The 57,671-nt window shown below is 49.8% G+C and carries 48 protein-coding genes and 1 other RNA gene (1 of these 49 running past the window's edge); 33 read left to right on the top strand and 16 right to left on the bottom strand.

Going from position 1 to position 57,671, the window contains the following annotated elements; all coding sequences use genetic code 11:
• The 10 genes from ACO0LD_RS21875 to ACO0LD_RS21830 all read left to right on the top strand — a co-directional run.
• Positions 1-1,153, top strand: the end of a protein-coding gene (locus ACO0LD_RS21875; RefSeq protein ID WP_423010291.1) for an Rne/Rng family ribonuclease. It extends 1,829 nt beyond the left edge of the window; the window shows 1,153 of its 2,982 coding nt (coding positions 1,830-2,982); its start codon lies off the left edge, out of view; it ends in the stop codon at positions 1,151-1,153.
• 168 nt (positions 1,154-1,321) lie between these two features.
• Entirely contained in the window at positions 1,322-2,629 is a 1,308-nt protein-coding gene (gene chrA, locus ACO0LD_RS21870; RefSeq protein ID WP_423010290.1) for a chromate efflux transporter, read from the top strand.
• Between the two features lie 84 nt (positions 2,630-2,713).
• Positions 2,714-3,832: a GTP 3',8-cyclase MoaA gene (moaA, locus tag ACO0LD_RS21865; RefSeq protein WP_423010289.1), complete on the top strand. Its 1,119-nt coding sequence runs from the start codon at positions 2,714-2,716 to the stop codon at positions 3,830-3,832.
• Positions 3,833-3,950: 118 nt separating this feature from the next.
• Complete coding sequence (gene mobA, locus ACO0LD_RS21860) at positions 3,951-4,499, top strand: molybdenum cofactor guanylyltransferase MobA (protein WP_423010360.1); 549 nt, start codon at positions 3,951-3,953, stop codon at positions 4,497-4,499.
• Between the two features lies 1 nt (position 4,500).
• Positions 4,501-5,802 (top strand): gephyrin-like molybdotransferase Glp, encoded by a 1,302-nt coding sequence (gene glp, locus ACO0LD_RS21855; RefSeq protein WP_423010288.1) that lies wholly within the window; start codon positions 4,501-4,503, stop codon positions 5,800-5,802.
• 108 nt (positions 5,803-5,910) lie between these two features.
• Positions 5,911-6,753, top strand: coding sequence for a peptidylprolyl isomerase (locus ACO0LD_RS21850; RefSeq protein ID WP_423010287.1), 843 nt, complete (start codon positions 5,911-5,913; stop codon positions 6,751-6,753).
• Between the two features lie 87 nt (positions 6,754-6,840).
• Positions 6,841-7,203, top strand: coding sequence for a ComEA family DNA-binding protein (locus ACO0LD_RS21845; protein WP_423010286.1), 363 nt, complete (start codon positions 6,841-6,843; stop codon positions 7,201-7,203).
• Positions 7,204-7,342: 139 nt separating this feature from the next.
• Complete coding sequence (locus ACO0LD_RS21840; RefSeq protein ID WP_423010285.1) at positions 7,343-8,551, top strand: hypothetical protein; 1,209 nt, start codon at positions 7,343-7,345, stop codon at positions 8,549-8,551.
• A gap of 6 nt (positions 8,552-8,557) precedes the next feature.
• Positions 8,558-8,989, top strand: a complete 432-nt coding sequence (locus tag ACO0LD_RS21835) for a hypothetical protein (protein WP_423010284.1) — start codon at positions 8,558-8,560, stop codon at positions 8,987-8,989.
• An 11-nt stretch (positions 8,990-9,000) separates the two neighbouring features.
• On the top strand, positions 9,001-10,653 hold the full coding sequence (locus ACO0LD_RS21830; protein ID WP_423010283.1) for a diguanylate cyclase domain-containing protein: 1,653 nt from the start codon (positions 9,001-9,003) through the stop codon (positions 10,651-10,653).
• Here the strand turns inward: ACO0LD_RS21830 and ACO0LD_RS21825 are convergent.
• The gene (locus ACO0LD_RS21825) at positions 10,629-11,690 is read right to left on the bottom strand and encodes a questin oxidase family protein (protein ID WP_423010282.1); all 1,062 of its coding nucleotides are present in this window, start codon (positions 11,688-11,690) and stop codon (positions 10,629-10,631) included. The genes ACO0LD_RS21830 and ACO0LD_RS21825 overlap by 25 nt on opposite strands.
• 93 nt (positions 11,691-11,783) lie before the next feature.
• Here ACO0LD_RS21825 and soxR point away from each other — a divergent pair, with 93 nt between their 5' ends.
• On the top strand, positions 11,784-12,254 hold the full coding sequence (gene soxR / locus ACO0LD_RS21820; RefSeq protein WP_423010281.1) for a redox-sensitive transcriptional activator SoxR: 471 nt from the start codon (positions 11,784-11,786) through the stop codon (positions 12,252-12,254).
• Positions 12,255-12,270: 16 nt separating this feature from the next.
• Here the strand turns inward: soxR and ACO0LD_RS21815 are convergent, their stop codons facing one another.
• The 6 genes from ACO0LD_RS21815 to ACO0LD_RS21790 form a co-directional block, all read right to left on the bottom strand.
• Complete coding sequence (locus ACO0LD_RS21815) at positions 12,271-13,740, bottom strand: DNA recombination protein RmuC (RefSeq protein WP_423010280.1); 1,470 nt, start codon at positions 13,738-13,740, stop codon at positions 12,271-12,273.
• 50 nt (positions 13,741-13,790) lie between these two features.
• Positions 13,791-14,204 (bottom strand): group II truncated hemoglobin, encoded by a 414-nt coding sequence (locus tag ACO0LD_RS21810; protein ID WP_423010279.1) that lies wholly within the window; start codon positions 14,202-14,204, stop codon positions 13,791-13,793.
• A 24-nt stretch (positions 14,205-14,228) separates the two neighbouring features.
• Entirely contained in the window at positions 14,229-14,861 is a 633-nt protein-coding gene (yfcF, locus tag ACO0LD_RS21805; protein ID WP_423010278.1) for a glutathione transferase, read from the bottom strand.
• Between the two features lie 35 nt (positions 14,862-14,896).
• Positions 14,897-17,395: an ABC transporter permease gene (locus tag ACO0LD_RS21800; RefSeq protein ID WP_423010277.1), complete on the bottom strand. Its 2,499-nt coding sequence runs from the start codon at positions 17,393-17,395 to the stop codon at positions 14,897-14,899.
• A gap of 115 nt (positions 17,396-17,510) precedes the next feature.
• A complete protein-coding gene (locus tag ACO0LD_RS21795) occupies positions 17,511-18,764 on the bottom strand; it encodes a cystathionine gamma-synthase family protein (protein ID WP_423010276.1) in 1,254 nt (417 codons plus the stop codon).
• Positions 18,765-18,863: 99 nt separating this feature from the next.
• A complete protein-coding gene (locus ACO0LD_RS21790) occupies positions 18,864-19,757 on the bottom strand; it encodes an alpha/beta fold hydrolase (RefSeq protein ID WP_423010275.1) in 894 nt (297 codons plus the stop codon).
• A 145-nt stretch (positions 19,758-19,902) separates the two neighbouring features.
• Between ACO0LD_RS21790 and ACO0LD_RS21785 the strand changes: the two genes are divergently transcribed.
• Entirely contained in the window at positions 19,903-21,627 is a 1,725-nt protein-coding gene (locus ACO0LD_RS21785; protein ID WP_423010274.1) for an acyl-CoA synthetase, read from the top strand.
• A gap of 21 nt (positions 21,628-21,648) precedes the next feature.
• On the opposite strand, the gene ACO0LD_RS21780 is transcribed toward ACO0LD_RS21785, so the two are convergent.
• Positions 21,649-22,266: a flagella assembly protein FlgT middle domain-containing protein gene (locus ACO0LD_RS21780; protein WP_423010273.1), complete on the bottom strand. Its 618-nt coding sequence runs from the start codon at positions 22,264-22,266 to the stop codon at positions 21,649-21,651.
• A 136-nt stretch (positions 22,267-22,402) separates the two neighbouring features.
• Between ACO0LD_RS21780 and ACO0LD_RS21775 the strand changes: the two genes are divergently transcribed.
• Both ACO0LD_RS21775 and ACO0LD_RS21770 read left to right on the top strand, forming a co-directional pair.
• Entirely contained in the window at positions 22,403-22,936 is a 534-nt protein-coding gene (locus tag ACO0LD_RS21775) for a GNAT family N-acetyltransferase (RefSeq protein ID WP_423010272.1), read from the top strand.
• 106 nt (positions 22,937-23,042) lie between these two features.
• The gene (locus tag ACO0LD_RS21770) at positions 23,043-23,663 is read left to right on the top strand and encodes a GIN domain-containing protein (RefSeq protein WP_423010271.1); all 621 of its coding nucleotides are present in this window, start codon (positions 23,043-23,045) and stop codon (positions 23,661-23,663) included.
• Positions 23,664-23,681: 18 nt separating this feature from the next.
• On the opposite strand, the gene ACO0LD_RS21765 is transcribed toward ACO0LD_RS21770, so the two are convergent.
• Complete coding sequence (locus ACO0LD_RS21765) at positions 23,682-24,488, bottom strand: ferritin-like domain-containing protein (protein ID WP_423010270.1); 807 nt, start codon at positions 24,486-24,488, stop codon at positions 23,682-23,684.
• An 82-nt stretch (positions 24,489-24,570) separates the two neighbouring features.
• Here ACO0LD_RS21765 and ACO0LD_RS21760 point away from each other — a divergent pair, with 82 nt between their 5' ends.
• From ACO0LD_RS21760 to ACO0LD_RS21730, 7 genes are all read left to right on the top strand, one after another.
• Positions 24,571-25,095, top strand: a complete 525-nt coding sequence (locus ACO0LD_RS21760) for a gamma carbonic anhydrase family protein (protein ID WP_422951031.1) — start codon at positions 24,571-24,573, stop codon at positions 25,093-25,095.
• A gap of 13 nt (positions 25,096-25,108) precedes the next feature.
• A complete protein-coding gene (gene hslO, locus ACO0LD_RS21755) occupies positions 25,109-26,035 on the top strand; it encodes an Hsp33 family molecular chaperone HslO (RefSeq protein WP_423010269.1) in 927 nt (308 codons plus the stop codon).
• A gap of 151 nt (positions 26,036-26,186) precedes the next feature.
• Positions 26,187-26,621 carry a DoxX family protein gene (locus ACO0LD_RS21750; protein ID WP_423010268.1) on the top strand — a complete coding sequence of 145 codons (435 nt, stop codon included), beginning with the start codon at positions 26,187-26,189 and terminating at the stop codon, positions 26,619-26,621.
• Between the two features lie 86 nt (positions 26,622-26,707).
• Positions 26,708-27,775, top strand: coding sequence for a MerR family transcriptional regulator (locus ACO0LD_RS21745; RefSeq protein ID WP_423010267.1), 1,068 nt, complete (start codon positions 26,708-26,710; stop codon positions 27,773-27,775).
• A complete protein-coding gene (locus ACO0LD_RS21740; protein WP_423010266.1) occupies positions 27,772-29,085 on the top strand; it encodes an MFS transporter in 1,314 nt (437 codons plus the stop codon). The genes ACO0LD_RS21745 and ACO0LD_RS21740 overlap by 4 nt, the downstream gene beginning before the upstream one ends.
• A gap of 410 nt (positions 29,086-29,495) precedes the next feature.
• Positions 29,496-29,978, top strand: a complete 483-nt coding sequence (locus tag ACO0LD_RS21735; protein WP_423010265.1) for a cache domain-containing protein — start codon at positions 29,496-29,498, stop codon at positions 29,976-29,978.
• An 83-nt stretch (positions 29,979-30,061) separates the two neighbouring features.
• Positions 30,062-32,335 carry an ATP-binding protein gene (locus ACO0LD_RS21730; protein ID WP_423010264.1) on the top strand — a complete coding sequence of 758 codons (2,274 nt, stop codon included), beginning with the start codon at positions 30,062-30,064 and terminating at the stop codon, positions 32,333-32,335.
• Positions 32,336-32,405: 70 nt separating this feature from the next.
• On the opposite strand, the gene ffs is transcribed toward ACO0LD_RS21730, so the two are convergent.
• Positions 32,406-32,504: signal recognition particle sRNA small type (gene ffs, locus ACO0LD_RS21725), an RNA gene on the bottom strand.
• Between the two features lie 230 nt (positions 32,505-32,734).
• Between ffs and ACO0LD_RS21720 the strand changes: the two genes are divergently transcribed.
• The 5 genes from ACO0LD_RS21720 to ACO0LD_RS21700 all read left to right on the top strand — a co-directional run bounded on the left by ACO0LD_RS21720 (position 32,735) and on the right by ACO0LD_RS21700 (position 42,338).
• Positions 32,735-33,643 carry an ABC transporter ATP-binding protein gene (locus ACO0LD_RS21720; protein WP_423010263.1) on the top strand — a complete coding sequence of 303 codons (909 nt, stop codon included), beginning with the start codon at positions 32,735-32,737 and terminating at the stop codon, positions 33,641-33,643.
• Between the two features lie 9 nt (positions 33,644-33,652).
• Positions 33,653-37,222 (top strand): ABC transporter permease/M1 family aminopeptidase, encoded by a 3,570-nt coding sequence (locus ACO0LD_RS21715; RefSeq protein ID WP_423010262.1) that lies wholly within the window; start codon positions 33,653-33,655, stop codon positions 37,220-37,222.
• Positions 37,223-37,555: 333 nt separating this feature from the next.
• Entirely contained in the window at positions 37,556-39,418 is a 1,863-nt protein-coding gene (gene pepF / locus ACO0LD_RS21710; RefSeq protein WP_423010261.1) for an oligoendopeptidase F, read from the top strand.
• Positions 39,419-39,526: 108 nt separating this feature from the next.
• Positions 39,527-41,581 carry a S46 family peptidase gene (locus ACO0LD_RS21705; protein ID WP_423010260.1) on the top strand — a complete coding sequence of 685 codons (2,055 nt, stop codon included), beginning with the start codon at positions 39,527-39,529 and terminating at the stop codon, positions 41,579-41,581.
• A 157-nt stretch (positions 41,582-41,738) separates the two neighbouring features.
• Positions 41,739-42,338 carry a hemerythrin domain-containing protein gene (locus ACO0LD_RS21700; protein ID WP_423010259.1) on the top strand — a complete coding sequence of 200 codons (600 nt, stop codon included), beginning with the start codon at positions 41,739-41,741 and terminating at the stop codon, positions 42,336-42,338.
• Positions 42,339-42,359: 21 nt separating this feature from the next.
• Here the strand turns inward: ACO0LD_RS21700 and ACO0LD_RS21695 are convergent, their stop codons facing one another.
• Positions 42,360-43,256: a DMT family transporter gene (locus tag ACO0LD_RS21695; protein ID WP_423010258.1), complete on the bottom strand. Its 897-nt coding sequence runs from the start codon at positions 43,254-43,256 to the stop codon at positions 42,360-42,362.
• Positions 43,257-43,407: 151 nt separating this feature from the next.
• Positions 43,408-47,529 (bottom strand): ATP-dependent RNA helicase HrpA, encoded by a 4,122-nt coding sequence (gene hrpA, locus ACO0LD_RS21690; protein ID WP_423010359.1) that lies wholly within the window; start codon positions 47,527-47,529, stop codon positions 43,408-43,410.
• A 271-nt stretch (positions 47,530-47,800) separates the two neighbouring features.
• On the opposite strand from hrpA, the gene ACO0LD_RS21685 reads away from it, so the two are divergent.
• The 3 genes from ACO0LD_RS21685 to ACO0LD_RS21675 all read left to right on the top strand — a co-directional run bounded on the left by ACO0LD_RS21685 (position 47,801) and on the right by ACO0LD_RS21675 (position 50,735).
• The gene (locus ACO0LD_RS21685; protein ID WP_423010257.1) at positions 47,801-48,955 is read left to right on the top strand and encodes a tetratricopeptide repeat protein; all 1,155 of its coding nucleotides are present in this window, start codon (positions 47,801-47,803) and stop codon (positions 48,953-48,955) included.
• Between the two features lie 131 nt (positions 48,956-49,086).
• The gene (argA, locus tag ACO0LD_RS21680; RefSeq protein WP_423010256.1) at positions 49,087-50,397 is read left to right on the top strand and encodes an amino-acid N-acetyltransferase; all 1,311 of its coding nucleotides are present in this window, start codon (positions 49,087-49,089) and stop codon (positions 50,395-50,397) included.
• Between the two features lie 65 nt (positions 50,398-50,462).
• Positions 50,463-50,735 (top strand): oxidative damage protection protein, encoded by a 273-nt coding sequence (locus ACO0LD_RS21675; RefSeq protein ID WP_110253792.1) that lies wholly within the window; start codon positions 50,463-50,465, stop codon positions 50,733-50,735.
• A gap of 84 nt (positions 50,736-50,819) precedes the next feature.
• Here ACO0LD_RS21675 and ACO0LD_RS21670 read toward each other — a convergent pair whose 3' ends face one another.
• From ACO0LD_RS21670 to ACO0LD_RS21660, 3 genes are all read right to left on the bottom strand, one after another.
• Positions 50,820-51,566, bottom strand: coding sequence for a carbonic anhydrase family protein (locus ACO0LD_RS21670; RefSeq protein ID WP_423010255.1), 747 nt, complete (start codon positions 51,564-51,566; stop codon positions 50,820-50,822).
• A 101-nt stretch (positions 51,567-51,667) separates the two neighbouring features.
• Complete coding sequence (rpiA, locus tag ACO0LD_RS21665; protein WP_423010254.1) at positions 51,668-52,339, bottom strand: ribose-5-phosphate isomerase RpiA; 672 nt, start codon at positions 52,337-52,339, stop codon at positions 51,668-51,670.
• Positions 52,340-52,430: 91 nt separating this feature from the next.
• A complete protein-coding gene (locus ACO0LD_RS21660) occupies positions 52,431-53,438 on the bottom strand; it encodes a serine/threonine protein kinase (RefSeq protein ID WP_423010358.1) in 1,008 nt (335 codons plus the stop codon).
• 111 nt (positions 53,439-53,549) lie between these two features.
• Between ACO0LD_RS21660 and ACO0LD_RS21655 the strand changes: the two genes are divergently transcribed.
• On the top strand, positions 53,550-54,251 hold the full coding sequence (locus ACO0LD_RS21655) for a UPF0149 family protein (protein ID WP_423010253.1): 702 nt from the start codon (positions 53,550-53,552) through the stop codon (positions 54,249-54,251).
• 118 nt (positions 54,252-54,369) lie between these two features.
• Positions 54,370-54,624, top strand: coding sequence for an acyl-CoA-binding protein (locus tag ACO0LD_RS21650; protein ID WP_423010252.1), 255 nt, complete (start codon positions 54,370-54,372; stop codon positions 54,622-54,624).
• Positions 54,625-54,633: 9 nt separating this feature from the next.
• On the opposite strand, the gene ACO0LD_RS21645 is transcribed toward ACO0LD_RS21650, so the two are convergent.
• Positions 54,634-55,605 carry a 2-hydroxyacid dehydrogenase gene (locus ACO0LD_RS21645; RefSeq protein WP_423010251.1) on the bottom strand — a complete coding sequence of 324 codons (972 nt, stop codon included), beginning with the start codon at positions 55,603-55,605 and terminating at the stop codon, positions 54,634-54,636.
• A gap of 413 nt (positions 55,606-56,018) precedes the next feature.
• Between ACO0LD_RS21645 and fdxA the strand changes: the two genes are divergently transcribed.
• Both fdxA and ACO0LD_RS21635 read left to right on the top strand, forming a co-directional pair.
• Positions 56,019-56,342: a ferredoxin FdxA gene (gene fdxA, locus ACO0LD_RS21640; RefSeq protein WP_186951675.1), complete on the top strand. Its 324-nt coding sequence runs from the start codon at positions 56,019-56,021 to the stop codon at positions 56,340-56,342.
• A gap of 74 nt (positions 56,343-56,416) precedes the next feature.
• Entirely contained in the window at positions 56,417-57,487 is a 1,071-nt protein-coding gene (locus ACO0LD_RS21635; protein WP_423010250.1) for an NAD(P)/FAD-dependent oxidoreductase, read from the top strand.
• Positions 57,488-57,671: the final 184 nt, after the last annotated feature.

Genomic DNA, 57,671 nt, shown 5'->3' with positions numbered 1-57,671 from the left:
CAACCGCGATCGTGACGAGCGCGAAGACCGCCCAGCGAAGGCAGAAAAGGCAGAAAAGCCAGAGCAAGAAGCAGCCAAACCTGCGGCAGCGGAAAATCCACGCCCACCAAAAGCACCCAAGCCGCCACGTGAAGAACGTGAATCTCAGGAAACCCGCCGCGAACGTCAGCAACGTCAACGCGACGAACGCAAGGATAACCAGGCGCAGGAAAGCAAGGAAGAGCCTATCCACAAGCATGTAGACCCAGTGCCTGTCGATGTCATGCCTGCTGCACCACAACTGGAAGCACTGGAATCTGGCGCTGAAAACGACAACAGCGAGCAAGGTGAAGAACGCCGCCGTCGTCGCCGTCGTGGTGGCCGTAACCGCAACCGCCGCGACCGTGACGGTAACGAGCTGGTCAATGAGCAAGGTGAATTGCCAATTGATGGCAGCGAAGCAGTTGATGCCGATGCAGCCAGCAACGAGGCAGTAATAAATGCACTTGTAGCCACACCTGCAGTTACGCCACAGGAAGTGACTAATAATGCAGTAAGCCTTACTGCAGAAGTCAGTCAGCCTGTCGCTTTTGCAGAGACAGCAGTAGCTGTAGCGCCTGAGCTCGCACCAGAGGTAGCCACACCTGTTGCAAATGCAGCTGATGCCGTTGTTGCACCTGTCGTTTCAGCACCTGCGCCAATAGTCCCTGCTCCGCAGGAAGTCATCAGTGCACCAGTCACTATTGAAGTACCTGTGGTGGCTGAAACAGCAGCAGTGGCCGTAGAGGTGAGCACACCTGTAGAAGTTACAACTGCACCAGCACCTGAAGTTGTCATTGCGGCTCCTGCAGAAGTGGCATCTCAAGTTGCGCCTGTTGAAGTAGCCGCAGCTCCGGTAGCCCCTGCTCATGTAACCCCAACTCCTGCAGCTCCAGTTCAGGTAGTCAATGCTCCAGCAGCAAAACCGCTGGATGCAACCATGCCTTTGGAAACCCTGCATAGCATGCTGAAAGAAGCCGGACTGGAATTAGCCAGCACCGACCCTAGCAAGTTGCAAGCAGCCAAAGCGGAAGCAGAAAAACTGACAGCACCGGTACGCGTACCACGTGAACGCAAACCAGCACCAGTCGCTGCCGATGAACCATTGGTGATGGTGGAAACACGTCGTTCATGATGTTGATGAATAGCCTGCAGGCAATCTTTAGTACGGACTGATTTGGACTAAACTACAGGCTTAAAAAAAACCGGCTTTCTTTATGATTGCCGGTTTTTTTTGTGTGTCATTAAATAAGCAATAATATGCTGGCACAATGTTTGCAGACAAAATACTGAAAGCTGAACCTTGCCTACGCATGAGATTACCCTGAAGCTAGCTTTTCTTTACTGGCTCAAGCTGGGATTCATCAGCTTTGGTGGGCCTGCCGGGCAAATTGCGCTGATGCATACGGAACTGGTGGAAAAGCGCCGCTGGATATCCGAAGCGCGCTTTTTACATGCCCTGAATTACTGCATGCTCTTGCCAGGACCTGAAGCGACCCAGCTCGCCATTTACATAGGCTGGCTCATGCACAAAACCAGGGGCGGCATCATGGCGGGCATGCTGTTTGTTTTGCCCGGGCTACTGATCTTGATCTTGCTGTCCTGGATATACATGGCTTTTGGCGACAATACTGTCGTCCAGGCAATCATGAGTGGCATCAAACCTGCGGTAGTCGCCATCGTGCTGGCTGCTGCCTGGCGCATCGCTCAACGCACCTTGAAGACCGGCGTACTGATTGCAGTCGCACTCGCGGCCTTTGTTGCCATAGCCTGGCTACACCTCCCCTTCCCTCTGGTCATCATTGCTGCAGCATGCACAGGCCTGATTTTTCGCAAATTCTGTAACACAGCACAATCTGCCCACCAGCAAACTACGCATCAACAACTGCCTGCGATTATTGATGACGACACGCCAACGCCAGAGCATGCGCGCTTTTCCTGGTTAAAACTGCTCATCACGCTGGGCTTGGGCATCTTGTTTGCCGCTGCGGTGTGGTTGTTGCTTGCACTCAGCTTTGGCCTGCCTCACCCTTTAACTGATATGGCCAGCTTTTTCACCAAGGCGGCCATGCTCAGTTTTGGTGGTGCTTATGCAGTGCTACCGTATATGGTGCAGGCAGCAGTTGAACAATACCATTGGCTGAGTACAGCACAAATGATGGATGGTTTGGCGCTGGGTGAAACCACTCCCGGACCATTAATCATGATCGTTGCTTTTGTCGGTTTCATTGGCGGCTGGAGCCATGCTTTTTTAGGCGGCGATCACTTATTGCTGGCAGCAAGTCTGGGGGCCTGTGTTGCCTGCTTCTTCACTTTCCTGCCTTCATTTATTTTCATTCTGGCAGGCGGACCATTGGTTGAATCCAGCAGGAATAATTTGCATTTGAATGCACCGTTGAATGCTATTTCAGCAGCAGTAGTTGGCGTTATTGTCAGCTTGGCCTGGATGTTTGCCAGCCATGTCTTTTTTAAAGATCCGGCAACTTTGGATATTCAAGCCATAGCACTCACTGCCCTGGCCGGTATCGCCGTATTCAAATTCAAACTTTCTACTGTCAAGCTGCTGGCAGCCTGCGCCCTTGCTGGCTATATCCTCTCGCTATTAACTTAAATTCAATAAAAACCTTAACAGTCACATGAGATTTCAAGTCGTGCTATTGTTCATTATTAAGCTTAAAAATTACCTGCCCTAGCCATGACGGAAAAATTCATTCCGCTATCAGAATTAAAACGATTTAGTCCTGCATTGTCTGTTCCTGAAGTATTAAAAACACCCGATGGTCAATTGCAGGATGCTTTGTCACGCCCCCTGCATGATCTGCGTATCTCAGTAACTGATCGTTGCAACTTCCGCTGTGTGTATTGCATGCCCAAAGAGGTCTTTGATAAAGACTATCAATACCTGCCGCACAAGTCGCTGCTGAGCTTTGAAGAAATTACTCGTATCGCCAGCATATTCGTGGCACATGGCGTAAGAAAAATACGCCTGACCGGTGGCGAACCGCTACTGCGCAAGCATCTGGAACGTCTGGTAGAAATGCTGGCCAAGCTCAGGACTATTGATGGCAAGCCGCTGGATCTGACACTGACGACGAACGGCTCGCTGCTGGCGCGCAAGGCGCAAAGTTTGAAGGATGCCGGCTTGACCCGTGTCACAGTTTCACTGGATGCTTTGGACGATGCGATTTTCAAACGCATGAACGATGTGGATTTTTCTGTCAATGAAGTGCTGGAAGGTATCGCTGCCGCCGAAGCCGCCGGGCTTGGGCCAGTGAAAGTGAACATGGTCGTCAAAGCAGGTTTGAATGATCATGAAATCATTCCCATGACCCGTTACTTCAAAGGCAAGCCACATATACTCAGATTCATAGAATATATGGATGTCGGTGCCTCGAATGGCTGGAAACTGGATGAAGTCATCCCTTCTTTGCAAGTCGTGCAGCGCATACAGGACGCTGGTATGCCGCTGCTTGCCATGGATGCCAACTACACTGGCGAAACTGCGGCCCGCTGGCGTCATGCTGATGGCAGTGGCGAACTGGGTTTCATATCCAGCGTCACCCAGACCTTTTGCCATGACTGCAGCAGGGCCAGGCTATCAACTGAAGGCAAGCTCTACACCTGCCTGTTTGCCAGCCGAGGCCATGATTTGCGTGCCTTGTTACGTGACACGCAAGAACACTCAGACCTGGCCATCGCCAATGTAATATCCCACATCTGGCAACAGCGTACAGACCGCTATTCTGAAATGCGCAGCCAAAATACGCCTGGTCAGGAGAGAAAGAAAATAGAAATGTCTTACATAGGCGGCTGATAACAGTATCATAAGTACTTTAGATTTCAGCAAGCCGATTTTCGTGTCAATTCCCAACACCCCCTTAAACAAAAATCTCATCACCGGCCTGGTATTGGCTGGTGGCCGTGGTACACGCATGGGTGAGGTAGATAAGGGCTTGCAATGCCTGCACGGCAAAGCCATGGCTTTGCATGTCCTGCAAAGGCTGACAACGCAAACCGCCACTGTGATGATCAGCGCCAACCAGAACATAGGCATCTATCAGGAGTTTGGTTTTCCAGTCTTGCCAGATCATATGCCAGGCTTTGCTGGCCCACTGGCAGGCATACAAACCGGCCTGCTGCACTGCATCACACCCTACCTGCTGTGCACATCCTGCGATTCACCATTTCTGCCGCTTGACCTGGCAGACCGCTTATCATCTGCGCTATTGCAGAGTAATGCTGAGTTGGCCGTAGCAGCAACCTGGGAAAACAGGGATGGAATACAGCAAAAACAAAGCCACCCAGTATTTGCCTTGATGAAAACCAGTGTATTAGCGGGAATTACAGCATATCTGGATAATGGCGGACGCAAAATGCAAGCATGGCATGCCAGCCTGCAAATTTGCGAAGTCTTGTTTGAAGACAATGCGGCGTTTCGTAATATCAATACACTGGAAGAATTACGGGAACTTGAAAACTGATATGAATACCTCGCCAGCATCTGACAGGAACTTGCAGGGCATCACCGGATGCCTGTCTGATTACGATCCTGAAGCCCTCAAAGTGCAACAGGCGCAAGATATCATGCGTGAATATATCCAACCCGTTTGCGGCATGGAAAAACTCACCATACGCCAAGCCCTGGGGCGCGTGCTGGCAACCGACATCATCTCCCCCATCAATGTGCCTGCCCACGATAATTCAGCCATGGATGGTTATGCCTTGCGGGGCGATGATTTGGTAGACGTGCAAAAGCTGAGCCTGGAAATCATAGGCACTGCCCTGGCAGGTGCAGCATTTATGGGCGCGGTCATGCACAATCAATGTGTACGTATCATGACGGGTGCGGTCATGCCTGCAGGTTGTGACACGGTCGTACCGCAGGAATTCACAAGCAAAATCAGCGATACCCAAGTCAAATTAAGCGCAGGCAATTTACATGCAGGAGATAACCGCCGCCTGAAGGGCGAAGACCTGGCAATAGGCAAAGTCGCCATACGCAAAGGAAAAATACTCAGTCCAGCCGACCTTGGTTTATTAGCCTCACTGGGCATCCCGGAGATCACCGTGCAGCGGCGCTTGCGCGTCGCCATTTTTTCTACCGGTGACGAATTGCGCTCTTTGGGGGAAGCACTGGAAGCAGGCTGTGTCTATGACAGCAATCGTTATACCTTATACGGCATGCTGACACGCATGGGTTGCGATGTGCTGGATATGGGTGTGGTCCGGGACAATCCTGAGGCATTGGAAGCCGCGATGCGCAGTGCTTGCGAAAATGCCGATGCGATTATCACCTCAGGTGGCGTCTCTGTCGGTGATGCTGATCATACCCGGCAAATGATGCATCGCCTGGGAGATGTTGCTTTCTGGAGCATCGCCATGCGCCCCGGTCGCCCTATGGCATTTGGTAAAATCACATCGGCAGGCAAAAGCGCTTATTTATTCGGCTTGCCTGGCAATCCGGTTGCCGTCATGGTTTCATTTTATTTTTTTGCTCGTCAGGCATTGCAGCAACTGATGGGAGCCGATGTACCGCCCTTGCCGCTATTTAATGTCAAATCGAACGCAGACATACGCAAGCGCCCTGGACGTACGGAATACCAGCGCGGCATACTGGCCATGCGCAACGATGGCGAACCTGGAGTCAGTATCACCGGTTCACAAGGATCTGGCATTTTGCGTTCCATGTCAGAAGCAAACTGCATGATCATCTTGCATCATGATCAAGGCAGTATAGCTGCTGGTGAGAAAGTAAGTATTTTGCCGTTTGAAGGCCTGATTTAAGAAAATACGGTCACAATTGTATAGAAATCGTAACAGCTTCAGACTTGATGATAAAAACAAGGATAAGCAAAGTAAAATACCCGCATTTACTTAATTTTGGAGAACAGTTTGAAAGCGACAACATGGCTCTTGGGTGCCTGTGCATCTCTAGTATTACTCAGTGGCTGCGGCGGTTCCAAGTCGGACACAGCTGCAGTAGTACCTTCCGTAACAAAAGTCACGACTGACCAGGTAGTTTATCGCAAGGTCACCAATTTCACGATTACCGGTCAAAATCTGGACAAAGGCTATAACGCCAGTATTCCTGCCTGTCTGACCATTACAGAATTGGCTGGCGGTACGGCTACGCAACGCGTTTTATCCTGCAAACTGGTTAACGTTGGTTCAACCACTTATTCCATTACAGCAGCAAATGGCACAACACTTTACTCAGGTTTAGTTAATCTGACACTGCCAGCACAGCCACAAGTCACCATGACGACCAGCCTGGGCACTATCGTATTGGAGCTGAACCCAGCTAAAGCCCCGATTACTGTCGACAATTTCCTGAACTATGTCGAAAGTGGCTTCTATGTAAATAAAATTTTCCATCGCGTGATCAAGAGCGCCATCGTTCAGGGCGGCGGCTTCACCGCTGATTTGCAACAACCAACGACACTGGCTGCTATCAAGCTGGAAACGCCAAATGGTCTCAGCAATTTGCGTGGCACTATTGCCATGGCGCGCACCAGCGATGCCAACTCTGCAACAGCGCAGTTTTATCTGAATGCGGCTGACAATACCGGTTTTGACGGCCTGACAGCTGGCACTGGTTATGCAGTATTTGGCAAAATTGTGACAGGTCTGGATATCATGGACAAGATCAATGTCGTGCCAACTACAACAGCTGGCGGCATGTCTGATGTGCCTGTGACACCAGTATTGATTAATTCGATGGTACAAACACAATAACATGCTATGCTGCACTTAGCAGCTCTCATGAACGTTGTTAACAACAGGAGCCTCGTGCTCCTGTTTCACTTTTGGGATGGGGTAAAGATGAAAAAACAATGGCAGGCAATCTTGTTGGCTACTGTGCTGACAGCAATGGCAATGGGCACAGCAACAGCCGCAGATGCGTCTAAAAAAGCATCAGCGAGCGTCGCTGCTTCCAGTTCGGCTTCAGCCTCCGCATCGGCGTCGGCGTCAGCCAAAACCGAGCTCATGGATTTGAATAGCGCGACAAAAAAAGAATTGGCAACCCTGCCTAAAATTGGTGATGTACGTTCAGACGCGATTATCAAAGGCCGCCCATATAAGGGCAAGGATGAATTGCTTAGCAAAAAAATATTGCCTGAAGATGTATATAACGACATCAAAGATTTAGTGATCGCCAAACAAAAAACTGCAGCAAAAAAATAAAAATGTAAACCCGTGTAGTGTCTGTAAAATCTGATTACAGACATTGCACAAAATAGCTTGCCCTTGATCGTGTAGCACTTTGCCGTGGCAGTGAGGTTCTATGTCAAGCAGGTTTTCACATCTCATTCTATGCATCAGCATGTTCACTCTGGCAACACGGGTGCATGCGGCAGACGACAGCAAGCCCTTCACCATCAGTGGTTTTGGCACACTTGGTGTTGTGCACAGCAACACCCGCAACGTCGACATAGTCCGCGACCTGACACAAAATGATGGCGTGGGCTTTACCAGGCAAACTGATTTTGGCATGGATTCCAATTTCGGCATCCAGGTCAATAAGAACATCAATGACAATATCGACGCAGCTTTGCAAGTTGTCAGCCGTCGATCTGCAAATAAATTTCAGCCAGAAATCACCTGGGCATATGCCCGCTACCTCCCCAATGACAATCTGCAACTGCGTGCAGGCCGACTGGGATTTGATGTCTATCTGTTGGCTGACTCCCGCAATGTAGGCTATACCTATCAATGGGTAAGGCCACCCATCGACTTCTTTGGCAGTCTGATCATTTCTTATTTCGATGGCACAGACTTGGTACTTTCCAAACCGCTCGGCAGTGGTCTATTGCGCGCGAAATTTTTTGCAGGTGTGGCAAGAGAAAAAACTTCGACTGGCAGCCCCGATGATTTTTTATCCCTGAACCGTTCACGCCTGCTTGGCGGGCATATTGAATACCAAACCTCAAACTGGATATATCGCCTGGGTTATAGCGAACTTAAATTCAAAAATGAATTTCCACCTTTGCAGACATTGCTGGACAGCCTGCGCTCGCCTTACCTGAATGCATTTGTCCCCAGCGCGGCCGGCCTGGCAAATGACTTATCGCTGACTGACAAAAAATTCACCTATTTATCGGCTGGTATAGCCTATGACCAGGGGCCCTTACAGGCACAACTGATGCTCAATCAACTCAGCTCAGAATCCCTGCTTTTCCCCACCAACAGAGCTGCCTATCTGACCGTGGGTTATCGTATAGATCAATGGACCCCTTATTTCACTTACTCGGCATCCAGACCGGTAAATAAAAATACAGCCAGTCGATTACCTGTAGGACTCAGCCCAGATCTGGATATGTTGGCGGCAGCTTTCAACGGTGCCATCAATAATCAATACAATCGCCAGACCACTTTTTCTGTCGGCATACGCTATGACCTGACTGAGAAAAGCAATTTGAAATTGCAAGTTGACGACATAAAAACAGATGACTATTTCCTGGTCCGGAATAATCAGCCGGGATGGAATGGCAAGGCCAGGTTGATCAGTATTGCCTACAATTTCATCTTTTAAGAGAAAATGATGAAAGCCCTTTGCCACCTTCTCTTGTACCTCAGCTTCTGGGGCTGTTGCCAGGCTGCGCAGGCAGACCTGGTGGTGATTGCCAATCCACAAAGCGGCATAGAAAAATTAAGCAAGGATGAAGTCATCAACCTCTACATGGGAAGAAATCGCAAGCTGGCATCCGGCATCAACGCCATGCCGCTGGACCTGACAGCAGCGAATACTGAGAAGGCGAAATTTTACGCATTGCTGGTCAATAAAAATTTGCCTGAAATTAATTCTTATTGGGCCAGATTGATGTTTTCTGGCCAGGGTTCCCCACCCATGCAAATAGAATCTGTGGATGAAGTCCTCGATATAGTCAGCAGCAACAAGGCAGCAATTGGTTACATAGAACGCAAGAAACTGGATAAGCGGGTAAAAATGATCTATGACCCTACACAGTAAGTGATCCCTGCATGTTAAGACTACTACGTACCAGCATCGTCTATCGTAGCGCATTCATTGTGCTTGGTATCGCTCTGCTCGTAGGTATATTCTTTGCATTGCTCAGTTATCACTTCTCGGCACAATCCGAACAAGAGCAGGCACGCCAACGCATGCTGGCCTCTTTAAGTACGGTTGAAAATACGGCCAGCATAGCCTGCTTTGTACTGGACCAGAATCTGGCGGCAGAACTTGCGCGCGGCTTATTGAAGAATGGTGATATCAGCCGGGTACAAATATTCTCGGAAGGCAAAATACTTGCCGAGGCTGACAAAAAAACCAACAAAAGTAGTGATCAGTCTACGCTTGCCATACTGCCTGGCATCAGTGCATCCAATCAACTGGTGCATGAAGTTTATTCACCATTTAATCCCAAAGAAAAAGTATGCGAAATTCACCTGGACCCGAATCTGGATTTCATCAGGGACCAGAGCACTGCCAAGGCCCGCTTCATCGTCTATCTCTTGCTATTGCAGGCGCTGGCAATGGCTTCGGCGGTGGTCTATGTCGTGCTGACCATGATTACCCGCCCCATCAAAAATATCTCGGACAGATTGCATACGCTGGCACCTGAATCAGGTGACAAACTAGGCCTGCCAGATGGTAACGAGAAAGATGAAATAGGCCAGCTAGTACGCGACGTCAATACTCTGGTCGCCAGCTTGCTCAAGACACTTAATGAAGAGCGGACCTTACGTATTCAGCATGCAATCGGTGAGAAAAAATTCCAGACCATTTTTGAAAATGCTGAAACCGGTATCTTTCAGCTCAATTTTTCTGGTGAATTACTTTCTTATAATCCGGCCTTTTTACGCATGTTCAGCCTGGATGATCATGGCGGCAAAGCCATCATTGCCAATGCCTTGACATCATTATTGGAAGGCCAGGAATTGCGCCTGCATCTGATGATAGATGCAGCCATCAATGAAACCAGGATCATGTCTGATGATTTTTACATACAGCTGGGAAGCTCAAGCCACAAGAAATGGATCAACCTCGTCATCAGCCCGGCAGAAGATGGCATCTTGCAAGGCTTGGTGAATGATATTACCGAACGCAAATCCCAGGAAGAAAGCGCCAATCAACTGGCCGTCACGGACCATTTAACCGGCATTAATAACCGTCTGGGATTTGAAAAAGAAATCAGCCGCCTGTCCAAGGAATATGCCAGCGGCAATGCACATGGTTTCTTCCTGCTTATGATAGATCTCGATAAGTTCAAGCAAGTCAATGACAGCCATGGCCATACTGTTGGTGATCAGGTGCTCATACATTTTTCCGGGCTGGTCAGCAACACGGTCAGAAGATCAGACTTCATCGCCCGGTTGGGTGGGGATGAATTCATTATTCTTTTAAAAGATTTGACGCATCTTGAAAAAGCTGAAGAAATTGCGCAAAAAATCATTACGCTGGCCAGTCAACCTATCATCATCAATGAAAATCTGTCTGTGCAAATCGGTGCCAGCATAGGTATCAGCTATACCGGCCCGAACGAATTCGATGCCAATGACTTGCTCAGACAAGCAGATGCCGCCATGTATGAAGTCAAGCGTACTGGCAAAAATGCTTATCGTGTTGTACATCTTGATAGTGGCAAGCATCAACAGGCAAATGATTCAATTTGAGTCCCCAGCATTTCCATGACAACCATTTGATAAAGCAGATTTGGCCGCAGACTGATTTCCAGAGCGCAGGTATAGGTCAGCTTGATAACGTGATCATCATTACTCTCTTTCGCTCTGGCAAACAAGTCAGACCATGAGCAGAGTTGCCTGTGTTTTGCGCGCATGTGGCTTTCATAAATGGCGGCATCAATCACCGCTGGAGCACCCACTGAGACATAGGCGACACATAACGCTATCCATAACTCCTGCAATTTACTGGCAAGCGTTTTTTGATCTAGATAAGCTATTACCTGCCGCGCCGCATTGACACCAGTAACAATATGCAAAATCGTAAAATCCCTGGTCTGCCCGTAAGCTGAAATCGCCCACAGAGCCAGTTCATCCAGCAAATTTTCAGTGACTGGCATTCCCGGCAAGTTCTCGAGAAATTGTTCATCATTGACAACTGCCCGCATTTTTTCTGCAATCATCCTGCCTGGATAGGTTTTCCCTCTCATACTTTGCGATAATTTTTGAAAACCTGCTGCTACTGAATTTGCAGCTTGTCTGCCTTGCATGTCGATATCGATATCAAAATTGGCTGCTACCAGAGCAGCCAGGCTGGCAGCTATTTCCCCGGCATGTTCAGCCTGCAAACCATAGGCAAGTCGTATCAGTGCATGGAATGCCGTAGTCGCAGGAGCAAATGGGACAAGGGCAAATACTTCCTTGATGACTTCGCTCTTCCCGTGCTCAGCAAGACGAATGGCAAAGCAGGATTGCAGATCAGCAAAGTTTTCTCTCTTGCCAAGATAAGCCTGAAAATCTTCATACCTGATCGCCTCAGTAAGGGGCAAGGCTGGCAAGGCATATGTATCGCGCCAATGCGCAAAGAAGTCCTGCAAACGCCTGTCATCTGCCCCCATGCCTGCAAGCGCGCACAGCGCCATGGGGCAGTGATTGGTGGTCCCTTTGCCATTCAGGGCAAAGTCCCTGTTCTTGTCCAGCAAGTCTTTGAGAAGCACATTGCTACACATTGCAGTTGTTGAAGCCGTCATTTGCATTCTCCATCAGTGATTGAATTTGTTGTAGTATGCAAGTTCAAGTTAACTTGAAGTCAACCACTTTTTTTCATATCTGGGAGAGGAAAGATGACTGATGCAAACAATACAAACTTGATCAGCATAGGTGAGCTTGCTAAACGCTCGGGCATCGCAGCGAGTGCCTTGCGCTTTTATGAAAGCCGGGGCCTGATTACGAGCGTACGTAGTCTGGCACAGCGTCGCCACTTCCCACGCGAAGTATTGCGCCGCGTTGCTTTTATCAAGGCTGCACAAACTGCAGGGCTGACACTGGAAGAAATAGAAAACTCTCTTGCCAGCCTGCCCGGCCAGCGGACGCCAACAAAACAGGATTGGGAAAGACTATCAAAATCATGGTATTCCCTGATAGAAGAACGTATCAGGGCATTGGCAGCCTTGCGTGACCAGCTAAGCTCCTGCATAGGCTGCGGCTGCCTGTCGCTCAAATCCTGCGCGCTATACAATCCACAAGACATTGCCAATACCAGAGGTACCGGGCCGCGTTATTTGATGGGAGATAAATCTTCCGACCTGGTTTAATCAGGTCGAAGCATATTCATTCAGTATCTGCATCACCAGCATCAATGCTGGTACCCAGAAGGCTTTGCGCAGTATCAGCAGGTAAGGCTTCAACGCTTTTGAGTTTGCGTGTCATTTGCCGCGTCCTGACTTCTGCCTGATCGATATTTTTTGCCGCTTTTTCCAGCGCAATTTTTGTCGCAGTCAGCACATCGGCAAACTTGCCAAACTCTGTCTTGACTGCACCCAGCACTTGCCAGACTTCTGATGAGCGCTGTTCCAGCACCAGGCTGCGAAAGCCCATTTGCAGGCTATTCAGCAAGGCTGACAAAGTAGATGGGCCAGAGATGGAGACGCGGCAAGTGCGTTGCAATTCATCAGCCAGGCCAGGCCTGCGCATGACTTCGGCATACAGCCCCTCAGTAGGCAGGAACAGGATGGCGAAATCCGTCGTCAACGGTGGCGACAGGTATTTCTCGGAAATGGTTTTAGCCTCAAGGCGTATAGCTCTTTCCAACTCTTTGCCAGCCTGCGCTACGCCTTCTGCATCGGCACGTTCTGCGGCATCGATCAGGCGCTCATATTGTTCTTTGGGGAATTTTGCATCAATCGGCATCCATACCGGGGCCCTGTTTTCTTCCTTGCCTGGCAATTTGATGGCGAACTCTACCCGCTCGCCCGAGCCGGGTATGGTTTCTACATTCTTGGCATACTGGTCTGGCGTCAGCATTTGTTCCAGTATCATTTCCAGTTGCACTTCACCCCAAGTGCCACGGGTTTTTACGTTCGTCAGCACGCGCTTGAGATCACCGACACCTATCGCAAGCTGTTGCATCTCACCCAGACCCTGATGGACTTTTTCTAGTCGGTCAGAGACCAGCTTGAATGATTCGCCAAGGCGTTGTTCCAGCGTAGCATGCAGCTTTTCATCGACAGTCTTGCGCATTTCTTCGAGCTTGCCTGCATTATCGGCCTGCAGTTGCTGTATTTTTTGTTCCAGCGTTGCGCGTATTTCATTCATGCGCTGAGCATTTGATTCTGTCAGTGCAAGCAGAGTTTGATTCAGGCTGTCACCAAAGCGCTTCAGGCTTTGGCCTTGCTCGTCACGGGCAACCTGCCCTTGCAGGATGAAAGCCTGCCTGAACTGCTCCAGTTGCTGGGCATTGGTTTCATTGAGTTTCACCAGTTGCTGGGAGAATGCATCTATCTGGTTATTTTGCAGCGTTGCCACGCTGGTCAACTGGGCAGCCAGGTTTTGTTGCAACTGACCAAAGCTACCAGCCAGTTCCTGGCGGCCAGTCTGGGCTGTCAATTGCACCTGCTCTCTTAATGCGCGCTCACTGCGCTCTTGCGACATTTGCGACTGCTGCTGTGTCTGGCGCAGTTGTTCCTGTATGGCGAGGATGCCGGCCACGTCTTGATTACCCGTCTTGCGCAGCAAAAGCACAATATTCAAAACCACGGCCAGCGCAGCCAGCAAAAGTATCAGTACCTCAAACAGGCTCATAGAAAAATATTCAGGTGAAAAAGGGATTTCAAACTGCGAAGCCTGGAAACTCAGCCAGGACGGTTACGCATCCAGTCAGCCGTCTGATAAAACGATTGCATCAAATGCTGCTGCAAATCTTCACTGACACCGACATCCTGCATGGCCCAGGCCATGCAACGCAGCCATTGGTCGCGTTCGCTGCCGGCGATTGTGTACGGAAGATGACGCGCGCGCAGGCGCGGGTGACCAAACTGCTCTATATACAGATCGGGGCCCCCCATCCAGCCAGACAAGAACCAGAACAGTTTGTCACGCGATCCATCCATGGGAGTGGGATGCAGTGCGCGTATGCCGGCAAATTCTGGCTCCAGCTCCATCAAGTCATAAAAACGGTCAACCATCTCACGCAGTTTTTCTGCGCCACCCAGCAATTCATATAAATTGACCTGGGCTTCTTCATTATTTTCAACTTCAGTATTCATGATCGGTGCTAAATTCTTTACTACTTAGAGTGCTGGTCTTGCCTGATTCACCCACAATTGCACTGCAGGCCTTTGCCATTGCTGAGCTGCGAATCGGGCCAACTTTTCAGGGACATGGTCGCCATGCAGCGCCAAACGATTAATCATCAAGGCGAGATCAAGGTCAGCGACAGACCAGTCGCCAAAGAGGTTTTCAGCATTATCTGGTATCAATGATTCACCCACGAGGAACAATTGCGCAGCTGCTGCCCTGGCAGCATCAGACAAGGGTTCCAGCTTCTTGCCATAGAAGATGACCTGGGTATTGCGCTCCACCCGGATCGGCATCAGGGCGCTGCGTATCCAGGCTTGTACCTGCCTTGCCCTGGCTCGGGCGTGCGTGTCTTTGGGATAAACAGCTTGTTGTGGAAATACTTCTTCCAGATACTCGGTAATCGCTGAAGATTCGGACAGAGCAAAACCATTGTGCACCAGGGTAGGCACACGCTGCGTCAGGGACGTGGCGGCATAATCTGGCGCATGCTGGGCATCTGCTTCCAGGTCTACGGTCAGCAAATCAAAGTCCAGGCCTTTTTCATGCAAGGCGACGAATACCGACATCGCATACGGACTGGTAAATTGTGAATCTACATAAAGCTTGATGTCTTGTTTTTGCAAGATATATCCTTTTAAATTAATTCAGCGCGCTGCCATCAAGCCTCACGCAGGCTTTGCAAAGGTGGCTGATTCAAGACATTGCGCAAACCCAGCCAGCCGCCGACCACGGCGCAAGTGGCACCAACAACCAAGCCTGCCAGCCAGACCAGCGGTGAGAAAGTCCATTCAAAATTGAAACTGAAGCGTGCCAGTGCCCAGCCTATGGCGGACGCACCCGAAGCTGCCAATACGCCAGACAAGCCACCTATCAGCAAGAATTCTATCCACTGTGCCTGCGAGAGTTGCTTGCGGGTTGCGCCCAGGGCACGCAAGAGCGCAGCCTCACGCATGCGTACATCTTGCGAGCCAGCCAGCGCTGCGTATAACACCAGCACGCCGGAAGCCAGCGTGAACAGGAACAGGAATTCTACTGCCGTGATCACCTGGTCCAGCACATCCTGCATTTGCTTGATCATGGCACCAACATCCACCACGGTCAGGTTAGGAAAATCACGCATGAAGCGATTGACGAAAGTTTTATCTGTATCAGGCAAACGGAAAGCCGTGATCCAGGTCTGCGGCATATCGACCATGGCTTTAGGGTTGATGATGACAAAGAAGTTCACCCGCATCGAACCCCAGTCCAGCTTGCGCAGACTGGTGATAGTCGAAGTCACCTGCTGGCCTGCGACATCAAAAGTCATCTTGTCACCCAGCTTGAGCTTCAGGGTTTTGGCTATGCCCTCTTCTACTGAAGCCTCGGCCCCGGTGGCCTTGCTATCGTCATACCAGCGACCGGCTGTGATCTTGTTCAGCGCAGGCATGTCTGCCATGGTCGACAAATTGAATTCGCGATCGACCATGCGCTTGGCCTGGTCTTCTGCATAGGTGTCGCCAGTGATAGGTTTATCATTCAAGGCGATCAGGCGACCACGTATCATGGGGTAAAGTTCAGGTTTGCCAAAAGCCTGTACTTGCCTGGCAATATCTGCCTTTTGATCTGGCTGTATGTTGATGACAAACTGATTTGGTGCATCTGCCGGGGTAGCTTTTTTCCACGCAGTGATCAGGTCACCGCGCACCACAGTCAATAACAACAAGGCCATCAAACCAAGGGCCAGGGAGACGACTTGTACGATAGTCGCACCAGGCCGTCTTTGCAAAGCAGTAATGGCAAAACGCCAGGCAGAATGCGCAAATAATGTACGCATGCGCTTGAGAGAAAACATGCCCAGCCATGCCACCAGCGCAAACACCAGCAAACCAAGCAAAAAGCCAGCAGCAGTCATCAGACCCAGCTTGATATCAGCCGTTTGCCACAGCAACAAGGCCACGAACATGCCAAGGCCGCAGGCATAAGTCACCAGCGTCATGGCCTTGGGCGCATCTTGCTCGCGCCGTATGACACGGTTATGCGGCACATTACGCAATTGCAAAATCGGTGGTAAGGCAAAGCCTACCAGCAGTAATAAACCTGTGGCGATGCCCTGCACGGCAGGCAAGAAATTCGCATCTGGCAAATCCTTGGCAACCAGCTTGCCCAACCATTCGAGCAAGACATAATGGCCTGCATAACCCAGCAACACGCCAGCGATACTGCCCAGCAAACCCAGGACCAGGAATTCAATCAGATACATGGACATGACCTGGTTTTGCGTCAAGCCCAGGCAGCGCAACATGGCGCAGGCATCCAGATGGCGCAGCATGAAGCGGCGCGCTGCCATGGCGATTGCAACTGCAGCCAGCATGGCTGACAACAGACTCACCAGCGACAGGAACTGATCTGCCCTGTCCAGCGTGGCGCGCATTTCCGGGCGACCTGATTCCAGTGATTCCAGGCGTATGCCTTTGAGTTTTTCACCATCTATTTTGCCCTGCAACTCTTTTTGATAAGCAGCGATGCGTTTGGCATCGCCCGCCATGAGCAAGCGGTAAGTCACGCGCGAACCATTTTGTATCAGTTTGCTGGCGGGTATATCCGCCAGCGATATCATGGCACGTGGCGCAAAATTCATGAAACCGGCACCACGGTCAGGCTCTGTGCCTATGGTCTGGGTCACCGTCAGTTGCAGCTCACCCAGCTTGATTTTTTGACCTACATTCAAATTCAGGGCCGACAGCAAGGCTGGATCTACCCAGACTGTGCCTGATTGAGGGACGACATCAGTAGCAACTTCTGTTTCGCCCTTGTTCAGCTTCAACTTGCCACGCAATGGGTAATCGGCACTCACGGCTTTTAAAGAGACCAGGCGGGATATCGCTTCATCACCCTCGCCAGCCAGCGCCATACTGGGGAAGACTACCGTCTCTGCAGTCTTGAAGCCGCGCTTTTCTGCTTCTTGCCGCCATTCTGGTTTGATAGGCTGATCAGCCGCGACCAGCAAGTCAGCGCCTAGCAACTGATGGGCATCGCGGTTGAGGCCGCTACGCATCCTGTCGATAAAAAACCCGACCGAGGCCAGAGAGGCCACGGCGATCATCAAGGCAATCAGTAAAAAGCGCAGCTCACCAGCACGCCAGTCACGCATCGTCATACTGAGAGAGAGTTTGAACATAGTTAGCTTGCCAATACAGAAATTAAAATCGAATACACGCAAAATGCAGCACCATCCGACACCCGAGATAGTAGTGTTGCAAAAATGGCTTTAGTTCAAAATTCGCCTTGCTTGTTTACTCAGCTACCAACGCATTCGCAAAATCATCCAGCAAATCCTGGGTATCTTCTATGCCGACGGAAACGCGTATCAGGGAATCGGCTATCCCCATCTCGGCGCGACGTTCAGCACCCATCTCAAAGAAAATGGTGTGCGCAACCGGAATAACAAGGGTGCGGGTATCACCAAGATGGGTAGCATTAATCGCCAGCTTCAGGCGATTCAGGTAATCAAAGCAATCTATCTCGGGTTTTAGCTCAAAACTGAACAAGGCACCGTAGGCAGTAAACAACTCTGTGGCCAGGACATGTTGGGGATGGTCTGGCAGGCCCGGATAATGAACTGCTGCTACACGCGGGTCGGCAGCCAGCATTTTTGCCAGCGCCAAAGCGTTCGCACATTCCCTGTCCATGCGCAGAGCGATGGTTTCTGCACCTACGGCAACCTGGTGTGCTGCTTCTGGCGACAGCGAGGCACCAAAATCACGCAAAGCCTTGGCCCTGATTTGTGCCAGACCCTGCATCTTTGCGGGTTGTTTTCGGAAGTTGGCGGCAATATTTGGAAATGCGCTCCAGTCAAATAAGCCAGTGTCCGTCAAGGCACCACCGAGTACATTGCCATGACCGGCTATGGATTTAGTGAGCGAATTGATCACGAGACCTGCATGCACAACTTTAGGCTGAAACAGATAAGGCGAAGTCATGGTGTTATCAACCACAAACAGGATGCCTTTTTCACGGCACAGCTCACCTATTTTTTTCAGATCGGCGATTTGCGTGCGTGGATTGGCGATAGTCTCGACAAACACCATGCGGGTTGCTGGCGTCAGTGCGGCTGCGACATGGCTTACATCAGTGGCATCCACCAAAGATACATCGACACCCTGAGCGGCAACGGTTTGCCACAGGCTGTTGGTATTACCAAACAAGAATGAAGAAGACACCAAATGATCACCCTGGCGCAATAATGCCTGGAACACTGCACCTATGGCTGCCATGCCAGTCGCAAATGCGATGGTGGCCAGTCCACCCTCCATCTTGCTGATTTTTTCCTCCAGCGCCGAGACAGTAGGATTACCCTGGCGGCCATAGCGGTAGCCAGATTGTTTATTCTGGAACACCGCTGCCAGATCACGCGCGTCGCTATAGCCATACATGACTGAGGTATGGATGGGTTTATGAACAGAGCCGTGCTCTATGTCTTTTTGTCTGTCGCTATGCAGGATAGTGGTGGTGAAACCGTATTTGGGTGATTGAGGTGTCGTGCTCATAATGCCGGGAAATGAATGAGAAAATAAAAAGCGAGTTTTGGGAGTTTAACCCAGAACTCGCTTTCTCATTCTTGTACCGAGGTAGGCTGAGCAGCTAAATCAATCTTTCAGCAAGAATGCCTCTATCAAATCTGCCAATTTCTCAGGCTGGTCATGGTGCAGCATGTGCCCGGCATCGAAAATCATCTCTTTTTGTAGCTGCGGTATATGCTCCAGGCGCCTGTCTATTTCTACACGTGCTTCTTCTTTTGGCCCCATCCAGTGCCAGACATTGGTGTCATCTGCCTCCATCCACAATACTGGAGCAGTGATTTTTTGCCAGCAAGCCATGACCTCTTCAACCCGGTATAGGAGCGGACTGGTTTGCTTGTGGGCAGGGTCACCCAAAATTTCCCAGCAACCGGGGCTGGTTTCCTTGGCCCAATGTGCAGAGAGAAATGCCGCTCTTTCGTCTGACAAGCGTGGATTGGTTTTTTGCAAACGGGTGGCTACTTCTGCTTGCGAAGCATAAGTGCGCAGGCCAGCCTGGTTTTCCAGCTCATCCAGCCATTTCCTGTAACGCCCGGGTGCCTGCTTGGGATGGGTCACCGGCATGCCAAAGCCTTCAAGATTGATGAACTTGCGCACTCGCTCAGGGCGTACACCTGCATACAGGCCAGCGACATTCGCGCCCATGCTGTGTCCCAGCAAATTCACGGGCTCATCCGGCGAGATATGCCTTAGTAGCGCATCGAGGTCACCCAGATAATCCGGGAACCAGTAAGTATCGACATTGGGCGATTCAGTCAATCCAAAGCCGCGCCAGTCAGGTGCAAGCACTTGCCAGTCTTGCTTGAGGCAATCGACGACGAACTGGAAAGAAGCCGAAACATCCATCCAGCCATGCAGCATGATGATTTTGGGCGCATCTTCCCGCCCCCAACTGCGCACATGGTATTGCAGGCCACGGATATCAAGAAAGGACGTGCGTGAAGGCTTGAATAGAGTATTCATAAGAATTTAATATTTTTCATCTGGAAATACAGGCAAACGCCAGCCTGTACAGCGCATTATCAAGTAGCATGATACTAATGCCTCAAGGCACTTGCAGCACCACCACACAATAGCACGACCGTTCGATTATTATAACGGAGACAGGATGAAGCAGTTGAACAAACTCAAAGACAAGACTATAAACGATACAAAAGCTGGGCAAGTTGATCAAGTTGACCATTATGAGCAGCTTTACCACGAATTCAGATGGGATGTACCCAGCAATTTCAATATTGCAGAAGCCTGTTGTCACCGTTGGGCAGCAAAGCACAAACATGCAAAGAAGACGGCCATCCTGTATGAAGACAGCGAGGGCAATAGCAACCGCCTGACTTATCTGCAATTGCATGAGCAAGCCAACCAGCTTGCCAATCTGCTCTTGCAGGAAGGCATACAGCGTGGTGACGTGATCGCCTGCATCTTGCCGCAAAGGCCAGAAACCGCCATCACCATCATGGCTTGCCTGCAAATTGGCGCCATCGTCATGCCCTTGTCCTTTTTGTTCGGACCTGAAGCGCTGGAATACCGGCTGCAGCATAGCCAGTCCATCGCCATCGTTCTGGATGGCAGCGGCATCAAGGCATTTGAAGAAATACGCAGCCGCTGTCCCGACCTGAAAACCGTCATTACCGTAGATTGCGATACCAGTGACGACATGCCACCCTGCATAGACTGGGAAACCCATGTACCCAACATGCCTGTCACTGCCCGCATTGCCGACACCCGCTCCAGCGATCCGGCCATTTTGATTTACACCAGCGGCACTACGGGCGCACCCAAAGGTGCGCTGCTACCGCATTCTGCCATTATCGGTAACCTGACTGGCTTTGTGGCTTCGCAAAACTGGTTCCCGCAAGACGAAGATGTATTCTGGTCACCGGCTGACTGGGCCTGGACTGGCGGCTTGATGGATGCATTATTACCCACCCTGTATTTTGGTAAACCCATCGTCGGCTACCAGGGGCGTTTTACTGCCGAGACAGCCTACTACTTGCTGGAAAAATACCAGGTCACGAACACCTTCCTGTTCCCTACCGCCTTGAAAATGATGATGAAGGCTGAGCCCAAACCCAGGAAAAAATACAAACTCTCCCTGCGCGCTATCATGACTGCGGGTGAAGCTGTCGGTGACGCCGTTTTCAACTGGTGTGAAAAAGCCTTGCATATCACACCAAATGAAATGTTTGGCCAGACTGAAATGAACTATATCGTCGGCAACAGCCATCAATTGTGGCCCGCCAAACCTGGCAGCATGGGGCGACCCTATCCCGGGCACAGGGTGGCCGTCATTGATGATGATGGCAATGAAGTGACGGATGGTGAAACAGGTGAAGTTGCCATGAGCCGCTATGATACCTACGGCCATCTTGACCCTGTATTCTTCCTGGGTTACTGGAAAAATGACACGGCAACTCGCAATAAATTCACTGGCGACTGGTGCAGAACGGGCGATCTGGCCACCCGCGATGCCGATGGCTACCTGTGGTATCAGGGTCGCGCAGATGATATGTTCAAGGCTGCTGGTTACCGCATAGGTCCGTCAGAAATCGAGAATTGCCTGGTCAAGCACGCAGCAGTGGCAAACGTCGCTGTCGTGCCGAAACCGGACAAAGAACGGGGCAATCTGGTCAAGGCATACGTGGTCTTAAGCCAGGGATTTCAGGGTGACGATACGCTGATCAAGGAATTGCAAGACCACGTGCGTGGCAAACTGGCACCTTATGAATATCCCAAGGAGATAGAATTTATCGACGCCTTGCCTATGACCACCACCGGCAAAATACAGCGGCGCATATTACGGTTGCGTGAAGAAGAGCGCGCAACAAAATAATTCAGTACAAGTCAGAGCCGCTCAGTGCTGCGCCATCACCGTGGCACTGACCAGGCTCGCAACCTGATCCAGCATATCGCTGATGGTCTTGCCATACAGAGTGCTATTGAACGCCGCACCATCAAAAACATGCTCCCGCCCTACACTCACATTACCCGCAACGGCATTTGAGAATTCCTGCTGCGCCAGCAGTTGACCAGTACTTGCGTCATAGATGCGTACCTCCAGTTCTATGGCACGGGTTCTTTTTTGCGTCAAACCGAAAAGGTTGGTATCTATCTTGGTACCCGCATTGCGAATCTCACCGGAGACGATGTAGCGACTGGCATAAGTCTGTCCCAGTTGCTGCAAGAGATTCACTGGCGGATGATCCTGCTGCCAGTCAAACGACAATAAATCAGGCGAGATGCGCACCTGCACTTGCCGCTCACGCATGAGCCTGCGGGCAATGGCCTTGGGGAAACCCTGTGAAGCGTCATCAATATCCAATACCTGCACAGGCTTATTGACAGCAAAACCTGTCAATACCAAGGCCTTATTGGGTGGCAAATTAGGCGGCAAACCAGGATCGGTCATTTGTGCGATGGAGTGCGCAGAAAAGAATACGCCGAGTAAAATTAACGCGATCCGGTTTACCATTGAACTTATTGATCCTAGGTGTGTGGTCATAACATTCTTCACTGCAAGTGGTTTATCTTGATTACGACAGTAACAGCAACAACTTTAAGCATCCATTACAATCCTTCATTCACCAACCAGCTTTGACACCATATCCATGAGTTCATCTCTGATCATTACGTTAGTCAAATCCGATGATGCCGCTGCCGTACTCGCATTTGAACAGGAAAACCGCGACCATTTTGAAGAATGGATAGCCAGCCGTGGCAATGACTTTTATTGCCTGCCAGAAGTGCGCTCCAGCCTGGAGCAGGCACAGTACCTTGCCAAGGCCAAGCGCGAATACCACTACCTGGCCTGGGTAGAAAACGAAGTTGTCGGACGTATCACCCTGCGCGGCGTTGAACAAGATCAATACCATAAAGCATTTCTGGGCTACCGCTTCAGCCAGCGTCATGGCGGGCATGGCTATGCTACTGCAGCGGTCAATGCAGTGGTCAGCCAGGCATTTGAAGAGCTCAAACTGAACCGGATTGAAGCAACCGTCATTATCGACAACCTGCCATCCCAGGCCATCATGCGCAAATGTGGCTTCAGGGAGTATGGTCACTCCCATGCATCTGTCTTTCGCAATGGCCTATGGCTGGACATGCTGCACTATGAAAAATTGAATACAGTGCGCCCAGCCTGATTACGGCTCATCCCCAGAATTTTGCAGTTCATCGCAAAGCGTGGGCAGGCAAGAACAAAATTGGCAATACTGGCACCAATGCAAACACCTTTCATTGGAGAAAACCATGCGCCACATCTTGTTGATCGCTGCCGTGCTGCTCAGTTCTACCGCTTTCGCTGACGAACAAACCCGTAACCTGCCCGCCTTCAAGTCCATCAAGACCCGCAGCGCTTTCAGTCTCGTGGTTGAAGTCGGCAAAGCGCAGTCTGTACAAATCAAGGGCAATGAGAGGTTCGTCAATAATGTCATTACTGAAGTCATCGGCGATGAACTGGTCATTTCATACAAAGAAAAGAATTCCATCAAAATCAATGACAACTCCCAGGTCATCATCAGCATCCCTGAGATGAGCCGGTTCAAGATGGAAGGTGCAGGGAAAACAGTACTGAATAATCTTTCTGGCCCCCACTTTGCCTTGTCTTATGAAGGGGCAGGCATGCTCGTAGCGAATGGCAAGGTCAAATCATTTACCCTTCGCGCCGAGGGTGTGGGGCTGGTAGAAACCAAGGACCTGATTGCCGAGCAGGTGGATGTACGTATAGAAGGCATAGGCTCGGTATCGGTCAATGCACGCGACAGCCTGAATGCATCAGTACAAGGCATAGGCAGCCTGACTTATTATGGCCGCCCACGCAATGTCAGCAAATCAGTGGATGGCATAGGCTCGGTACGTGCTGGAGATTAAACACGATTTACTAACATACTAAGCGTTTGCCGCTTCCTGCAGGGCCCTCAGCTCATCTTCATCAAACCCTGCAGCCCTCCTGCCTTCCAGGTTAAAAGGTCCCCGCACTGGCGGGGCTTTGTATTTGCGGGTCATCTCGGCATATGTCGAAATGATATCCAGCCCCTGCTCTGCGCAAAGCTTCTTGTACCAAAAATTACCGATGGCGACATGGCCGATTTCATCATGCAAGATAATCGCCAGAATATCGGTGGCAGCCTGGTCACCTGCCTGTGCCAATTTAGCCATGACGGCAGGCGTGGCATCCAGGCCGCGCGCTTCCAGCGTGCGGGGCACAAGCGCAAGGCGAGCCAATAGATCGCCCTTGGTTTTCTCTGCCATTTCCCACATGCTGTTATGCGCGGGGAAGTCTCCATAAGCAAAACCCTGGGTATGCAAATGTCCGACCAGCAATTGGAAGTGATAAGCCTCTTCCTTAACCACTTTCAGCCAGTCCAGGTAAAACTGCTCAGGCATGCCGGCAAAGCGCCAGATGATGTCTGCTGCCAGATTGACTGCATTCAACTCTATGTGCGCCAGTGCATGAATCAGCACCGCCCTGCCCTCTACCGTAGTCATGGCGCGACGGCCTACTTTACCCGGCGGCACCAGCTCAGGCTTGCTCAATCGCCCGGGTATGCCTTCCGGCTCTGTAAAAACTACATCAACATCCAGCAAGGAATCCTTGAGAATTGCATGGATAGCCTCACATTTACGATGAGGATCTGGTTCCAGTACTGCAGCCAATGCGCATGCTCTTAACTCATTAATAACTTTATCTTTCATATACGTGTGAAGCCAGGCAAGCAAGCCCGCTGGGGTTTACAATACTACTTTAGCTAAAAAAGCGTCATTTTACGGAATAACCATGCCCATTTACCAATTCGGTGACCTAGTACCTGAAATTGATGCATCCGCCTATATTGCCGACAGTGCCAACATCATAGGCAAAGTCAAAATAGAAGCCAATGCCAGCATCTGGTTTGATGTCACCATACGCGGCGATAATGAATTGATTACCATTAGCGAAAACAGCAATGTACAGGAAGGCAGTATTTTACATACTGATCCTGGCTATCCCATGGTGATAGGCAAAAATGTGACTGTCGGCCATCAGGCCATGCTGCATGGCTGTACCGTAGGTGATGGCTCATTGATAGGCATACAGGCGGTAGTACTGAATGGCGCAAAGATAGGCAAGAACTGCCTGGTTGGTGCTGGCGCACTGGTCACGGAAGGCAAGGAATTCCCGGACAACTCCCTCATCATAGGTTCACCCGCCAAAGTGGTCAGGACACTGGGCGAAGCAGATATTGCCGGCCTGCAGCGCAATGCCGACACCTACGTAAAACGTGGGCAAGCCTTTAAAACACAACTCAAACGCATAGACTGATTTAGCGATAACAATGACTGATACTCTACAAAAATTCATGTTCGAACATGCTGGTGTACGCGGCGAAATGGTTGAACTGACCCACACCTGGCAACAAACCCTGGCACGCAAGACTTATCCGGCTGCAGTACAAACCATACTGGGCGAGTTGTTGGCCGCATCTGCCCTGCTATCAGCCAATTTGAAGTTTGATGGCACCATGATCATGCAAATCCATGGCGATGGCCCGGTCAAGCTGCTGGTGGTGGAATGTGATGCTGAGTTGAAAATGCGTGCCACTGCCAAACTCAGTGAGCATGCCGATATTGCGGAAGATGCCAGTCTGACGGACCTGATCCATTCGCATGGTAAAGGTCGTTTTGTGATTACGCTCGACCCGAACAATAAATTGCCAGGCCAGCAGGCTTACCAGGGCATAGTGCCATTGGATGGCGACAGTATCGCAACTGTCATAGAAAACTATATGCAGCGTTCAGAACAGCTCGACACCAAGCTGTGGCTGGCGGCAGACGACCAGGTCGCACGTGGCATGCTGCTGCAAAAATTGCCAAAAACCGGTGGCGCTGAAGCCCAAGTAGAAGATGAAATTGAAGCCTGGAACCATGCCGTCATGCTCGGCGATACCCTGAAACGCCCAGAATTGCTGAGTACAGGCATAGATATACTCATGCACCGCCTGTTCTGGGAAGAAACCATACGCGTATTCGACCCTTTGCATCCGCAATTCCAGTGCAATTGCACGCGTGAAAAAGTCGGTGACATGCTCAAAATGCTGGGTGAAGAAGAAATACAGTCAGCCATCGCTGACCTTGGCACACTGGATATCAATTGTGATTTTTGCGGCAAGCATTATGGTTTCGACAAGGTGGATTGCGCGCAGTTGTTCGTTGCCAGCACACTGACCGAAGGCACGCTGGCAGCTCCTGAAATCAAGCATTAATGCCTACCAGTCTGGTGACTTTGCGTCGCCAGACCATTTCCCTATGAAATTCGTCTTGAACTCATCACTCTGCAAGACGATTTGATCACATAAGCCCATTCAAATTTTTATTTTCTGCCATTGTTGAAAACTCATTTTTCAGGAGATTTTCATGATTCAGCAATGGTATAAAGTAAATCAAGCAAGTCCAGCCAAGCTGCACCGGGGTATGGATATCGTGCGTATCGGTGTCGCATTGATTATTTTGATGCACCCTTTGCATGGCTACACTCACCTGGCGAATATCCCGCTCTTTGGCGAGTTCCTGACCGAGCTTGGCTATCCCTTTGGCACTGCCCTGGCATGGCTGGTCTTGCTATTGCAAACTGCCTGCAGCCTGGCGTTGCTGGCCAATCGCTTTGTCGTGCCTGCGTGCATAGGCCATATCATCGTGATTTGCTTTGGATTGATCCATGTTCACTCCCACTATGGCTGGTATGTTGTCGGTGCAGGTACCGGCGGCATGGAATGGGGCTTTATTTTGCTGAGCAGCCTGCTTGGTGTAATGTGGGCATATTGGCCACAGCGAGATAAAAAAGACAAATAAATCCGACAAGGAAAATATTTTCAAAAAACCTTTGACCCTGACATTAGGTGAGGCTTTATAGTCTCCCTCATTGAAGGAGATCAGGTATGTTATTGAAAATCGGTGAACTGGCCAGCCGCACTGGCCTGACCATACGCACACTGCATCATTACGACAAAATTGGCTTGCTCAAACCATCTGCGCGCTCAGAGGCAGGGTATCGCCTCTACGACAGGTCAGACATCAAACGCCTGCATCACATACAAGCCCTGCGCCGTCTGGATTTATCGCTGGCAGAAGTGGGTGATGTCATCAACGGCGCTGGCAATGATTTGCACTTCGTCATAGACGAACAGATTTCTGGTCTGGATCAGCAAATAGCACAAAGCATGGAATTGCGTGACAGGCTGCAAGAATTGTCAGGCTTATTGAAAGCCAATGACGAACCCAATCTTGAATACTGGCTGTCGACGCTGGAAATGATGAGTCTGATCGGCAAATATTTCAGCCGTGATGAGATTCTGGATATGCGCGAACTGGAATCACAAGCGCAAAGCAAGATAGAGACGCATATGGCCCCATACGTCAAGGCTGCCAGGCTTTTGCTGGACCAGAAAATATCACCACTTGACACACAAGCCAAACAACTGGCCAAAGAATGGGTACTGGCCATGAGTCAAATCATGCCTGATCCCAGATTGCTCAGCAAATTCACGTTGATGCACCGGAAAGAGCCATCTCTACAGTCTTTAAGCGGTGTCGATGATGAGATGATGGATTTCATCACCCGTGCATCCGTAGAAGTCAGATATGACATTTACAGAAAATACCTGAGCGAAGAAGAACTGAAGTATTTTCGCGCCTCATTTTTCAGAAATGCAGAATCATGGACGCGCATCTTTTCTGAAGTGAAGCAAAAAATGGCTCTAAACCTGCCACCTGACCATCCCGATGTGCAAGCCTCTTTAATCAAATGGCGCGAGCTGTTCATGGATGCATGGGGCAATCATTTGCCCACCATGCTCAAAGTCAGGAGCATCCATGAAAAAGAACCAGAGCTAAGCATAGGCGGAGGTTTGACACTCACCATCATTGCCTACGCCCGTCAGGGAATGGCAATCCTGGAGAAAAACTCTCTTGAAAAGCCGCAAGAAAAAGTAAGGAAAACAACATGAACAATATAGATACAAATAAAACTGGTGATACGCCCAAAGGCATATTCAAGGACAGTAATTTCCTGTGGATGATAGGCGGTGGCGCCATCTCCATGCTGGGTGACCAATTCACTTTGATTGCCCTGCCCTGGCTGGTGCTGAAGATGACTGGTGACACCCTGATACTCGGCATCGTGCTGGCACTGATCAGCGTGCCGCGCGCATTATTGATATTACTGGGTGGAGCAGTGGTCGATCGTTATTCACCCAAGACAGTGATGATGCAAACCAAGTACATCAATACGCTGTTGCTGGGCATATTGAGCGCCCTGATTTTTTACGGCAAGCTGGAATTATGGATGGTGTATGTCCTGGCATTAGGACTGGGAATATCGACCGCATTCAGCATACCTTCAGGTACGTCGATGTTGCCACGTGTAGTCGCACCAGCCCAGTTGCAATCTGCGAATGGCACCATGCTGGGCATGCGACAGTTGACCATGTTCATCGGCCCTGTGCTGGCGGGCTTATTGATTGCCTTGTTTGGCACACATGAGCAAGGCATGATCAAAGATGCTCAAGGATTGGCAGCGGCTTTCTTTTTTGATTGCTTCACTTACGCTTTTTCTGCCTGGACACTGAGCAAGGTCAGGATGAATGATGGCAAGTCTGCACTGCCTGGCTCAGGTCCTGAAGGGCAAAAACCAGCACTGCTGCAGTCCCTGACAGAAGGCTTGCGTTATTGCTGGAATGAGAAGCAACTGCGTAGCTGCTTTATCTATTGGTCCGCAATCGCTTTCTTCATCATGGGGCCAATACAGATTGCCTTGCCGGTGATGGCAAATCAACTCAGTAATAGCGCCAGTGCGCTTGGTTTGCTGGCAGGTTCGCACGGTGCAGGCACTTTATTGGGGATGGCATTGGCAGGTATGAAACCTAATCTGCGCTTTGGCAATCTGGGACGCACCATCTTGCTGGTCGATTTTATTGTGGGCATCTTGTTTATCCCCATGGGCCTGATCAGCGCCAGTTGGCAAGGTGCGGGCATACTGTTAAGTGTGGGCATATTGGGCGGATTTTTGCATGTGGCAGTATTTACCTGGGTGCAAAAACAGGTACCGCCAAATATGATAGGCCGCGCCATGAGTATGTTCATGTTTATCTTCATGGGCATAGGGCCGGTCTCGGCAGCATTCACCGGTTGGCTGCTGCGCGGCATCACTATTCCGCAATTATTCATGGGCAGTGGCAGCCTGTTGATACTGATCGTCATCATGGCAACACAGGTCAGCCCTATCGCCACGGTGACAGACAAGAGGCTTACTGCATAAGTCTTCGAACATAAGTCTTCGAACAAATGACTCAGGCCGACAATATCTGTGACACCAGGCCCGAGTCATTTCTGCTCCGCCCCAACATCACGGATTTTCAGAATTGGTCCTGGCCTCAAGCTCCATCCACGTAGCACATCACAAACAGCATGTAACCGTGTACCGTAGCGCATACTATGTTGCACCTGCCTCCGCACGACCGGTAAAATCCCATTCAAATTCCGCTTGCCTGTGAGCAGACATCCGTAGCTGTCCATACTTTCTGAAAAACAACAATTTCATTGTTAAATCGGGTTAATTTGAACAACAATTAACTTTTATTTGACTTATGTTTGCCTGCTTTCACCCTATCATACAAAATCTGATACCGGTTGTATCTCTTCAGGTGCTGCCAGAACAAGGAGACCAGCATGAAAAGAACTTGCTACGCTTTGGTTCTGGGATTGCTTGTCAGCGTTCCACTTCAGGCAATAGCCGTAGAAAGAAGCACCGAAGCTGAAGCTCTTGCCCTGATACAAAAAGCCCAGGAATACATCAAGACGTATGGCGCAGAGAAAGCCGTTATCGAATTCAACCGGCTGGAAAGCCCCTTCAACTCTGTCAGTGAAATTAATAAAAAAGGTGACCTTTACCTTTACACCCTGGATCAGAAGGGATATCAGTCTGTACATGGCAAAAACCCCAAGATTGTTGGCAAAGTCATGCTCGACATGCGTGATCAGGATGGTGTTTTCCTGATAAGGGAAATGGTGGAGAAATGTTTCTCCAAAGGGAAAGGATGGGTGAACTACCGCTGGCCCAACCCGGTCACCAAGGACCTGGAAAAGAAAAGAGGTTATGTTGAAAGAGTTCCCGGACAGGATTTTTGCCTGGGGACAGGGGTATACTATTGAGGCATGTGACACCAACATTCTGTCTGATATAGCTGCGTCTATGAGGCAAACAAAGAATACTTATACAAAGACAAGGACCAGACATGGCGGCACCAGCTGAACGACCCAGGCTTGCTGGTGTCATTTTCCTGCTGCTTGCAGCTCTGGCAATTGCTGCCATTATCTTACAAACTTGGTGGGCTATCTCGCAAGACCGTAGCGTCACGTTCAAATCTGAATATGAAAATGGCATGGTGACCGTTCGCTTGCTGGAAGAGCATGCAACCCAGACACTGCTCGAGGCAGATGGCAACCTGAGCACAGTCATCAGTGCCATACGATCCATGAGCCGCGAGCGTGAACTCAATGACGACATCATCCGCGAATTGATTGCCAGGGCACAGCCCTTCAACAAGGTATTAAAAGCACTGCAGTACGTCAATCCATCGGGCAAAGCTTTTGTCAGTACCATAGACTATCCAGCCTATCAGGTCGATGCAGATGAGAGAACTTACATTCCTCTCTTGCTGAAACATCCTGAAATCCGGCATGCCGTTATTGGCCATCCCTTCCAGCGCTTTTACGATACCGAACTCGTTGTCCCCATCGCCCGCAACCTGTTTGCAGACAATGGCAAGCATCTTGGCATTATCAGTACTGACATCAGTGTTTCCTATTTCAGCGCTGTGTATGCCAGGGTTGCCAAAGACAGCAAGGCCATGGTTTCTTTATTCACTGAGGATGGCACAGTCATCGTCAGATTTCCGTTTGACAAAGAATATGTAGGTAAACAAGTCCCGCAATCACCGCTGATCAAGGATATGCTCAGGCAGGCGGTTGAAGGCAGTTTTATGGATAGCCAGTTTCTTGATAAAAAAAACCAGCGAGAGCGCCTTTACACTTATCGCAAAATCGCTGGCTTCCCTATCGTTTCTGTGTTTGCGCGTGACAGTGATTCCGTCCTGGCTGCCTGGCGCGACCGCACTCGTGACCGCATCGTGTTTTCAGGGGCGACCATATTATTACTGAGCACGCTGACATTTTTACTATGGCTGCACATACGCCGCCTGCACCGCTCCGAAGATTCCCTGAAAAAATCAGAGATGTCGCTACGCATGAGCGAAAATAAATTCGTCAATTTATTCAAGTATTCCCCGGTCCCGCTGGCCTTGATCAGCCTCAGCAATGACAGGTTTGTAGAAATCAACGATAGCCTGGCCAGGCAGGCTGGCTACAGCCCCAGTGAAATCCTCGGGAAGACGCCGCAAGAATTGCAACTGTGGGAAGATATTTCCTTACGATCTACCTACCTGAAATTACTCAATGAACAGGGCTTTGTCGATCAGTTTGAAATGCGCTTTCGCTACAAGGATGGCAGCATAGCGACTTGCCTGCTATCTTCACGCTTGCTGGAGTCAGATGGCGACAGAATGGTCATTTTTACGCCTATCGATATCAGCCGTATCCGCGGCATCGAAAACGAAATGCGCCAATTGAATTCCGAACTGGAAGAACGCGTGGGGCAACGCACCTACAGCCTGGAAAAAACCAATGAAGAGCTGTGTGTGGCACTCGACAGCTTGACAGCCATGCAGGACGAGTTAATACGTTCAGAAAAAATGGCAGCCCTTGGCTCACTGGTCGCGGGCATCGCTCATGAACTCAATACCCCCATAGGTAATAGCGTCACCGTTGCCTCCACCATGCATGATCATGCAAGCAGCATGGAGAACGAATTATCAAGCAGCCAGCCACGCCGTTCCATCCTGGCGCAATTGGCCCAGGAAACCATCAAAGGCGCAAATATACTGGTGCGTAACCTGGATAGAGCAGCCCAGCTCATTGTCAGTTTTAAACAGGTTGCGGTGGATCAATCAGGCAATCAAAGACGGCGCTTTAACCTGAGTACCACTCTGAATGAAATCCTGACCACTCTGGAACCCATGTATAGCAGGAGCAAACATCACTTGCATATTGAACTAGCACCTGAGGTCATGATGGAAAGTTATCCGGGGGCGCTGGCGCAAATTCTCACCAACTCTGTCAATAATTCGCTGACGCACGCCTTTGAGCATCAAGAGCATGGGAATATGTATCTGAAGACCAGGCTTTATGGAACGAATCAGGTAGAGATTATCTTCAGTGATGACGGTAGCGGTATTTCGCCAGAGCATCTGGCTCGCGTATTTGACCCCTTCTTTACGACAAAACTGGGGAAAGGCGGATCAGGTCTGGGTATGCATATCGTCTACAACCTGGTAACTGATGTACTGGGCGGTAAAATTGAACTCAATAGTGAGCCAGATCATGGAACAACGTTAAGCTTGCTATTGCCACTGGTTGCGCCCGTTAAACAAACTGACAGATTTGCGGCATAGAAAACGCTGATCCATGAATCTACAATTCATTGGCAATAGTATAGATAGACTGGGAAAATTAAAACAAGAAGTTGGCGAGCCTGATCTGCGGCACTTGCGGTAAGTGACTGTGGCTGCTTCGTTCCCGACCTGACCAGATTGGCCACGCCGCAATGCGCAGGGGCCCGCCAAACAGCATTATATCGCATCAGACACGAACTTGCAGCACTTTGGCCATAATAAGCCTGACAAGACGCCGGGCTCGCTCCAGGCAAATCAGTTCAATCCGCAATTTCTTGCTTCCATCCTGGCCTACGCCCGTTTCATCGCATCTTTCCATTTGCGCATTCCATTTACATAAGATATATCTGCAAGCGCTCGCCGCGCAAGAAGCAGTTCAATCACAAAAGGGACAAAAGCATGGAACTTCGCATACAGCAGCTCTCAAAACAGTATAGCAATGGCGTACAAGCACTTAATGATATCAACCTGACCATACCTGCCGGCATGTTTGGCTTACTGGGGCCAAACGGTGCAGGCAAATCTACCCTGATGCGCACGCTGGCGACTTTACAGGATGCTGATTCAGGCACTGCGCTGCTCGACAATATCAATATCCATGAACAAAAGGACCAGATACGTCGTTTGCTTGGCTATCTGCCACAAGACTTTGGTCTTTACCCCAAGGTCAGCGCTTATGACTTGCTGGATCACTTCGCTGTCTTGAAGGGTCTGGATAATCGCAAGCAACGCAAAGAAGTGGTTGATGCCTTGCTGCATCAAACCAATCTCTACAATGTCAGAAACAAGCATCTGGGTGGTTTTTCTGGCGGCATGCGTCAGCGTTTTGGCATTGCTCAGGCGCTGCTTGGTGATCCTAAACTGATCATCGTTGATGAACCCACAGCAGGCCTGGACCCTGAAGAACGGGTACGCTTCCACAACTTGCTGGCTGACATAGGCGCTGAAAAAATCGTCATCCTGTCCACCCACATCGTGGAAGACGTGGCTGACCTGTGCAATAACATGGCTGTCATCAATAAAGGCCAGGTAATACTGACCGGTCAACCACTTTCTTTGATCGCGCAGATACAGGGCAAAATCTGGAAACGGTTTATAGAGAAAACTGAGCTTGCTGCCTGCCAGCAAAAGTATCAACTCATATCCAGTCGCCTGACCTCGGGTCGTACACTCATCCACGTGTATGCAGATACGCAGCCAGATGACAACTTTGAAACCACTCAAGGTAATCTGGAAGATGTGTATTTCGCTGCGATGGCAGGCTTGCTGGCTGGCCCTGCTGCCTTGCCAGTTCAACGCGCAGCCTGAGGAGTCGTCATGTTAGCGATACTCATGTTTGAGCTGCGTCAAAAGGCACGCAGCCTGTCCATTTATGTCTATTTTCTGGTTTTCTTTTCCCTTGCTTTGCTATGGATGGCGGCTGCCGGTGGTTTATTTGCTGGCGCATCTATCGGTTTTGGCGGCAAGGTTTATATCAATGCACCTGTAGCAATTTTCCAAAGCTTCACCTTCCTTGGCTATCTCGGCATCGGCACGGTTGCGGCATTGATGGGACAAGCAACGCATCAGGATATAGAACACCACACCTGGCATTTTTTCTATAGCGCGCCCATCAGTAAATTTCAATACCTCGCCGGGCGTTTTCTGGGGGCTCTGCTGACCAGTATCATCATCTTTTCTAGTCTTGGTCTGGGTGCATGGCTGGGCTGTTATTTGCCGGGCATAGAAGCAGTCAGGTTGGGCGCAGTACAGCCCTTGTCATATGTCATGCCCTATCTGTACGCGATATTGCCGAATTTTATAATTTTTGGCGGCATCTTCTTCACTCTTGGCGCACTGACACGCCGCATGATGCCGGTATATGTATCCAGCGTGCTCTTGATTATCGGTTATCTGGTTGCCCGTTCATTGCGGGCTGATCTGGACAACAAGACTATCGCTGCCCTGCTTGATCCCTTTGGCTCTTCTGCCATCAGCTTGACGACTGAATACTGGAGCATAGTCGACAAGAATACCCGCCAGATTGCCCTGGATGGCGTTTTCCTCATCAACCGCCTGATATGGCTAAGCCTTGGTGTTGCCAGTCTGGGGTTGTGCTACTGGCGCTTCAATTTTGCAACTGTCAACACTGCAGGCAAGCAAAAAAAAGAAACGCTTGCGACGTTCCCCAACACAATACAACTGCAAAAAGTCACTCCCAATTTCTCGAATAACAGAATTTTGAAATTACTGTATGCCGAAAGCATGCTGAATTTGCGCGAGTCAGTAAAAAACGTGTATTTCATCGTCATGCTACTGGCAGGTGTTTTGTTCATGTTTGCGATTTCCAGCTCCATCACGAAGATGTTTGGCACGCCCACTTACCCTGTGACCTATGCGGTGCTGGAGATTCTCAGTGGCAGCTTTAGTATCTTCATGCTTGCCATTACCACCTTTTACGCCGGTGAACTGGTATGGCGTGAACGGGATGCCCGCATTGCGCAATTGCTTGATGCACTGCCCATTCCCAACTACCTGCCATTCACTGCAAAGCTGATCGCGCTGATTGCCTTGCAAGGCATCATGCTCTTCGTATTGATGTTGTGCGGCATCCTGCTACAGACGATCAAAGGCTATACCAATTATGAGATAGCCCAGTATGTACAGCAGCTGTTTTTGATGCAATGGCCAGAATATGCCTTGTTAGCCGTGCTCGCGATTTCCTTGCAAGTCATCGTCAATCACAAGTATCTGGCTTATTTTTTAATCGTGCTGTATTACGCTGCCACGATAGCCTTGCCTGCCATGGGTATTGAACATCCCATGTTCCGCTATGCAGTGACACCATCCATCACTTACTCTGACATGAATGGCTATGGTCACATGCTGGCTGCCTCCCGCTGGTACTTGAGTTACTGGACCGGTGCTGCCCTGATCCTGGTCAGTCTGTCCTTGATGATGTGGGTGCGTGGCACCACCACAGATTTTCGTCTGCGCTTGCGCCTCGCAAAACAGGCTTTCACAGGGGGTAATTCGATTTTACTGGCGGCTGGCACCAGTATCTTCTTGCTGACCGGCGCTGCAATTTTTTACTTTACAAATATTCTTAATCCCTACCAGAACCAGTTTGCACAACAAGCTGACAATGCCCGCTATGAAAAACTTTATAAACAATATGCCAGCCAGACACAACCACGTATCAGCGATGTCAAACTGAATGTAGACATCTATCCTGAAACACGTAGTACGCATATCAAAGGAAGCTATCAGCTGATCAATCACAGCAACCAGGCGATACAAGAGATTTTTATTACGCAAAAAGAAGATGTAGATATCATCAAAATGGAATTGGATTTTGCCAATGAAAAAAATATAGCTGATAGCAAGCTGGGATTTCATAGCTACAAACTAAAAAAACCTCTGGCAGCAGGTGAGAAATTGAATCTCAATTTTGAACTTGATATCAAACCCAAAAACTTTCTGGGCATGAGCCAGGGTAGCCCTCTTTACTACAATGGCAGCTTCTTCAATAGCATGCTGGTGCCACATATAGGCTATCAGCCAGCAATGGAACTCAGGGAAGATAAAACCCGGCGTGAGCATGGCTTGCCTGAAAAAGAAAGAATGGCGGAAAGGGATGATCCCAAGGCATTGGAAAACAACTACATTGCCAATGATGCCGACTGGATCAATTTTGACGCAGTCGTATCAACCTCTGCAGATCAAATGGCAGTGGCCCCAGGCACTTTAAAACGCCAGTGGCAAGAGCATGGCCGCAACTATTATCACTACGCACCAGAACAGCCTATCTTGAATTTTTATGCCTTCCTGTCAGGTCGCTATGAAGTGAAGCAAGCGCAGTGGCAAAACATTCCCATAGAAATCGATTACCACAAAGGACATGAATACAATGTAGACCGCATGGTGAAAGGCGTACAAAAGTCACTGGATTACTACACTAAAAACTTTGGTCCTTATCAGCATAAACTGGTCCGTATCATTGAGTTTCCACGCTATGCCAGATTTGCCCAGGCTTTCCCCAACACCATACCTTTTTCAGAAAGCATAGGTTTCATTGCCCGTGTCGATGACCATAATCCCAAGGAAGTTGATTACCCATTCTATGTGACAGCACATGAAGTCGCCCATCAATGGTGGGCACATCAGGTCATCTCTGGCAATAGCAAAGGTGGCACCGTGCTGGTAGAGACGCTGGCGCAGTACTCTGCCCTGATGGTCATGAAGCATACCTATGGTGATGCAACCATGCGCCGCTTCTTGCAATTTGAACTGGACAGGTATTTGCAAGGCCGCAGCCAGGAAAGGAAGAAAGAACTGCCACTGGCGCAAAATGAAAATCAAGACTATATCCACTATGCCAAAGGTAGCCTGGCCATGTACTTGCTGCAAGACCAGATAGGTGAAGATAAAGTCAATCAGGCCCTGCGTGAAGTCATTGCACGCCACGCCAACAAGGGAGCGCCTTACCCTAGCAGCACGGCATTGACCAGGGCATTGCGCGAAGTCACGCCGGCTGAACTGCAATATGTGATTGATGATCTTTTTGAATCCATCACCCTGTATGAAAATCGCGCCATTTCAGCAAGCGCCAAAGCCTTGCCGGATGGACAGTACGAGGTAACACTCAAGGTCACCAGCAATAAACTCAAAGCCGATGAACTGGGTGCAGAAAAAGAAGTCCCCCTGAAAGACTTGATGGATATAGGCATAGACGACAAAGATGGCAAACCCTTGCTACGTCAGCGCCAGCTCATCAACAAAAAAGAAATGGAGTTCAAACTCATTGTCAAAGGCTTGCCTGCCAAAGCAGGTATAGATCCGGATATCAAATATATTGATCGCAAACCGGATGATAATTTGATCAAGGTGGAATTGAGTAGTCAGTAATTTGTCCTCATAGGCACAGCAAGGACACAGGAAGGCGAACCAAGGTTCGCCTTTCTCGCACATACGTGCTTTTTAGCATTCAAAGCTGCTGTATGCATACCAGTACGCTTTACTGCACTTCAATTATTTATTTGGCAATACCAGATGCAGGATATGGTAAATATATTTCCAGATTGGCTTTTCATTTGTGAACTTTCAGACCAGAATATGGCCTCAAGTACAGAGGCAATATGACAATACTAAAAAGTATGTATATCAAATAAACAACAAGCCCTTGCTTCTGTATTTGTTGCACATCCATTAATCCAAAAAATCCAAACTGGACCACTAACCATGCATAAACATCTTGTTCGCAACTTGTTCGCTGTTGCATTGACCCTGCCAAGCTTTGCCTTTGCTGCTCACCCCAGCGAGACGGAAGCAGACCGCTGGAATTTAAATGACATGTATCAGACCAAGGCTGATTGGGACAAAGATGCGATGACGCTGGAGGTGCAGTTAAAACAGTTTCAAACCTGTAGCGGTCACCTGGGTGACAATATCGCGCGCTTCAAGACTTGCCTGGATTTAAATGCCGACTTGTCGAAGCGTTATGCCAAACTGGCCAGTTATGCCTTCCAGTTCCGCGATCAGGATACTGGCGACAATGCTGGCATGGACCTGGGTCAGCGCTCAGACATTCTGGGGAGCAAAGTGGAAGAAGCAACGTCTTTCCTCAGGCCAGAAATTTTGAGTATAGGCGTCAAAAAAATACAGGCTTTTCAGGCCAAAGAAAAGGGCTTGAAAATCTACGCCCATCAACTCGATGATATCTTGCGCTCTGGCCAGCATACCCTGGATAAAAAAGGTGAAGAAATTGTTGCCACCTTTGGCATGGCAACCAATACGGCCAGCGCAGTGTATTCCACCTTGTCAAATGCTGACATGCCCTGGCCCAAGGTTAAATTATCAACAGGTGAAGAAGTACGCATAGACCAGTCCGCCTATACCAAATACCGCGCAGCACCCAACCGCGCTGACCGTCAATTGGTATTTGATGCATTCTGGGGCAAATGGAAAGAGTTTGAGCGCAGCTATGGCGTCACGTTCTACGAGCAGTTAAAACGCGATTCGGCTTATGCCAAGATACGTAACTATCCCGATTCACTGACGCAGGCACTGGATAACAACAAGTTGCCACGTGAAGTTTACGACACTCTGGTAACGCAAACCCGTGCCAATCTCCCTACCCTGCACCGCTACTTCAAATTGCGCGCCAAGCTCCTAGGCGTCAAAGACCTGCGTTATTTCGATATCTATCCACCACTGGTGTCTGGCGATTTCAAATATCCTATCAAGGATGGCATCAAACTGATGCTGGAGTCAGTCAAGCCGCTTGGCGATGACTACACCAAGGCAATGGCAAAAGCCACAACTGAACGCTGGATGGACGTGTACCCACGTCCACGCAAACGTTCAGGCGCTTACATGAATGGCGCAGCCTATGACGTGCACCCATACTTGCTGTTGAATTACAACGACGACTATGAGTCTGTCTCTACCCTGGGACATGAATGGGGTCATGCCATGCATTCCTACCTGGCAAATAAGCATCAACCATTCATCAGCGCTGACTACCCTACCTTCACGGCAGAAATTGCTTCGACCACAAATGAAGTCTTCCTGCTCGACCATATGCTGAAGATCGCCAAGAGCGATGACGAGCGTTTGCTGTATCTGGGCTCGGCACTGGAAAACCTGCGAGGCACATTCTTCCGCCAGGCCATGTTTGCCGACTTTGAGCGTGAAGTTCATGCCAAGGTGGATAAAGGTGAATCGCTGACTGGTGAAGCACTGTCGAAAATCTATGGCGACATCTTGAAAAGCTATCACGGCGACAAAGAAGGCGTCATGAAGATAGATGATACTTATGCCGTAGAATGGGCGTATATTCCTCATTTCTACAATCGCTTTTATGTATTCCAGTACGCCACGTCCATCGCTGCCGGATCCATGTTTGCAGATGAGATTTTGAAGGGCCAAACTGGTGCCAAAGATAAATACCTGAATATCCTGAAAGCTGGCGGTTCTGCTTACCCTTATGAACTGGTCAAGAGCGCAGGTGTTGATCTGGCCTCACCTGCGCCTTATCAGGCAGTGTTTGTGCGCATGAATAAAATCATGGATCAAATTGAAGCAATACAGGCGAAACGTTAAAATGCCAAGTAGTTCAAACAGAAATTAATAAAATTCCTGAACATGAAAAAACCCTGCCTCTTCCTGTAACAGGGAGAGGCAATTTATTTTCAAAGTAATGGAAAAACTATGCAAAAGAAATTCTTATTTCTAAGTCTGGCAATTCCTGCCCTGTCCATGGCGGCAGAAGGCATGTGGACCATGGACAATTTGCCGACCGCCAGACTGCAAACAGAATACGGCTTCAAGCCCACTGCAGAGTGGATCAAGAACACCATGTTAAGCTCAGTCAAGCTACCTGGCTGTTCTGGTTCTTTCGTCTCCAAAGATGGCCTGGTCATGACCAATCATCATTGCGCATCTGGCTGTATAGAACAGTTATCGACAGCCAAACAAAATTATGTAGAAAATGGCTTCCTGGCGAAGAAACGTGAAGAAGAACAAGTTTGTCCAGCGCTGGAATTAAACCGCCTGGAAGATATCAGCGATGTGACAGACGACATCAAGAAGGCCACTGCAGGTCTTGAAGGTGCAGATTTCAAACAGGCACAAAATGCCATCTATGCCAAACTGACGTCCGCCTGCGTAGGGGACGACAAAGAAAAAACGCGTTGCGATGTCGTCGATCTTTATCATGGTGGTCGCTACCATCTGTATAAATACCATCGCTATGCCGATACCCGCCTGGTATGGGCACCAGAAAAATCCATCGCTTTTTTTGGTGGCGACCCGGACAATTTCAATTTCCCGCGCTATGACCTCGACATCACCATGTTGCGCGTGTACGAGAACGGCAAACCGGCTGAAATCAAAAACTTCTTCCCTTTCAGCAAGACCGGGCCACAAGAAGGTGAAATGACTTTCATCACTGGCCACCCTGGCTCCACCCAGCGTCAATTGACCATCGCCCAATTGAACAGCTTGCGTGATATTGGCCTTATCGACAACTTGCAACATTTGGCAGAATTGCGTGGTGTGCTCACGCAATACCGCAAGACCAGCGCAGAAGCAGCGCGCACGGCAGATCATCTGTTATTCAATACAGAAAATAGCTATAAGGCTGGCATCGGCAGACTGAAGACCCTGCTGGACCCGGAATTCATCGTCCGCAAGCAAGCAGAAGAAACCGCCTTGCGCCAGTTTGTTGATACCAGGCCAGAACTCAAGGCAAAAGTCAGTGGCGCCTGGGATGCGATTGCCAAAGCGCAGGAAAACTATCGCCAGTTGCACAGAATCTCCAGCATGACAGAAGGTGCAGCGGCCTTCTCAAGCGATTATTTCCGCATCGCCCGCAATCTGGTTCGTGCGGCAGATGAAAAAATAAAAAACAATGCTGATCGCTTGCCAGAATTTACCGATACGCGCCTGCCTGGCGTGCAGCAAATGGTGTTTTCAAAAGCCCCCATTTATCCGGAATTCGAAAAAGTCAAACTGACACACTCCTTGACCAAGATGCGTGAAGACCTTGGAACCAATCACGCATTCGTCAAGCAGGTATTAGGCAAACTCTCACCCGATCAACTGACAGAAAAACTGGTCAGCAAAACCCGTCTGGCAGATATTGAATACCGCAAAACCTTATGGAATGGTGGCAAGGAGGCCATTGCGCAGTCAGATGACCCATTCATCAAACTGGCCTTGGCAGTCGACGCTGAATCTCGTAGCGTACGCAAGCGTATGGAGCAGGAAGTGCAGACAGTCGTGCAAAAAAATTCAGAATTGATTGCACAAGCCCGTTTTGTCCAGACCGGCACCAGTGCGTACCCTGACGCCACTGGCACCCTGCGCCTGTCTTATGGCGAGGTCAAAGGCTGGCAGTCTGGAGAAAACACCGTCAAGCCCTTTACCAATTTTGCAGGGGCGTTTGAGCATGAAACAGGTGCCTATCCATTTGCCTTGCCTGCATCCTGGCATGCAGCCAAAAGCAAACTGAACCTGCAACAACCCTACAATTTCGTGACCAATAATGACATCATAGGCGGCAATTCAGGCAGCCCTCTCATCAACAAAAATGGTGAAATTGTCGGCCTGGTCTTTGATGGCAACATCCATTCTCTAGGTGGTGCCTTCTGGTTTGATGAACGCAGTAATCGTAGTGTCGCCGTACACAGTGGCGGCATACTGGAAGCCATGGATAAAATTTACCATGCGCAGGAATTGCTGAAGGAATTGAGCGGCAAGTAATATCCGCTGCATCAAGAAACAAGATAGCCACGCTGGCACCTGCCTGCGTGGCTTTTTTACCATTAATCTCATCACAGGCCAGCACTTTTGATCCTGATCAACAGCTCCCTCCCTTTGCCAAAGTAAAGTAAGGAAAAGAATAGCAAGGAGGCTCTTCATGTCAGTCAGAAATATTTACCCTGCTTCGCTGCGCATCATTCAGGATGAGCATGAGCACCTGTCTTCTGTCATACAAGGCATGCGCTATTTTGTCCGGCAAATAGAGAGCGGTGGCAATGCGCCTGATTTAAAGGTTTTCCGTGCGATGCTGTACTACATCATGGAATATCCCGAAAAAGTCCACCATCCCAAGGAAGATCAATACCTTTTTGCCAAAATCAAGGAAAGAACACATCAACTCGACAGCGAGCTCGAGACTTTAAGCGAACAACACAGCAAGGGTGAGCTGATGGCGCACAAACTGTCTCATGCATTGCTGGATTATGAGTTTGGTGGAAAACCTGCTTTCGCACAGTTTCGTGATCTGGTAGAGCAGTATGCTCTTTTTTACTTTACCCACATGCGGGCAGAAGAAGAGCGCATCATGCCTGTAGCCAGGCAAGTATTGAATGATGAGGACTGGAAAGAAGTGGATGCGGCATTTCTGGAAAACCGCAAAATGCTGGATGATGCTGGCAATCGTTATAAATACGAGCAACTGTTCTCACTTATCGTCAATATCGCTCCTGCGCCTATCGGTGTTGGAGATCCTATTTAAACTGAGAATTTGACAACAAACCTAGCGTCGTGAAGACAGGAAAATGCCACCAACAATGCACATGAAAGCCAACGCATGAAATACATGTGGCGTTTCCCCCAGAAATGCGGACGACATCAGGGCTGCAAACAAGGGCGTCAGGTTATTGAAAAAAGCGGCAATATTGGGCCCCACTCTTTGCACACCCAGGCCCCAGCAACGAAAAGCAATCACTGCCGGGCCAACGGCAACAAAAGCCAGGGCTGCGAATAGCATGGGGCTCCAGTGTATGGTCGGTTTGGTCACCGCCCATTCAGTCGCAGAAAACAGGCCGGACCACAATACACCAAAGCTGACTTGCGCCAGTAAGAAGTCAGCCCAATGATTACGTAACTCACCGTCATTACCACGCGTCAGCAACCAGCTATAGATTGACCAGGTGATGGTGGCAATGATCATGAAAATATCACCAGGAACCAGATGCAACGACAGCAATTGCCTTATTTCACCACGACTTAAAACGATCAACACGCCAACTATAGACAATACTGCGCCAGCCAATTGCCAACGCGAGACCCTGGCCTGGAAGAACAAGCTACCGACCATCATCATCCACACTGGCATACTGGCGGCAACCAGGGTGACATTGATCGGTGTAGAACTCTGCAAGGCCAGGTATTGCAAGGCATTGTACAAGCCCACACCCAGCAAACCCAGAACGGCAAAGCGCCGCCAGTTACGCCACAACATGCTGTCACGACGATAAATGTGGAAAGCCATGGGCAAGAGTATCAAAAACGCCAATATCCAGCGTATGAAATTCAGTGTGATCGGCGGCACCATCTCATGAATCATGCGCCCGACGACAGCATTGCCCGCCCAGAGCAAAGGCGGTATGACAAGCAAAAATATCGTTGCGGGGTTCAGTTTATGATTCATGAATTTCAGCAGGCTTATAAAAAAAGCAGGCAGTATCAGGTGTATTAACCTGTCTGCCTGTCCTCAGCATACAACAAGCAAACAAGCTTTGCCTGCGGCCACGCTATTACTCATTTTATTACTCATTTACTGGTGATCTATTTCTTGACGGCTATCGCTGCAAACTTTCCCACACTTTTTGCAGACGCTTGACGGACACCGGCATGGGAGTACGCAGTTCCTGCGCAAACAATGAAACCCTGAGTTCTTCCAGCAACCAGCGGAACTCCAGCAATTTGGGGTCTGCATCAACTCCCGTCTTGCGAGGATGGCGTTGCCAGGCCTGGGCCACACTATTCCATTCAGCCAGCAGTTTCTGGTCACGCGCCGGATCGGCACGTAGCTTGTCCATGCGTACCGTGATCGCCTTCAAGTACCGTGGGAAATGCGACAACTGGGTGAAATCATTTTCCGCGATAAAGTGCTTGGTCACCAGTAACTGCAATTGCGCCTGCATATCAGCCGCAGCTTGCGCATGCGCCTTGATGCCTTGCAGTTTCTTGGGCAGGCCATGGAATTCGGCCAATATTTGCGCGGCTGTACGGGCAATTTCATTGGCCAGCAAATTCAACCTGGCTTTACCTTCATCCCGGCGTTTATTGAACTCACCTGAATTAGCAGGTAAAGGATTTTGTAGAAACGCACTTTCTATGGCGACCTGGATAATCTGGTCACGCAATTCCTCCTGCGACCCCAAGGCCATGAACTGCATGCCCATCTGCTGCAAGCCAGGGATATTTTTTTCCAGGAACTTGATCTGCTCTTTTAACTGCAAGGCAAACAGGCGTCGCATGCCTATGCGATGTACACGTGCGGCCTCGTCAGGATCATCAAACACTTCAATATGGCAATGCGTGAGTTTGTCCACCAATGCCGGATAACCGATAAGAGTTTGCTTGCCCTGCTGGACTTCCAGCAGTTCGGGCAGACTGTCAAAAGTCCATGCGGTCAGATTCTCCTGTTTGAATGCAGGTACTGCGGCATTCGTCTGAATGCTCGCGGTTGCAGGTTTTCCAGCATTGCGGACTGACTTGTCTTCTGCGACAACAGCCTGTTTGGTCGCAACTGGATTGGTATCCAGCAGGGCCAGTTTTTCAGCGCTGGCAATACGCTGAAAACTCTCGCGTGCCTGGCCACCAAATTCTGCCCGCAGGCTGGCCAGGTTACGGCCCATTTCCAGTTGGCGACCATGCTCATCGACGACTTTGAAGTTCATCGTCAGATGCACGGGTACAGTCTCGAATTTGAAATCCGTGGTCTTGCACAGCAAGCCTTTTTGCTCGCGTATGTCAGCAACCACGGCATCGAGAAAATTACCTTTACCAAAATCATTGCGCTCGCAAAAACCAGCAGCATATTCCGGGATGGGCACACAGTGACGACGTATTTTTTGCGGCAAGGACTTGATCAGCAAATGCACTTTTTCTTTCAGCATGCCGGGCACCAGCCATTCACAGCGGTCTGCCGACACCTGGTTCAGAGAAAACAAAGGCACAGTCAGGGTAACACCATCGCGAGGGCTGCCTGGCTCAAAGTGATAGCTGAGCTGCAAAGCCACACCTGAGACTTGCATGGTCTTGGGAAATAAATCCGTAGTAACGCCTGCTGCTTCATGGCGCATCAACTCGTCCTTGTTCAGGTACAAGAGCTTGGGATTGGCCTTGGTCGCTTCCTTATGCCATTCTTCAAACAGCACGGCGTTATAGACGTCGGCTGGCAAGTGCTGATCATAAAAAGCCACGATCAGTTCTTCATCCACCAGCACATCCAGGCGGCGTGATTTGTGTTCGAGGTTTTCGATCTCGCGCACCAGTTTCTGGTTATACGCAAAGAAAGGGGTGCGGGTGTCAAACTCGCCTTCGACCAGCGCATCGCGGATGAACATCTCACGCGCCTCTGCAGGATGCGTCAAGCCATACTGGGTGCGGCGCTGGCTATATACAACCAAGCCATACAAAGTGGCACGTTCAAAGGCAGATACCTGACCTGCACGCTTTTCCCAGCGCGGCTCACCGTAGGATTTTTTCAGCAAATGCTCGCCGATTTTTTCCAGCCATTCAGGATTGATCTGGGCGATGCAACGGCCATACAAACGTGTGGTATCCACCAGTTCAGCCGCCATGATCCAGCGCCCGGCTTTTTTGACCAGGGTAGAACCTGGCCAGATATAAAACTTGATACCACGCGCACCAAGGTAATGCGCCTCTTCATCTGACTTGTAGCCGATATTTCCCAGCAAGCCCGTCAATAGAGATAAGTGCAATTGCTCATAAGTGGCGGGGGCTTCATTCAAACGCCAGCCCTGTTCCTTGACGATGGTCAACAATTGCGAATGCACTTCACGCCATTCACGTAAGCGCATCTGGCTCAGGAAATTGGCACGGCAATTATCTTGCAACTGGCGATTGGTTTTCTTGTGTTCGATGGCATCTTCAAACCATGTCCAGATTTTCAGGTAAGACTGGAATTCGGACTTTTCATCGGCAAATTTCTTGTGCGCCATGTCCGCCGCAGCCTGCGCCTCCATGGGACGGTCACGCGGATCTTGCACCGACAAGGCAGCAGCAATAATCAACACTTCCTGCAAGGCCTGATTGTCGCGCGCTGCCAGGATCATGCGGCCCACGCGCGGGTCCAGCGGCAGTTTCGCCAACTGCCTGCCAACCGGCGTCAGCTGATTGACTTCGTCCATCGCCCCAAGTTCTTGCAGGAGTTGGTACCCGTCAGCAATCGCCCGGCCCGGTGGCGGCTCTATGAAGGGGAAAGTTTCAACATCCGTCAGACGCAGGGACTTCATGCGCAAGATGACGGCTGCCAGGGATGAACGCAAAATCTCTGGCTCGGTAAATTTTGGCCTTTGCAAATAATCCTGCTCGTCATACAGGCGTATGCAAACACCGGCGGCAACACGGCCACAACGACCGGCACGCTGGTTGGCTGCAGACTGGGCAACCGCCTCTATCTGCAATTGCTCGACTTTATTCCGGTAGCTGTAACGTTTAACACGAGCCAAACCGGCATCAACGACATAGCGTATGCCCGGTACGGTCAACGAGGTTTCCGCCACATTCGTAGCAAGCACGATGCGGCGTGCATTCGAGATCTTGAATACCCGCTCCTGCTCTTGCGCCGACAGGCGCGCAAACAAAGGCAAAATCTCTACATGCGGCGGATGATGTTTGCGCAAGGCTTCAGCAGCATCGCGAATCTCACGCTCACCGGGTAAGAATACCAGTACATCACCAGAACCGACGCGACACAATTCATCAACGGCATCAGTAATAGCCGTCATCAAATCGCGCTCTTTATCTTTTTCTGTGTCCTGTATCGGGCGGTAACGTACTTCTACCGGGTACAAGCGACCTGACACTTCGATCACGGGCGCGGGCTTGGGCTCTGCTCCCCTGGTATCGGCAAAATGATTGGCAAATCGCTGTGCATCTATCGTGGCTGAAGTGATGATGATCTTCAAGTCACGGCGCTTGGGCAGCAATTGCTTGAGGTAGCCGAGCAGGAAATCAATATTCAGGCTGCGCTCATGCGCCTCATCGATGATGATGGTGTCATATTGTTTTAACAGCGGATCAGTCTGGGTTTCTGCCAGCAAGATACCGTCGGTCATCAGTTTGACGGATGCGCCCTTGCTCAGGGTATCGGTAAAACGGACTTTAAAGCCAACATGCTCGCCCAGTGGGGAATTCAATTCTTGTGCAATGCGTTTGGCGGTAGACGACGCAGCAATACGGCGCGGCTGTGTATGGCCTATCATGCCTTTTTGCCCACGCCCCAGCTCCAGGCAAATTTTGGGTAATTGGGTGGTCTTGCCTGAGCCGGTTTCACCACAGACGATAATGACCTGGTGCTTTTGTAAAGCTTCGGCAATTTCCGCACGCTTGCCGGATACCGGCAACTCTTCAGGATAACTTATCGCAGGCAAAGGATTGCGAAACGGCAAAGCAGGTTCTTCCCTGGCTGGGGCAACTGGTTTTTGTTGCTTGTTTTCCCTGCTGTTTTCTTTACCACTGGCACGCCCCGGCTGAGCGGCAGCTCGAGGCGTAGTGGATTTTTGGCGAGGTGCTTGCTGCCGTTCATGCTGCACTTTCGGCACACGAACTTGTACAGCACCACTGACGTCCAGCGGTTTGTTTTCCGGTACTTCAGACTTCGCGGTGGCCTCACGCAATTGTTGTCGAAGCTCTCGCAATCCCGATAAACCATCTATCGCACCGGGCATTGCTTTTGGGGGGGAGTTTTTTGGTGTTTGATTTGAAGACATAGCATTGCAGATTATCCCAGATTTTTAAGCCGAGCAGGAAATGTTGCATTACCTGCCATCATCTGCACATTCATTTGCTGTTTTCGCATGAGCAAAATGCCAATGGATGCTTTTAACAACAAGCGTGAATTCATATAAATAAATCCCTACTTTATTTATCCTATAATGAAACGGACGCGTATCTATGCTGCGCCTAATGTCAAAATCAAGCTACGCGGGGGAGACAAAAATGAAAACCTGGATAACGCTGTTCTTCACTATTTTGCTCACTGCCTGCGCCAGCCAGCCCAGCCAGAAAATAAGCCGCCTGCAATTAAATGATCAAGGTTTTACCCCGTCAGCAAAGACAGTCAATATTGACGAGGTAATGACGCTTAGCAATGAAATGCGCTCTTATCTGAAGAACGACATTAGCCCCCAATTACGGATTAAATCGCCACAAAGAGCCTTGTTTGACGCGCTGTCCACCAAAGGCCAGATAAAGCTTGAATATGATGCCGAAATCACACGCAATGCAGCACAGGCATTCAGCGCGCGCTCAGGCAATTGCTTGTCGCTGGTATTGATGACTGCGACATTTGCAAAAGAACTTGGTATGGACGTGCAATATCAAAATGTACTTGTTGATGAGTCATGGAGTCGCAATAACGACATCTATTTTGCTGCAGGACATGTCAATATCGTATTAGGGTACAAGTCGGCATTCAAAGGCTTTACCCAGGAATATTCACAAGCCATGGTGATCGATTTCCTGCCACCTAAAGACCTTAAAGGACAGCGCTCTGAGCTGATAAAAGAAGCAACCGTCATCGCCATGTATTTCAATAACCGTGCGGCAGAATCATTGGCACAGCAGCAGGTCAACGACGCTTACTGGTTTGCCCGCGCGGCCTTGATGAGTGACCCTGATTTTACTGCTGCCTACAATACGCTGGGTGTGATCTATAGACAGCATGGGGATTTGGAACTGGCTGAAAATGTGTTCAAACAGATACTGGGCAAAGATGCAGAAAATATCATGGCACTCAGCAATCTGGTGGAGGTGTTACGCAAAACCGAACGCCGCGCTGAAGCAAAGGTTTACCTGAGTCGCCTGGAAAACTTGCAACCCTATCCCCCTTTCCATTTCTTCAACAAGGGTCTGGCCGCCATGGAGCGTGGGGACTATGCAGAAGCTAAAACCCTGTTTAAACGTGAAATCAGGCGCGATGCCAACTATGATGAATTTCATTTATGGCTGGCACTGGCGCATTTAAGACTGGGCGAAACCTCGGATGCAGTAGATGAACTGACGCTGGCCAAGGCCAACAGCACAACGCGTAAAGCGCAAAATCTTTACGCCAGCAAACTGGAAAAAATCAAGGCAACTTACTCGCATAATTAAAGCATTACCTATAACTCATGGTGCGCAACCGACGGCTCCTGAACTGAGGTCACTGCAGCGACGACAACAATGTGGAAATCCGACCACGTTGTAATCCCATGCATTTTTGCGTCTCAGATTATAATTGGCGGATGGAAAATCCCGTTCAATTCGTTCAATGGTTGCGTTCAGTCGCGCCCTATATTCATGCCTTCCGTGGAAAGACCTTTGTGGTCGCCTTTCCCGGTGAACTGGTCATGGCAGGCGCCCTGCCAGTTCTGGCGCAAGATTTATCACTTTTACATGCACTTGGCATCAAGATAGTCATCGTCCATGGTTCACGACCCCAGGTTGCAGAACAACTGGCTTTACGTAATGTAGAGGGCCGTTTCCATAATGGCATACGCATTACCGATACAGCAGCGCTGGAATGCTCGAAAGAAGCTGCCGGAGAGTTACGCCTTGATATTGAAGCCGCATTCAGCCAGGGCTTGCCAAACACGCCTATGGCCCATTCGGCGATCCGTATCATTTCTGGCAATTTCGTCACTGCCAAACCGATAGGCATAGTCGGTGGAGTGGATTTTCAGTTAACTGGCATCGCCCGCAAAGTGGCGTATGACACCATCCATCGCATTCTTGATGCAGGCAACCTGATCTTGCTTGGCCCGCTGGGTTTCTCACCAACTGGCGAAGCATTTAACCTGACCATGGAAGACGTGGCGGTATCGACTGCCACTGCCTTGCGTGCTGACAAGCTGATTTTCATCTCTGAAACACCAATGATGGTGGACCAGGACAATGATGAAATCCGCGAATTGTCTTTCATGCAGGCTGAGCTTGAATTAAAGGCTGGCTATTTGCCGCTGGATTCTGCGTTTTACCTGGAACATGCGATCAAGGCTTCCCGTGGTGGTGTGCCACGTATCCACATCGTGCCTTATCAAATGGATGGTTCTGCCCTGCTGGAACTATTTACCCATGATGGTGTGGGTACGATGGTATCTTCAGAAAACCTGGAAAGCCTGCGTGAAGCTACGATTGAAGACGTAGGCGGCATCATCAAACTGATAGAACCGCTGGAAGCTGACGGCACCCTGGTCAAACGTGGCCGTGAGTTGATAGAGCGCGAGATCAATTACTTCTCGGTCATCGAGCATGATGGCGTGATATTTGGCTGTGCGGCGCTATATCCGTTCCCATTTGAGAAAATGGCAGAAATGGCTTGCCTGACCGTCAACCCGGACGTGCAAAGCCAGGGTGACGGCGAACGCATCCTCAAACATATGGAAAAACGCGCACGCCGGGCTGGTTTCCATAGCCTGTTTGTGTTGACGACGCGCACCGCACACTGGTTCCTGAAACGCGGTTTTGTCAGCGCATCATTCGATGATTTACCTAAAGACAGGCAAAAAATGTATAACTGGCAACGCAAGTCTTTGGTTCTGATCAAGCAACTCTGAGCCACTGCCCGTATAATTCAGCCTGTTTTCAAGATTCATAAAGATTTACATTAAGGAGCACCAACATGGCCCGTACGGTCCACTGCATTAAACTAGACAAAGAAGCCGAAGGCCTGGATTTTCCACCTTACCCAGGTGAATTGGGCAAACGAATTTATGAAAGCGTGTCGAAAGAAGCCTGGGCTGCCTGGCTCAAGCACCAGACCATGCTGGTGAATGAAAACCGCCTGAATCTGGCTGATACCCGCGCCCGCAAATATCTGGCAACCCAGATGGAAAAACATTTCTTTGGAGATGGTGCTGATGCTGCTACCGGCTATGTGCCACCGACAGAATAAGTAAGCGCTTCATTTGCAACATATTAGCTGCACACAAAGAAGAAAGCCCGCATCTGCGGGCTTTCTTCTTTGAAGCGGGCTATATCAATAAAACTCTATCTTGCCAGTTTCTACATCCAGCATGGCACCGATGATTTTGATCTGGCCTTTGTCCGCCATTTCTTTCAGTACCACACTCTTTTCCGTTACTGCTTTGACCGTCAATTTGACGTTCATCTCTGCCACTGCTTCGACAAAATGGTGATTTTGTGATGAACGGTCACTACCATGATTATCCGGCGTTGATTTCACTGCAGGCATGATCTTGGCCACCAGTTGTGTCAAATTACCCAGATTGGCATTATCACAGGCACCCTTGACAGCACCGCAATGAGAGTGACCAAGGACGACAATGGTTTTGGACCCAACAACCTTGGCTGCATATTCAAGGCTGCCAAGTATGTCTTCATTGACGATATTGCCAGCTACCCTGGCAATGAACAAATCACCTATACCTTGGTCAAATACCAGTGAAGGATCAGAACGCGAGTCTATGCAACTGACTATACTGGCAAATGGGAACTGACCATCTCTGCCACTGGTTTTCACCTGCGCTGGCAAATCGCGCTTGAGCATATTGCCAGATACAAAACGCTGGTTACCCTCTTTCAACATCGTTATGGCAACATCGGGGCTGATCTTGCTCTGCATGGCCTGCGTCATTGAAACATTAATAGCAGGCTGGCTTGCCGTTGGTGACTGTGTTGCACAAGCCGACATCAATAGCGCAGTCGTCAATGCGGCAAAGAAGCTTAACGATGTGGCTGTCTTTTTATTTGTATTCGTATCCATTTGCACCATCTCCTCATAAAATTGAACAACGGATGATTTCTTTTTTACCTGCAATTGCACGTATTTACAGCAGACCAACATGAAGTATTCCCTTGCTGAATTCAGAACTGCAAGGTTTTGACACCCTCTGCAGTCCCCAGCAGGCAAACATTTGCACCCTGACGCGCGAACAAACCGACCGTCACCACACCCACGATATTGTTAATCTCAGCTTCCATAGCGAGCGGGTCCTGGATTTGCATACCATGCACATCCAAAATCATATTGCCATTGTCGGTTAACAAAGGCTGCCCACCCTTCATGCGCAAACGCGCTTCACCGCCCAATGCATTGAGCTTGCCTGCGACGACTGCATGCGACATGGGAATCACTTCCACCGGCAAAGGAAACTTGCCCAGCACATCCACCAGTTTGGAACCATCAGCGATACAGATAAATTTTTCAGCAACAGATGCAACAATCTTTTCACGCGTCAATGCCGCGCCACCACCCTTGATCATGGCTCCTTGCGGCGTGATTTCATCTGCGCCATCGATATACACTAGCATGGATGTCACTTCATTCAAATCCAGCACGGTAATGCCGTGAGAACGCAAGCGTGCTGCCGTCACCTCGGAAGAGGCAACAGCTGCTTTGATTTTGTGCTTGATCTTGGCCAGCTCATCGATAAAAAAGTTCGCTGTAGAACCTGTACCTACGCCAACAATTTCACCTTCTACTACATAAGCAATTGCCGCCTGGGCGACGGCAAGTTTCAATTCGTCTTGAGTCATGGTGCATTTCCATCATAGTTTAAAAATTGGCGGGATTTTACAGCAAAGGCTAACTAATTAGCATTTTGATCAAAACATGACAAAAAGAGTATCAAATTTGCCACAATGGTGCTTCATCCATCAAAGCAACCTGCTCACGCAATTCAAGTATGCGGTCTTGCCAGTAGCGTTGACTGTTGAACCATGGAAAGGCTGCCGGAAAAGCAGGGTCGCTCCAGCGCTGCGCCAGCCAGGCGGAGTAATGGATAAGCCTCAAAGTTCGCAAGGCCTCTATCAAATACAGTTGGCGCGGCTCGAATTCAAAGAAATCTTCGTAACCCACCAGGATATCGGTCAACTGGCTTTGCATTTCGCTACGGTCGCCCGATAACAGCATCCATAAGTCTTGTATGCCAGGCCCCATGCGACTGTCATCAAAATCGACAAAGTGGGGGCCTGCTTCAGCCCCGGACTCCAGCCACAAGACATTTCCCAAATGGCAATCACCGTGCAGGCGCAGTTGCGGCACATCGCCTGCCCTGTCGTAGCAAGCCTTGATACCATCTAAAGCCTGCTGGCTGACACTGGTATATGCCGCCAGCAAATCAGGCGGGATGAAATCATGTTCCAACAGCCACGCACGTGGCAAGACACCAAAGCTTTGGGGATCCAGCGCTGGCCTGACTGCATAGCTGGCAGTCGCACCGACCGCATGTATGCGCCCTATGAAACGCCCCAGCCATTCCAGGGTGGCCGGGTCACCGGTTTCAGGCGCGCGACCACTCTGGCGTTTGAACAAGGAAAAACGGAAGCCCTGATAGTGACGCAGGCTATTGCCATTGTCTGCCTGCAAAACCGCAATGACAGGAATTTCGTGCGCCTGCAACTCCGTGACGAAGTCATGTTCCTCCTGTATCGCTTCATCTGACCAGCGCAAGGGGCGATAAAATTTGGCGATAATGGGAGAAGCGTCTTCTATGCCTATCTGATAAACGCGGTTTTCATAGCTGTTCAGGGCCAGCATACGGCCATCGCTGCGCAAGCCACTGCTTTCGACGGCATCAAGGACTAATTCGGGTGTCAGCCCGGCGAATGAATCTGGGGGAGTAAAATCTGTCATGTCGCTATTGTACGTGCCTGTCAGTGCGTTCGACATAAAAGTCCTGCACAGCCAGCACACAAAGCGCTAAACTTCCGGTATTTTCATACTTACCTTTTCAAGAGTCACGCCATGCATCTCGACGAACCACTAAGCGACAAAGAATTCAATGAACTCGACAAATTCCTGATGTCGGACAAAGTCGGCGACGATGGCATGACCATGGATGCCTTGCACGGCTACCTGACCGCCATTGCTCTCGGCCCTGAAATGATACCAATGGCTGAATGGCTGCCACTGGTGTGGGGCTTGCCTGACCAGGGCGAACCCAAGTTCAAGAATGAAAAGGAAATGCAACGCGTTACCGGCCTGGTAGCCCGCTTCATGAATGAAATACAGATCACCTTTGAAGTGGCCCCGCAAGAATACGAGCCCCTGTTTTGCGTCATGGAACAAAATGGCAAGGAATTGATCGATGGTGAAACCTGGGCCTGGGGCTTTTGGGAAGGCATGCAATTGCGCGAAGAGGCATGGGAAGCAGCCTGGGAATCCGAAGAAATCGGCCCTTTGCTACAACCTATCTACCTGCTGGGTGCAGAAGAGATAGAAGAAAGCGAATTAAAATTTGTTGATACGCCAGAAAAATGCCATGAACTGGCGTTGACGCTGGAAGCCTCTATTCCCACAATACGCCGCTTCTGGGCACCCTTGCGCAAGTCTGGTGTCACCACGGTCAAGCGTGAAGCCCCAAAAGTAGGCAGAAATGATCCCTGCCCTTGTGGCAGCGGCAAAAAATACAAAGTCTGCTGCGGTGCCGAGCCTATCCTGCATTGATCAACTATTAATCATCTGCAACCCTGCAGCGCTGGAGGGAAACCTCTAGCGCAAAACTGCCCCGCCTGCATGTCTTCATGCTATTTTTGCGCTTCTTAATAACATGCTGGAGACTACCATGAGCTTGCAAGAACAATTCACCCAGGCACAAGCCGATTCCAAAACCTTGTCCGAGCGCCCGGACAATATGACTTTGCTGAAAATTTATGCCCTGTTCAAACAAGGCAGTGCCGGCGACGCCACAGGTGACCGCCCTGGCATGACCGACTTTGTCGGCCGCGCCAAGTTCGATGCCTGGGCTGGCCTGAAAGGCACGACCCAGGAAGCAGCGATGCAGCAATATGTTGATCAGATCAACGAACTCAAAGGCTAAAATTCCGTCTTAAGCCGGAGGATTGAGCCAATCCCTTGGCTTGCCTTCAGTCAGACCGGCAATCAGGTTGTCTGCCGCACGGTTTGCCATTGCCCGGCGTGTTGCCTCAGAGGCGCTGGCAATATGCGGTGTCAGGACGACATTATCCAGTGTCAAAAAATCTGGATGGAATTTAGGTTCATTCTCAAATACATCCAGGCCTGCTGCTGCAATCCGTTTTTCACGCAAGGCTGCAATCAAGGCCTGGTCATCGACAATACCGCCACGTGCCAGATTAACCAGCGTCGCGCCCGGTTTCATCATGCATAGTTCCGCTGCACCTATGGTGTGATGCGAAGCAGCTGAATATGGTAGCACCAGCACCACATGATCGGCTTGCTGCAACAACTCTTCCTTGCTCACATATTGTGCATTGTTTGCATAGGCTTCTTGCTCAGCACTGAGGCGGGAGCGGTTGTGATACACGACCTTCATATCAAAACCAGTGGAGCGCCTGGCAATGGCCTGCCCTATCCTGCCCATGCCAATAATACCCAGGGTGGCGCCATGCACATCAGCACCCAGGAAAGAATCATAACGCCACTTGGTCCAATGACCGGCGCGCAACCAATGTTCAGATTCTGTCACGCGTCTGGCAGTCGCCATCAGCAAAGCCCAGCCAAAATCAGCGGTGGTTTCATTCAAGACTTCGGGTGTATTACTAGCCATGACACCGTGCGCAGTACAAGCTGGCACATCAATGTTGTCATAACCGACAGCCATGCTCGCGATCATTTTCAAATCTGGCAACTGTTGCAACAGCTCAGTATTGATTTTGGCACTGGCAGTCGCGAGAGTGCCGACCTTGCCCTTTAGTTTGGCAGCGAGCTCAGTTGGAGAAAAAATAATATCATCCTGATTCGACTCCACCTCAAAATACTGTTCCAGCTTCGTCAACACTTCAGGAAAAATGGCGCGTGTTACCAGGATTGCAGGCTTCATGTCTGGCCTTAAAATAAAAATATCAAAAACAAATGCTGAAAATACCCGTCCGCCCCTGGCAAACAAGCTCAATGCTGCATAATATCGGCATCATACCGTTTACATACCGTTTTTTCTTACAGAGTTATGGCAGTTCAACAACTTTCATCCTGACTATAATTCCTGCAAGAAAATTCATGCAGATGAGGCAAATCAATCCATAAGTCTTAACTTAGGCCTACAATTGCACACTCAGGATAAACTCCAGAGGCAAAGTCCACTGATGCGGCTGCATTTGCTTATGCGCAAACTATATAAGCCTGATTTGTGAGAACTGCTAAATTGCCTTAAAATACAAGGCTTTGCAGCCCTGAGCCTGTTTTTGCGCTTAGGCTGCGCCTAAATCCCGAATTTTTAGTTTAGATTGGACTGTTATGACCCACGTTGTGACCGAATCCTGCATCCGCTGCCGCTATACCGATTGCGTGGATGTGTGCCCGGTGGACTGCTTCCGTGCTGGCCCGAATTTCCTGATCATTGATCCAGACGAATGCATCGACTGCGCCGTGTGCGTTGCAGAGTGCCCGGCTAACGCCATTTTTGCGGAAGAAGATGTGCCGGCGGATCAACAGCAATTTATCAAGATCAATGCCGACCTGACCCGCAAATGGCCGTCGATTACCAAGACCGTTGCTCCTTTGCCAGATGCTGACGACTGGAAAGACGTCAAAGATAAATTGCAATATCTGGACAAATAAGTATCTGGGAAAGCAATATGGGCTTTTGCTAATCGGCTCAAACAAATCCGCAATATCAGGAATCATCTCGTCGTATGGAAAACAAACAAACTACCGCGGTTAACGCCGCCATTGAAGCAGATGCCGTCATCATAGGCGCAGGCCCCGTTGGCCTGTTCCAGGTATTTGAACTCGGCTTGCTCGAAATCAAAGCACACGTTATTGACTCCCTGGCAGTCGTCGGCGGCCAATGCGTGGAGCTATATCCAGACAAACCTATCTATGACATCCCAGCTGTGCCAGTATGCACAGGCCAGGAACTGACAGACAATCTGTTGAAGCAAATTGAACCATTCGAGCCGACTTTCCACTTAGGTCAGGAAGTGACCCTGGTTGAACGCCGTGAAGATGGCCGCTTTGACCTGGAAACATCGGCAGGCACACGCTTCATCACCAAAACCATTTTCATCGCTGCTGGTGTTGGCTCCTTCCAGCCACGCACTTTGAAAGTTGAAGGCATAGAAGCTTTTGAAAACAAACAGGTGTTCTACCGCGTAAAAGACCCTACCCAGTTCCATGGCAAAAACCTGGTGATCTGTGGCGGTGGCGATTCTGCGCTGGACTGGGCATTGAACCTGGTTGGCAAGGCTGAATCCGTGGTGGTATTGCACCGCCGTGAAGATTTCCGCGCTGCACCGGCTTCTGTCGCCAAGATGAAAGAACTCTGCGACAACTATGAGATGCAATTGACCATAGGCCAGGTCACAGGCATAGAAACCAAAGACGATGTGCTGTCTGAAATCAAGGTTACTGGTGCTGATGGCGTCACACGCCGCATGCCACTGGATACTTTGTTGGTCTTCTTTGGCCTGTCACCAAAACTCGGCCCTATCGCCGAATGGGGCCTGGACATAGAACGCAAGCAATTGAAGGTCGTCAATACCGAGAAGTTTGAAACCAATGTACCTGGCATTTTTGCAGTGGGTGATATCAACACCTACCCTGGCAAGAAAAAACTCATCCTGTCCGGCTTCCATGAGGCTGCACTGGCTGCGTTTGGTGCTGCACCGTATATTTTCCCTGACAAGAAAATCCACATGCAATACACCACCACATCGCCAAAGCTGCACAAAATCCTGGGTGTGGAAACACCGGTTTTCGATTAATCCGAGAACCACGCAAACAAAAAGCGCAAAGATTTCTTTGCGCTTTTTTTATTTCTGTGACCCGTCCTGATTAAAGTTGACACTTTTCTAGAACCGGAAAGGAAAGTGAGATGGACACAGGGATGCGCAGGAGTCAGCGAGATTACACGCTGACTTTTAAATTATCAGTAGTAGAGCAAGTAGA

The organism is Undibacterium sp. Ji83W (assembly GCF_049340385.1).
Classification (GTDB): domain Bacteria; phylum Pseudomonadota; class Gammaproteobacteria; order Burkholderiales; family Burkholderiaceae_D; genus Undibacterium.
Note: the sequence above shows the minus strand (reverse complement) of the source record. Positions and strands in the feature narration are given on the sequence as shown.

Bases quoted from the DNA above. Each gene is read 5' to 3' on its own strand.
- moaA (WP_423010289.1), top strand. From the start codon at position 2,714: ATGACGGAAAAATTCATTCCGCTATCAGAATTAAAACGATTTAGTCCT.
- mobA (WP_423010360.1), top strand. From the start codon at position 3,951: ATGGGTGAGGTAGATAAGGGCTTGCAATGCCTGCACGGCAAAGCCATG.
- glp (WP_423010288.1), top strand. From the start codon at position 4,501: ATGAATACCTCGCCAGCATCTGACAGGAACTTGCAGGGCATCACCGGA.
- ACO0LD_RS21845 (WP_423010286.1), top strand. From the start codon at position 6,841: ATGAAAAAACAATGGCAGGCAATCTTGTTGGCTACTGTGCTGACAGCA.
- ACO0LD_RS21840 (WP_423010285.1), top strand. From the start codon at position 7,343: ATGTTCACTCTGGCAACACGGGTGCATGCGGCAGACGACAGCAAGCCC.
- ACO0LD_RS21835 (WP_423010284.1), top strand. From the start codon at position 8,558: ATGATGAAAGCCCTTTGCCACCTTCTCTTGTACCTCAGCTTCTGGGGC.
- ACO0LD_RS21830 (WP_423010283.1), top strand. From the start codon at position 9,001: ATGTTAAGACTACTACGTACCAGCATCGTCTATCGTAGCGCATTCATT.
- ACO0LD_RS21825 (WP_423010282.1), bottom strand. From the start codon at position 11,690: ATGACGGCTTCAACAACTGCAATGTGTAGCAATGTGCTTCTCAAAGAC.
- soxR (WP_423010281.1), top strand. From the start codon at position 11,784: ATGACTGATGCAAACAATACAAACTTGATCAGCATAGGTGAGCTTGCT.
- ACO0LD_RS21815 (WP_423010280.1), bottom strand. From the start codon at position 13,740: ATGAGCCTGTTTGAGGTACTGATACTTTTGCTGGCTGCGCTGGCCGTG.
- ACO0LD_RS21810 (WP_423010279.1), bottom strand. From the start codon at position 14,204: ATGAATACTGAAGTTGAAAATAATGAAGAAGCCCAGGTCAATTTATAT.
- ACO0LD_RS21800 (WP_423010277.1), bottom strand. From the start codon at position 17,395: ATGTTCAAACTCTCTCTCAGTATGACGATGCGTGACTGGCGTGCTGGT.
- ACO0LD_RS21795 (WP_423010276.1), bottom strand. From the start codon at position 18,764: ATGAGCACGACACCTCAATCACCCAAATACGGTTTCACCACCACTATC.
- ACO0LD_RS21790 (WP_423010275.1), bottom strand. From the start codon at position 19,757: ATGAATACTCTATTCAAGCCTTCACGCACGTCCTTTCTTGATATCCGT.
- ACO0LD_RS21785 (WP_423010274.1), top strand. From the start codon at position 19,903: ATGAAGCAGTTGAACAAACTCAAAGACAAGACTATAAACGATACAAAA.
- ACO0LD_RS21780 (WP_423010273.1), bottom strand. From the start codon at position 22,266: ATGGTAAACCGGATCGCGTTAATTTTACTCGGCGTATTCTTTTCTGCG.
- ACO0LD_RS21775 (WP_423010272.1), top strand. From the start codon at position 22,403: ATGAGTTCATCTCTGATCATTACGTTAGTCAAATCCGATGATGCCGCT.
- ACO0LD_RS21770 (WP_423010271.1), top strand. From the start codon at position 23,043: ATGCGCCACATCTTGTTGATCGCTGCCGTGCTGCTCAGTTCTACCGCT.
- ACO0LD_RS21765 (WP_423010270.1), bottom strand. From the start codon at position 24,488: ATGAAAGATAAAGTTATTAATGAGTTAAGAGCATGCGCATTGGCTGCA.
- ACO0LD_RS21760 (WP_422951031.1), top strand. From the start codon at position 24,571: ATGCCCATTTACCAATTCGGTGACCTAGTACCTGAAATTGATGCATCC.
- hslO (WP_423010269.1), top strand. From the start codon at position 25,109: ATGACTGATACTCTACAAAAATTCATGTTCGAACATGCTGGTGTACGC.
- ACO0LD_RS21750 (WP_423010268.1), top strand. From the start codon at position 26,187: ATGATTCAGCAATGGTATAAAGTAAATCAAGCAAGTCCAGCCAAGCTG.
- ACO0LD_RS21745 (WP_423010267.1), top strand. From the start codon at position 26,708: ATGTTATTGAAAATCGGTGAACTGGCCAGCCGCACTGGCCTGACCATA.
- ACO0LD_RS21740 (WP_423010266.1), top strand. From the start codon at position 27,772: ATGAACAATATAGATACAAATAAAACTGGTGATACGCCCAAAGGCATA.
- ACO0LD_RS21735 (WP_423010265.1), top strand. From the start codon at position 29,496: ATGAAAAGAACTTGCTACGCTTTGGTTCTGGGATTGCTTGTCAGCGTT.
- ACO0LD_RS21730 (WP_423010264.1), top strand. From the start codon at position 30,062: ATGGCGGCACCAGCTGAACGACCCAGGCTTGCTGGTGTCATTTTCCTG.
- ACO0LD_RS21720 (WP_423010263.1), top strand. From the start codon at position 32,735: ATGGAACTTCGCATACAGCAGCTCTCAAAACAGTATAGCAATGGCGTA.
- ACO0LD_RS21715 (WP_423010262.1), top strand. From the start codon at position 33,653: ATGTTAGCGATACTCATGTTTGAGCTGCGTCAAAAGGCACGCAGCCTG.
- pepF (WP_423010261.1), top strand. From the start codon at position 37,556: ATGCATAAACATCTTGTTCGCAACTTGTTCGCTGTTGCATTGACCCTG.
- ACO0LD_RS21705 (WP_423010260.1), top strand. From the start codon at position 39,527: ATGCAAAAGAAATTCTTATTTCTAAGTCTGGCAATTCCTGCCCTGTCC.
- ACO0LD_RS21700 (WP_423010259.1), top strand. From the start codon at position 41,739: ATGTCAGTCAGAAATATTTACCCTGCTTCGCTGCGCATCATTCAGGAT.
- ACO0LD_RS21695 (WP_423010258.1), bottom strand. From the start codon at position 43,256: ATGAATCATAAACTGAACCCCGCAACGATATTTTTGCTTGTCATACCG.
- hrpA (WP_423010359.1), bottom strand. From the start codon at position 47,529: ATGCCCGGTGCGATAGATGGTTTATCGGGATTGCGAGAGCTTCGACAA.
- ACO0LD_RS21685 (WP_423010257.1), top strand. From the start codon at position 47,801: ATGAAAACCTGGATAACGCTGTTCTTCACTATTTTGCTCACTGCCTGC.
- argA (WP_423010256.1), top strand. From the start codon at position 49,087: ATGGAAAATCCCGTTCAATTCGTTCAATGGTTGCGTTCAGTCGCGCCC.
- ACO0LD_RS21675 (WP_110253792.1), top strand. From the start codon at position 50,463: ATGGCCCGTACGGTCCACTGCATTAAACTAGACAAAGAAGCCGAAGGC.
- ACO0LD_RS21670 (WP_423010255.1), bottom strand. From the start codon at position 51,566: ATGGATACGAATACAAATAAAAAGACAGCCACATCGTTAAGCTTCTTT.
- rpiA (WP_423010254.1), bottom strand. From the start codon at position 52,339: ATGACTCAAGACGAATTGAAACTTGCCGTCGCCCAGGCGGCAATTGCT.
- ACO0LD_RS21660 (WP_423010358.1), bottom strand. From the start codon at position 53,438: ATGACAGATTTTACTCCCCCAGATTCATTCGCCGGGCTGACACCCGAA.
- ACO0LD_RS21655 (WP_423010253.1), top strand. From the start codon at position 53,550: ATGCATCTCGACGAACCACTAAGCGACAAAGAATTCAATGAACTCGAC.
- ACO0LD_RS21650 (WP_423010252.1), top strand. From the start codon at position 54,370: ATGAGCTTGCAAGAACAATTCACCCAGGCACAAGCCGATTCCAAAACC.
- ACO0LD_RS21645 (WP_423010251.1), bottom strand. From the start codon at position 55,605: ATGAAGCCTGCAATCCTGGTAACACGCGCCATTTTTCCTGAAGTGTTG.
- fdxA (WP_186951675.1), top strand. From the start codon at position 56,019: ATGACCCACGTTGTGACCGAATCCTGCATCCGCTGCCGCTATACCGAT.
- ACO0LD_RS21635 (WP_423010250.1), top strand. From the start codon at position 56,417: ATGGAAAACAAACAAACTACCGCGGTTAACGCCGCCATTGAAGCAGAT.